Source organism: Alteromonas lipotrueae, from assembly GCF_019249255.1.
GTDB classification, from domain to species: domain Bacteria; phylum Pseudomonadota; class Gammaproteobacteria; order Enterobacterales; family Alteromonadaceae; genus Alteromonas; species Alteromonas lipotrueae.
In genome coordinates this window covers 173,015-230,685 of record NZ_JAESDJ010000002.1, presented here as the reverse complement: position 1 = coordinate 230,685, position 57,671 = coordinate 173,015, and the positions used below count along the sequence as shown (strand labels likewise).

51 protein-coding genes, 1 tRNA gene and 1 pseudogene (2 of these 53 running past the window's edge) are annotated in these 57,671 nt (G+C 40.7%); 24 read left to right on the top strand and 29 right to left on the bottom strand.

Going from position 1 to position 57,671, the window contains the following annotated elements; all coding sequences use genetic code 11:
• A protein-coding gene (locus tag KYS23_RS04455) for a hypothetical protein (protein WP_218418129.1) crosses the window boundary here: on the top strand, window positions 1–351 show its end. Its footprint begins 903 nt before the window's first position; 351 of the gene's 1,254 nt are visible here — the last part of the coding sequence; the start codon falls outside the window, past its left edge; its stop codon occupies window positions 349–351.
• A 94-nt stretch (window positions 352–445) separates the two neighbouring features.
• Here the strand turns inward: KYS23_RS04455 and KYS23_RS04450 are convergent, their stop codons facing one another.
• Genes KYS23_RS04450 through KYS23_RS04440 form a run of 3 tightly spaced genes read right to left on the bottom strand, consistent with a single transcriptional unit; the run spans window position 446 to window position 2,339 of the window.
• A complete protein-coding gene (locus KYS23_RS04450) occupies window positions 446–1,009 on the bottom strand; it encodes a type II toxin-antitoxin system VapC family toxin (RefSeq protein ID WP_218418128.1) in 564 nt (187 codons plus the stop codon).
• A gap of 1 nt (window position 1,010) precedes the next feature.
• The gene (locus KYS23_RS04445) at window positions 1,011–1,352 is read right to left on the bottom strand and encodes an STAS-like domain-containing protein (protein ID WP_218418127.1); all 342 of its coding nucleotides are present in this window, start codon (window positions 1,350–1,352) and stop codon (window positions 1,011–1,013) included.
• A gap of 9 nt (window positions 1,353–1,361) precedes the next feature.
• Window positions 1,362–2,339 carry a hypothetical protein gene (locus tag KYS23_RS04440; RefSeq protein WP_218418126.1) on the bottom strand — a complete coding sequence of 326 codons (978 nt, stop codon included), beginning with the start codon at window positions 2,337–2,339 and terminating at the stop codon, window positions 1,362–1,364.
• A 537-nt stretch (window positions 2,340–2,876) separates the two neighbouring features.
• Here KYS23_RS04440 and KYS23_RS04435 point away from each other — a divergent pair.
• Both KYS23_RS04435 and KYS23_RS04430 read left to right on the top strand, forming a co-directional pair.
• Window positions 2,877–3,623, top strand: coding sequence for an HNH endonuclease family protein (locus KYS23_RS04435; RefSeq protein ID WP_218418125.1), 747 nt, complete (start codon window positions 2,877–2,879; stop codon window positions 3,621–3,623).
• Window positions 3,624–3,734: 111 nt separating this feature from the next.
• Window positions 3,735–4,001 (top strand): hypothetical protein, encoded by a 267-nt coding sequence (locus KYS23_RS04430; RefSeq protein WP_218418124.1) that lies wholly within the window; start codon window positions 3,735–3,737, stop codon window positions 3,999–4,001.
• 189 nt (window positions 4,002–4,190) lie between these two features.
• Here KYS23_RS04430 and KYS23_RS04425 read toward each other — a convergent pair whose 3' ends face one another.
• Complete coding sequence (locus KYS23_RS04425; protein ID WP_218418123.1) at window positions 4,191–4,658, bottom strand: hypothetical protein; 468 nt, start codon at window positions 4,656–4,658, stop codon at window positions 4,191–4,193.
• Window positions 4,659–4,913: 255 nt separating this feature from the next.
• On the opposite strand from KYS23_RS04425, the gene KYS23_RS04420 reads away from it, so the two are divergent.
• Window positions 4,914–5,813, top strand: a complete 900-nt coding sequence (locus tag KYS23_RS04420; RefSeq protein WP_218418122.1) for a hypothetical protein — start codon at window positions 4,914–4,916, stop codon at window positions 5,811–5,813.
• A 441-nt stretch (window positions 5,814–6,254) separates the two neighbouring features.
• Here the strand turns inward: KYS23_RS04420 and KYS23_RS04415 are convergent, their stop codons facing one another.
• The 8 genes and pseudogenes from KYS23_RS04415 to KYS23_RS04380 all read right to left on the bottom strand — a co-directional run.
• The gene (locus KYS23_RS04415) at window positions 6,255–7,442 is read right to left on the bottom strand and encodes a hypothetical protein (protein ID WP_218418121.1); all 1,188 of its coding nucleotides are present in this window, start codon (window positions 7,440–7,442) and stop codon (window positions 6,255–6,257) included.
• A gap of 9 nt (window positions 7,443–7,451) precedes the next feature.
• Window positions 7,452–7,742: a hypothetical protein gene (locus KYS23_RS04410; RefSeq protein ID WP_218418120.1), complete on the bottom strand. Its 291-nt coding sequence runs from the start codon at window positions 7,740–7,742 to the stop codon at window positions 7,452–7,454.
• A 163-nt stretch (window positions 7,743–7,905) separates the two neighbouring features.
• Entirely contained in the window at window positions 7,906–8,355 is a 450-nt protein-coding gene (locus KYS23_RS04405) for a hypothetical protein (RefSeq protein WP_218418119.1), read from the bottom strand.
• A gap of 635 nt (window positions 8,356–8,990) precedes the next feature.
• Window positions 8,991–10,637 carry a trypsin-like peptidase domain-containing protein gene (locus tag KYS23_RS04400; RefSeq protein WP_218418118.1) on the bottom strand — a complete coding sequence of 549 codons (1,647 nt, stop codon included), beginning with the start codon at window positions 10,635–10,637 and terminating at the stop codon, window positions 8,991–8,993.
• 217 nt (window positions 10,638–10,854) lie between these two features.
• Window positions 10,855–12,144 (bottom strand): tyrosine-type recombinase/integrase, encoded by a 1,290-nt coding sequence (locus tag KYS23_RS04395; protein WP_218418117.1) that lies wholly within the window; start codon window positions 12,142–12,144, stop codon window positions 10,855–10,857.
• Between the two features lie 403 nt (window positions 12,145–12,547).
• Window positions 12,548–13,543 carry a hypothetical protein gene (locus tag KYS23_RS04390; protein ID WP_218418116.1) on the bottom strand — a complete coding sequence of 332 codons (996 nt, stop codon included), beginning with the start codon at window positions 13,541–13,543 and terminating at the stop codon, window positions 12,548–12,550.
• 49 nt (window positions 13,544–13,592) lie between these two features.
• Window positions 13,593–14,783 carry a DNA cytosine methyltransferase gene (locus tag KYS23_RS04385; RefSeq protein WP_218418115.1) on the bottom strand — a complete coding sequence of 397 codons (1,191 nt, stop codon included), beginning with the start codon at window positions 14,781–14,783 and terminating at the stop codon, window positions 13,593–13,595.
• A 735-nt stretch (window positions 14,784–15,518) separates the two neighbouring features.
• Window positions 15,519–16,002, bottom strand: a pseudogene (locus KYS23_RS04380) (IS66 family transposase); the annotation flags it as partial.
• Window positions 16,003–16,344: 342 nt separating this feature from the next.
• Here KYS23_RS04380 and KYS23_RS04375 point away from each other — a divergent pair.
• A complete protein-coding gene (locus KYS23_RS04375; RefSeq protein ID WP_218418114.1) occupies window positions 16,345–17,103 on the top strand; it encodes a DUF2034 domain-containing protein in 759 nt (252 codons plus the stop codon).
• A gap of 21 nt (window positions 17,104–17,124) precedes the next feature.
• Window positions 17,125–17,874: an NYN domain-containing protein gene (locus tag KYS23_RS04370; RefSeq protein WP_012516807.1), complete on the top strand. Its 750-nt coding sequence runs from the start codon at window positions 17,125–17,127 to the stop codon at window positions 17,872–17,874.
• A 1-nt stretch (window position 17,875) separates the two neighbouring features.
• Here KYS23_RS04370 and KYS23_RS04365 read toward each other — a convergent pair whose 3' ends face one another.
• The 6 genes from KYS23_RS04365 to KYS23_RS04340 all read right to left on the bottom strand — a co-directional run bounded on the left by KYS23_RS04365 (window position 17,876) and on the right by KYS23_RS04340 (window position 23,235).
• Window positions 17,876–18,169, bottom strand: coding sequence for an RNase H1/viroplasmin domain-containing protein (locus KYS23_RS04365; RefSeq protein WP_218418113.1), 294 nt, complete (start codon window positions 18,167–18,169; stop codon window positions 17,876–17,878).
• 58 nt (window positions 18,170–18,227) lie between these two features.
• On the bottom strand, window positions 18,228–18,635 hold the full coding sequence (locus tag KYS23_RS04360; protein WP_218418112.1) for a DUF2787 family protein: 408 nt from the start codon (window positions 18,633–18,635) through the stop codon (window positions 18,228–18,230).
• Between the two features lie 275 nt (window positions 18,636–18,910).
• Window positions 18,911–19,378, bottom strand: a complete 468-nt coding sequence (locus KYS23_RS04355) for a DUF6641 family protein (protein WP_218418111.1) — start codon at window positions 19,376–19,378, stop codon at window positions 18,911–18,913.
• Window positions 19,379–19,396: 18 nt separating this feature from the next.
• Window positions 19,397–21,427, bottom strand: a complete 2,031-nt coding sequence (locus KYS23_RS04350; RefSeq protein ID WP_218418110.1) for an AAA family ATPase — start codon at window positions 21,425–21,427, stop codon at window positions 19,397–19,399.
• Between the two features lie 12 nt (window positions 21,428–21,439).
• Window positions 21,440–22,333, bottom strand: a complete 894-nt coding sequence (locus KYS23_RS04345) for a tyrosine-type recombinase/integrase (protein WP_218418109.1) — start codon at window positions 22,331–22,333, stop codon at window positions 21,440–21,442.
• A 125-nt stretch (window positions 22,334–22,458) separates the two neighbouring features.
• Window positions 22,459–23,235, bottom strand: coding sequence for a hypothetical protein (locus tag KYS23_RS04340; protein ID WP_218418108.1), 777 nt, complete (start codon window positions 23,233–23,235; stop codon window positions 22,459–22,461).
• A 441-nt stretch (window positions 23,236–23,676) separates the two neighbouring features.
• Between KYS23_RS04340 and KYS23_RS04335 the strand changes: the two genes are divergently transcribed.
• A complete protein-coding gene (locus tag KYS23_RS04335) occupies window positions 23,677–24,882 on the top strand; it encodes a hypothetical protein (RefSeq protein WP_218418107.1) in 1,206 nt (401 codons plus the stop codon).
• A gap of 46 nt (window positions 24,883–24,928) precedes the next feature.
• On the opposite strand, the gene KYS23_RS04330 is transcribed toward KYS23_RS04335, so the two are convergent.
• Together KYS23_RS04330 and KYS23_RS04325 are read right to left on the bottom strand one after the other, a co-directional pair.
• A complete protein-coding gene (locus KYS23_RS04330; RefSeq protein WP_218418106.1) occupies window positions 24,929–25,744 on the bottom strand; it encodes a hypothetical protein in 816 nt (271 codons plus the stop codon).
• A 61-nt stretch (window positions 25,745–25,805) separates the two neighbouring features.
• On the bottom strand, window positions 25,806–26,177 hold the full coding sequence (locus KYS23_RS04325; protein WP_246604290.1) for a hypothetical protein: 372 nt from the start codon (window positions 26,175–26,177) through the stop codon (window positions 25,806–25,808).
• Between the two features lie 228 nt (window positions 26,178–26,405).
• Here KYS23_RS04325 and KYS23_RS04320 point away from each other — a divergent pair, with 228 nt between their 5' ends.
• Together KYS23_RS04320 and KYS23_RS04315 are read left to right on the top strand one after the other, a co-directional pair.
• Window positions 26,406–27,539 (top strand): DUF262 domain-containing protein, encoded by a 1,134-nt coding sequence (locus KYS23_RS04320; RefSeq protein ID WP_156077776.1) that lies wholly within the window; start codon window positions 26,406–26,408, stop codon window positions 27,537–27,539.
• A complete protein-coding gene (locus KYS23_RS04315) occupies window positions 27,517–28,245 on the top strand; it encodes an MAE_28990/MAE_18760 family HEPN-like nuclease (protein ID WP_218418104.1) in 729 nt (242 codons plus the stop codon). The genes KYS23_RS04320 and KYS23_RS04315 overlap by 23 nt, the downstream gene beginning before the upstream one ends.
• A gap of 229 nt (window positions 28,246–28,474) precedes the next feature.
• Here KYS23_RS04315 and KYS23_RS04310 read toward each other — a convergent pair whose 3' ends face one another.
• Window positions 28,475–31,255 (bottom strand): UvrD-helicase domain-containing protein, encoded by a 2,781-nt coding sequence (locus KYS23_RS04310; RefSeq protein WP_218418103.1) that lies wholly within the window; start codon window positions 31,253–31,255, stop codon window positions 28,475–28,477.
• Between the two features lie 332 nt (window positions 31,256–31,587).
• Here KYS23_RS04310 and KYS23_RS04305 point away from each other — a divergent pair, with 332 nt between their 5' ends.
• The 4 genes from KYS23_RS04305 to KYS23_RS04290 all read left to right on the top strand — a co-directional run bounded on the left by KYS23_RS04305 (window position 31,588) and on the right by KYS23_RS04290 (window position 35,860).
• Complete coding sequence (locus tag KYS23_RS04305) at window positions 31,588–32,316, top strand: hypothetical protein (RefSeq protein ID WP_218418102.1); 729 nt, start codon at window positions 31,588–31,590, stop codon at window positions 32,314–32,316.
• 130 nt (window positions 32,317–32,446) lie between these two features.
• Window positions 32,447–33,364 carry a tyrosine-type recombinase/integrase gene (locus tag KYS23_RS04300; RefSeq protein WP_218418101.1) on the top strand — a complete coding sequence of 306 codons (918 nt, stop codon included), beginning with the start codon at window positions 32,447–32,449 and terminating at the stop codon, window positions 33,362–33,364.
• Window positions 33,361–35,367 carry an AAA family ATPase gene (locus KYS23_RS04295; RefSeq protein WP_218418100.1) on the top strand — a complete coding sequence of 669 codons (2,007 nt, stop codon included), beginning with the start codon at window positions 33,361–33,363 and terminating at the stop codon, window positions 35,365–35,367. The genes KYS23_RS04300 and KYS23_RS04295 overlap by 4 nt, the downstream gene beginning before the upstream one ends.
• 16 nt (window positions 35,368–35,383) lie before the next feature.
• Window positions 35,384–35,860, top strand: a complete 477-nt coding sequence (locus KYS23_RS04290; RefSeq protein WP_218418099.1) for a DUF6641 family protein — start codon at window positions 35,384–35,386, stop codon at window positions 35,858–35,860.
• Here KYS23_RS04290 and KYS23_RS04285 read toward each other — a convergent pair.
• Window positions 35,846–36,367 (bottom strand): hypothetical protein, encoded by a 522-nt coding sequence (locus KYS23_RS04285; protein ID WP_218418098.1) that lies wholly within the window; start codon window positions 36,365–36,367, stop codon window positions 35,846–35,848. The genes KYS23_RS04290 and KYS23_RS04285 overlap by 15 nt on opposite strands.
• Before the next feature lie 148 nt (window positions 36,368–36,515).
• Between KYS23_RS04285 and KYS23_RS04280 the strand changes: the two genes are divergently transcribed.
• Both KYS23_RS04280 and KYS23_RS04275 read left to right on the top strand, forming a co-directional pair.
• Complete coding sequence (locus KYS23_RS04280) at window positions 36,516–36,971, top strand: DUF2787 family protein (protein WP_338081832.1); 456 nt, start codon at window positions 36,516–36,518, stop codon at window positions 36,969–36,971.
• Complete coding sequence (locus tag KYS23_RS04275; RefSeq protein ID WP_218418097.1) at window positions 36,964–38,091, top strand: DNA cytosine methyltransferase; 1,128 nt, start codon at window positions 36,964–36,966, stop codon at window positions 38,089–38,091. Before KYS23_RS04280 ends, KYS23_RS04275 begins: the two co-directional genes overlap by 8 nt.
• A gap of 4 nt (window positions 38,092–38,095) precedes the next feature.
• Here the strand turns inward: KYS23_RS04275 and KYS23_RS04270 are convergent, their stop codons facing one another.
• The 4 genes from KYS23_RS04270 to mutY all read right to left on the bottom strand — a co-directional run bounded on the left by KYS23_RS04270 (window position 38,096) and on the right by mutY (window position 41,441).
• Window positions 38,096–39,181 (bottom strand): hypothetical protein, encoded by a 1,086-nt coding sequence (locus KYS23_RS04270; protein WP_218418096.1) that lies wholly within the window; start codon window positions 39,179–39,181, stop codon window positions 38,096–38,098.
• 339 nt (window positions 39,182–39,520) lie between these two features.
• Window positions 39,521–39,596, bottom strand: a tRNA-Phe gene (locus tag KYS23_RS04265).
• Window positions 39,597–40,080: 484 nt separating this feature from the next.
• A complete protein-coding gene (locus KYS23_RS04260) occupies window positions 40,081–40,353 on the bottom strand; it encodes an oxidative damage protection protein (RefSeq protein WP_013785835.1) in 273 nt (90 codons plus the stop codon).
• A 26-nt stretch (window positions 40,354–40,379) separates the two neighbouring features.
• Complete coding sequence (gene mutY / locus KYS23_RS04255) at window positions 40,380–41,441, bottom strand: A/G-specific adenine glycosylase (RefSeq protein WP_218418095.1); 1,062 nt, start codon at window positions 41,439–41,441, stop codon at window positions 40,380–40,382.
• Between the two features lie 111 nt (window positions 41,442–41,552).
• Between mutY and KYS23_RS04250 the strand changes: the two genes are divergently transcribed.
• The 6 genes from KYS23_RS04250 to arcA all read left to right on the top strand — a co-directional run bounded on the left by KYS23_RS04250 (window position 41,553) and on the right by arcA (window position 48,356).
• Complete coding sequence (locus KYS23_RS04250) at window positions 41,553–42,257, top strand: alpha/beta fold hydrolase (protein WP_159528068.1); 705 nt, start codon at window positions 41,553–41,555, stop codon at window positions 42,255–42,257.
• 103 nt (window positions 42,258–42,360) lie between these two features.
• Window positions 42,361–43,080: a tRNA (guanosine(46)-N7)-methyltransferase TrmB gene (gene trmB, locus KYS23_RS04245; protein ID WP_159528067.1), complete on the top strand. Its 720-nt coding sequence runs from the start codon at window positions 42,361–42,363 to the stop codon at window positions 43,078–43,080.
• Window positions 43,080–44,159 (top strand): methyltransferase, encoded by a 1,080-nt coding sequence (locus KYS23_RS04240; protein WP_159528066.1) that lies wholly within the window; start codon window positions 43,080–43,082, stop codon window positions 44,157–44,159. Before trmB ends, KYS23_RS04240 begins: the two co-directional genes overlap by 1 nt.
• A gap of 152 nt (window positions 44,160–44,311) precedes the next feature.
• Window positions 44,312–45,736, top strand: coding sequence for a glycogen synthase GlgA (glgA, locus tag KYS23_RS04235; RefSeq protein WP_218395754.1), 1,425 nt, complete (start codon window positions 44,312–44,314; stop codon window positions 45,734–45,736).
• A gap of 101 nt (window positions 45,737–45,837) precedes the next feature.
• Window positions 45,838–47,493: a HAMP domain-containing sensor histidine kinase gene (locus KYS23_RS04230; RefSeq protein ID WP_159528064.1), complete on the top strand. Its 1,656-nt coding sequence runs from the start codon at window positions 45,838–45,840 to the stop codon at window positions 47,491–47,493.
• A 155-nt stretch (window positions 47,494–47,648) separates the two neighbouring features.
• Entirely contained in the window at window positions 47,649–48,356 is a 708-nt protein-coding gene (gene arcA / locus KYS23_RS04225; RefSeq protein ID WP_013785842.1) for a two-component system response regulator ArcA, read from the top strand.
• 155 nt (window positions 48,357–48,511) lie between these two features.
• Here arcA and KYS23_RS04220 read toward each other — a convergent pair whose 3' ends face one another.
• A complete protein-coding gene (locus KYS23_RS04220) occupies window positions 48,512–51,652 on the bottom strand; it encodes a beta-galactosidase (RefSeq protein WP_218418094.1) in 3,141 nt (1,046 codons plus the stop codon).
• A 155-nt stretch (window positions 51,653–51,807) separates the two neighbouring features.
• On the opposite strand from KYS23_RS04220, the gene KYS23_RS04215 reads away from it, so the two are divergent.
• On the top strand, window positions 51,808–52,767 hold the full coding sequence (locus KYS23_RS04215; RefSeq protein ID WP_232370552.1) for a helix-turn-helix transcriptional regulator: 960 nt from the start codon (window positions 51,808–51,810) through the stop codon (window positions 52,765–52,767).
• 67 nt (window positions 52,768–52,834) lie between these two features.
• Here KYS23_RS04215 and pmbA read toward each other — a convergent pair whose 3' ends face one another.
• The gene (gene pmbA, locus KYS23_RS04210; RefSeq protein WP_129735835.1) at window positions 52,835–54,166 is read right to left on the bottom strand and encodes a metalloprotease PmbA; all 1,332 of its coding nucleotides are present in this window, start codon (window positions 54,164–54,166) and stop codon (window positions 52,835–52,837) included.
• Between the two features lie 72 nt (window positions 54,167–54,238).
• Here pmbA and yjgA point away from each other — a divergent pair, with 72 nt between their 5' ends.
• On the top strand, window positions 54,239–54,784 hold the full coding sequence (yjgA, locus tag KYS23_RS04205; protein ID WP_013785846.1) for a ribosome biogenesis factor YjgA: 546 nt from the start codon (window positions 54,239–54,241) through the stop codon (window positions 54,782–54,784).
• A gap of 18 nt (window positions 54,785–54,802) precedes the next feature.
• On the top strand, window positions 54,803–57,229 hold the full coding sequence (locus KYS23_RS04200) for an Ig-like domain-containing protein (RefSeq protein WP_159528061.1): 2,427 nt from the start codon (window positions 54,803–54,805) through the stop codon (window positions 57,227–57,229).
• A gap of 117 nt (window positions 57,230–57,346) precedes the next feature.
• Here the strand turns inward: KYS23_RS04200 and tldD are convergent, their stop codons facing one another.
• Window positions 57,347–57,671: the final stretch of a metalloprotease TldD gene (tldD, locus tag KYS23_RS04195; RefSeq protein ID WP_159528060.1), read on the bottom strand. Its footprint extends 1,118 nt past the window's final position; only the last 325 of its 1,443 coding nucleotides appear in the window; the start codon falls outside the window, past its right edge; its stop codon occupies window positions 57,347–57,349.

Sequence of the window (57,671 nt, the reverse complement as noted above, 5' to 3'; positions counted from 1 at the left end):
CCGAACATATCTAAGTACAACTTGATGGGACTACCGCGCCCTCTTTTCTCCGAGTCAGACTTATACTTAAAGTTAGATAGTGTAATTATTGTGTACGATCCCGATACTTCAGTGAGTAAAGTTTGTGTATCGCTTATGCCTTCGTTAAACGTAACAGAGAATTCAGGCATGGAAAGACTTAACTTAATATTGCCTGACGTAACTCCAAAAGAGTTAATCGAGGAAGTGCTACCTTTGATAAATCAACTTTCTGACAGTGAAGATTTTCTATGCTGGGAAACAACGGAACACAGCGTTAAATCCAAATTAGCTGAACTAGGGGTGTTGCTTCCAGGAGTCATCACCATATAGCATCTAGTGAACAATATTTTGATGTTGTCTTTCTCTATTTCACAAATCTCAGAATGTTGTTTGGAAAGGTAACGTTAATCTATATTAACAAAAGCTAATTTCTATATGTAAGGACATTTATGCCTTGAACTGAAAGGAAATCTTTATCGTCGGTTAAGATAGAATTAATGCCGTAATCCCGCATCATTTTCACATAAAAGGAATCATACGGATCCAATGTGCATTGAGAATAAATTTTTAACGCTGAATCTGAGAATTCATGATTCAAATTTACATCAATACTGCTTGAAATATCGTTTATTGCTCGCCACGCTATCTCTATTTCATTAATAACTCTTTCTCGACAAGCTAAGTTATTTCTAAACTCCTTTCTTGTTAAATCTTTTTGGTTTCGAACATTATGTATTTCTTTCTCTGTTCTATCAATTACATTAGAAAGCTCTGCTAGAGTTAGTGGTGAGTGAAATAAGCTAGCACCAGTATCCAGTACCTTTTCTAAGAATTCTGGATAGTTTAAAGTTTGATATCTTAGTGGCTGATTTTCTGTTTCAATTTCATTTGAAGCCGCATAAGTAAACCAAAACCATACATTGGTATCTACAAATATTTTATCTGTATGATGGATCGTGTGATCTCGAAGTTTAATCAAATTAGCCATTTCAATCTTCCGATGATTTTTTATTCAATACCTGCGTAACACTTTGACTTGAGTCGTAGAACCTCAATGCATTCGTAATAACATGATTGAGCAAGTCTTTACCTGTACCTTCCAGATTTATAATGGTCAATAGACTCAACAATTCATCTATACTTCTATCTTTAAGTAAAACGCCAATAGAAGAATTAAAAAATGGAGATGCAAACACTTCAACTTCTTGAAAGTTCAACTCAATTTTGTTTCCTTTAAGGATATCGTTTTCTAACTCGTGATGTAGCTTCCGACCGGCTTGGATTGATATGGCATTTTTACCTACAATATTGAATACTTTGATAGATTTCATTTTCATACCCTAAAAGTAGCTGGAGCTAGATGGGCTCGCTTCGGACGCAAAGCAATAGTGGTCATCGTCACAATTAATCTTAATACTTACGAAGGTACCGAGAAATGGTTTTTTACACTTTGTAACTTTCCACATTCCTTCTTCTCCACACACGGCAAATACATCATTACTGTATATTCGCAGTTCACCTTTATTCAACCGTATAAACTCTTTAAGTAAATCTAAGCCTAAACCTCGAGGCATCTCTATGCCTTGATTATCAGTACCAGTAGAATTTCCTCTCAATAATGCCCAATTGAACGCTTCCAATGAATCCATGCTATCATTTTCTAGATAATTTCGTACATTTTTTACTATGCCAAGACCAAAATCTAGAACGCTTAAATTTAGTTTTTTTTCTTTTTTATCGTATTGTCCACAACTGTAAACACCCAATTTTTCAATAGGTTGTATTGATGTTCCATGTCCATAGGCATTCATGAAAATTTCAAATATTCTGCTGACGATATATGGTTTGAGTTTCGGGCTAATGCTCAACTTCTCGGAAGACAGCCACTCGTTTCCCAGATGGTTGGCGATATTATCGTCATCCATATTTGAATTGTGTTCTCGGTAACCTATATAGTCGCCTTTTGGATAGCCGCTATGATAAGAGCTGGAGAAATGAGATAAGAAGTTGTTAGTTTGTAATTGCTGCAATATTAGGCTATTCATAGTGTCGACTCGAAACATAACACCTGCAGAAGACAGTGTAGTTGTGTTAAACATGTTAGCAATAGTTCTGTTGGTCCGAGTATTTTGATAGTCAACAAATCTAGCTAAAGCCCCTAGTATCACAACACCGTTATGCTCTAACTTGGAACAGTGACTAAAATCAAAGTCAAAATGCTTTTTTGGAGCATTAGTTATTTCAGAAGCAATTGATAATATTTGTTCATAGCCACTGTTATCATCTCTTATCGTTGGTACATTGATAATTCTCTTCAAACTTTCTTGGCCTCCTTTCCTAAATATAGTTTTGCTACTAAAAAGATCGCACTAAAAAGTGTTTACTTTAACTGCTTACTATTCTTATTTTGTATGTATCCACGCATCTTAAATTCAACTTCCCATTCTTTTAAATTGCTTTCCCTAATCTTTCGCAGCTTTTCTAGTTGATGTCATCGCCTGAATAGACTGCACCTCGCTATCATCTTCTAAAACTATTTGTGTATACAAATTAATAGTCGCTCAAAATTGAAAATATTGTATAGGTAATGCAAGCATCATTCACGTTCCCAGAGTATCTATGCCGAGAATAAGTCACGTTAATAACTGTTAACAGCAACTATTTAAGTAACGTCAGTACATAAGTCGGCGTGTCATAAACCAAAGCAAAGTCATTCTAATCTGTTCCTACTGTAATATTGGCAATCGTCACTTGGAGCAGTATCAGCGAGTTTAGACAAAATATAATGATGTTTTATAACTTTCCACCGCACTTTTATGTGAAAAAAATATATGAGGACTTAGGATAATATAATCATGAATCGCAACATACCGATACTATTTCTACTGAGTTTCATACTCTCATGCGGATTACCTAATAACGCTTATACTCAAGTAAAGAAGAGTAACTCTGGTATATGCCATGACTCGTCTAGTGCATCCTACAATCGAACCAAAAAATTCGAAGCCTTTAGTACTATTGAGGCCTGCCTTGATAGCGGTGGGCGATTACCCAAAGCACAATCGACATATCAACAGGCTGAGAAAGAGGCGTCAAACGAAGGTAGAGCTTTTACCTCCGAATATGATAGAGCAGATTGGCCTCATTGGATTGATGACGATAACGATTGCCAGAATACACGTCATGAAATGTTGGTATCAACATCTAGCATTCCTGTTGAGTTTAAAACTGATAAAGGCTGCCAAGTCGCCATAGGTGAATGGTATGATCCTTATTCAGGTGACATATTTACCGACTCTACCACGCTTGACCTTGATCACATTGTTCCACTCAAGTTTGCGCATGGTCATGGTGGGGATAAATGGTCCAGAGACAAACGGCAGATATTTGCAAATGACCCGCAAAACCTTCTACTTGTAAAAGCATCTCTTTATAGACAGAAAGGTGCCAAGGGCTTAGATGAGTGGTTACCGCCGAATCATGCTTATCGATGCAAATACATAGCGAAGTTTATGGAAGCCGTTGATAAGTATGGTCTTCAGCTCATTCCTAGCGAGAAAAGAGTTATCAGCAAAATGCGTAGTGCTTGTAATACGAAATAACTTTAAAACCAAAACATAAAGAATGATCTAACCCAGTGCGATAGTACAGTTAATTCTTACTGCCAAATACAGTAGATTGATGTACTCAAAATATTGCAAAGGTTTCTTGGTATGTTTAGTTCGTATAGTAATGATGTAAAAGCGATTGTAGCTGATACCTACTTAGCGTATACCTCCGATATAAGTGGAGCAGAAGCGTTTAAACTCTTTGTATCGAGAGTAAAACCTCTTATTGATGTAAGGAGAGACCCAAGATTCTCCGCTTTCACGGATGAAGAACTTATTGATGAAATGCTCCTGCTTGAGCATGACATAACCCGTACTATTCGGAGGTTATTTGATAGTCCACTGTCTAACGAAAACAACTTTAATACGTAAACTGCTAAAGAATGACAGATTCAACGGTTTGTCTATAAGTCTCAAAAAGATAGAATTTATATAATAACTATTGTTTGAAAGGAATTTGCCCAATACATAACAAAATAAGTGAGCATCGAAAGACCGTAACTGGTTGCTCTCAATGCTCAAGATATTAAATTGGTGCTAGGGCAAGATTATTTGTCATTCTTAATTAATAACCTCTGCAGCGACACTAGACGCAACGCCCCCCACAATCCCACCTGTTGTTGTAACAACAGTCGTCCCAATAGCAATGCCACCACCTCCAGCTGACAAAGCGCCACCACCCAAAGCAGCAAGAGACGCGTTTGAGAGAGCTGCTCCAGTAAGCGTGTTTATCGCTGTGCCAGTACTGGCGAGTCCCAACATACCTGTTGAGCCTACAGCGCCTGCGATTATCGGTGCGGTTGCAGCAGCTACGCCACCAGTCAAGACTGTTGTTGTGACTATCGCTGCACTTTTAATTGGATTTTCACTTATATATTCAATTGTATCGTCAAGCGTGCCACAGATACCTTCTATAACGACAGTGTTTACTGCTTTATCAATACCATGACCAATACTACAAATACTCTTATCTATCGAGTGCCCCACCGGACTCAACACATTATCACACAACGAATCCCACAAACTCATAATGTCATCTCCAAAAAATGTTAATTCTATGAAAAATATTCTAGTAATAATTAAGAACTTTTCGAAGGCATAGTGTCATGGAAGTTTTGACGACGAAACAGCTTTAAATAAATTACTTGGTCGTGTAACGTGGGTTGTATATATGACTGACACGGTAGTACGGAATTGTTTTCGGTTAATGAATCTGCTTATCAAAACTTTTTAGACGATTTTAATCACGCTTTGAGGTTCGAGTATTCTGTAAGGGCTTTAAGCTTGAGTAATAAAGAAAGATACAATGAAATAGTTGATATCGTAGGTCAGTTTTATCAACCACAGAATGTAAAATTGACTACTGAACTGGTTAAATGGTCAGAGATAATAGAGCGCACTTCTTTCAAGGATTTTGTTAATTCGAGATTTATTTTTGATAAATTACTTATGGGAACGCTAAAAGAGTCGGAACTAATCCCCTTCAGAAACCTAGATGATAAGGTTAAGAAAAAAATTTTTTCAGTGCGAAAACGGGTTCAAGATATAAGAAGCGCCAAATTAGGCTCAAATTTCCTAGAGCTTCTCGAACTATTCCTTGAAGATTATCCTGCAAGTTCTTTATTAACGAAAAATAATATTGCTGATATGTACGAGTCTGTTGCTAACTGGGTTACGAAATCTAGTTATGATGAAGACAGTATTAAGAGCGACTTTTACGCTCCGAGAGCATTGCCTAAAAACTGCTTAATACAAAGAACTAACTTTTCAGCAAGAGAAAGTGGTCAGCTATCCCTCATAGTGACTAATCCCGATTCGTTAGATGAAAAGTGCTTTAAGGCCGCAATAGGTGAGTTTTCCCGTCAATACTATAAAGCCAAAAAAAGATATGCTCGTAACGAAGAGGTTCTATCAAAAGAAAATGTTTATATAACGAAAAAAAATCAAATAAAAGCGAGATTAGAAGGGTTGTATTGCTGGGACATGCTAGAACAAAACGTAGGGGGTGAGTCTTCTAGAGTTGAAGTAATGAGTTTAGCAATAAAAAAGTTGAGAATTTTGGGAGGCTCCCCAAGCAAAGACGATTATCAAAATAAATTCAAAAGTCTAAGAAAATTTATCGAGCGAGTAGATAATGACATTAAGAAGAATCACATATATTTGAGAGCTTGCAAAGCGATCTAGTTACATTTGCGATAATCATTAAACAGCAACTAATCTGGCTTAGTGCCCGAGTCAGTTTAGCGACCTTTATTATGATTAACAGTAATCAAACTGCTCAAGGTATCCTGTCCTCGTTATTCGTAAAAATGAACAGAATTAGGCATGATTTGGTGTTAACCACTCATCTAAAACTTTTGCTCCTTTATTTATATTAAGTGATGCTTTGACCAGTAAGAGTTTTTGAGTGGCAGTTTGAGATAGAGCACAGAATCTCATATTTTGTAAGTTCTGACTTAAGAGAACTAAACTCTGATGTGGTGAGTCTTGAGAGAAATATTTTCGGATTCAGTAACAGTATGAGGTTACTTAGTGCCCAAAGAAATCAACAGTTGGTTGTATTCCTTTCGGGCACTATCAACAACAGTATCTTTTGAGGCCTTCATTTCTCTAAGAAGGTTTACTTTATATTTCAAAGTCAAAGCCTTTAGTAACAAATAGGCCAACTGTAAACTCATCAAAATCGGCATTGTCAGTCTTTAATTTCTCTTGCCAAGAAAAATTCAAACCAGCTCTTACATCGTACTTTTTGGTAACAAAAAGCGTAATAGGTAACTCAACCGACCAACGACTTTGATCTATGTTGCTTGACTCGTCTACGAATGTTTTTTCGATCCATGTTTTCTTAACAACCAACTCTGCACCATATAGCCAACTTTCTCTTGCACGGATTCCAATGGTAGCAAAAGCACTTAGGTTTTCGTTCTCAAATGCAGGTTGTAAGTAAGTGTCAAAACATCTAGTCAGTGAGCTATTTTCGGGCACTAACTGGCAAATATTCGTTTTATTTTTCTCTAGCTTTGCATCGCCTTTTACATAGTCAACGGCCAATGCAAGTTTATAAGAGTCCCAAGGATAAAGTTTTCGCTTTTGAGTGTCTTCTGATGAAGAAATTGATATGTATCCATATTCGGCACCGAGAGTGAAGCTCTCAGTATCAGATTTTCTCACTTCTTCGTCGTTCACATCAAAATACTTATAGTCTCCGGGTGTATATGCAAATGAATAGTCCAAATAACTATATGCTCTATATAGTCGGATTTCATTTGTATTCTTCTGATACGCTGCTCGCTCTTGAAGAAGTTCAGCACATCCAACTGATGCGAGCATTTTGTTTTCATCTTTTAACGAGTCAAAATATCTTGCAATTTTGGTTTTTAGGTCTTTTGGGGGAATTACAGAAAACGCGCAACTATCTAGCTTATTCCTTATGGCTCTCAGACCTCTGGCTCGGGATTCTGCAATTTCTATGTCATTAGTAATTTCATCAGTAAAAAAGATGTGCTTTTTCGTGATTTTGAGTGTGGCGTCATTTACCAATCCCTCTTCATTAGCTAATGCTGTATCTGTGCCTTCAAATTTACCAATGATCTGAATTTGAAAAATGTTTTCTGTCGTAACATCCTTGAGAAGAGATATTGTTGCTAGCTTTTTATTTCCATCAATTTCAAGGTTCACTCCTTGCTCTTCACTGAAAATTGACAAAGTTTCCTTTATAGATTCTGTTCCGCTTACGTATTTGGCTTTAGCAGCAAAAACAAATTTTGTTTGCAACAGGCATATAAGCAGAATCCAAAACAGAGAGTTTCTCATATTGCCCCCTTATAAATGAATGTGGCGTAGTCCGCCAAAATAGTTATTAGATTGCTTTTCAAAAACTATTTTCTGTTCGCCAACATTTACTGTAACTTGGGTCGCATCTGGGAAGTGACTTTTCAAGATCAATACATATTCGTATTCTTCTGTGAATGTTACTATCCAAGGCTCTGGGCGATTATGAAGTATGGCATGTGGAGTACCAGGATCGTCATCAACTATTATAAGAGAGTCTATTGTCCCTGTTTGTCGTGCATCTTCTGGAGTCGTTTTAAGCGTCACTATTTTTTGCACCATTTATACAGCCCCTTTTAAAAAAATTAACGAATGTACTAGCACTGAGCACCCCAAATCTTTTCAAAAATTCAGGTTTGTCGAGAAATGGATCTCGATTTCGTCGCCAGCTGTGTATTACGTTGTTTCTATTTATCTCTGATAACGCTACCGTGTCATTGGAATGCTATCTATATAGTGTACAAAGATTGCCAAAGTGACCGAATCCCTGTTCAAGAGTCGTTCGAGGCGTATTACTGCTTTTTATAAGTTCTAAATCTGGAGAGGCACTACCGTCATTTGTTCTCCGTTCGCGGTCTGTCGTGGTATTGATTTTGCGTACAATGCTGGTAGATTTTTTAATCTGCTGGTCTAGTTTTGACAGGGCGCTATCGAGTAACTGGCGATTATATTTGTGAAGAGAGACGGCAAATATTTCAACTGCATATTTATTGAATAATGCAGAAAGAAATGCTGGAGCGAGAGTTGTGATTATGGTTTCTGCTTTTAGAGCACCTGCTCTAGCACTAAATGCATTACCACTCACGAGAGCAACAAAAATGCATAAAACCAAAACAGCTGCTAATGCAGTAATTGAAAGATAAGAAAGAAGACTCTCTTTTATGATTGCTTTCATTTTGCGTAATCCATCGCTATAAGGGGTTGTCCCTATATTGAGTTGAAGGTACTCAATTTTTCACTTAGTCTAGTATCTCGCTCCAAATTGGTCAAGTTTTAACCAGTATGTGGCTGTCGATTTATAATTTGTCTTCAAAAGGTAGTTAGTTTATTCGTTTTACTAAAACAGCTGCTTTTGACACCAGCCCATTGAGAACCACAATATGACTCCAACAGTAAAGCCAGAAGACGAAGAATCTAAATATGAGTTTGTTCACATCGACATACCATTAGAATCTGAATCGATCAGACTTTACCGACAGATTTTCCGCTCGAATTGTTGTAGCTTTTCATAATCAAATGGTGTCACTTTCGCGCAATAACATACAATCAAAAGTGTTCGAACATTTTTGGGGATAAGTAGGGAGCGTTAACAACAACTAGTTTGCTAAGGCTATTCAGCTAAAATATACGAATAAGGCTATTTACTATGGCACACATAATCTGGCTTATTATTGGCGGTGTCAGGGTTCTTGAACTGAGTAAAATATCAACTCTTCATAACTCCTGTAATTTGCTGAAATACCTTTTCTCTTAAGCACACAAAATTTAAAGCAATTAAATGTTTAGAGAAGTCTGGTTGATTCAAGCAGATTAATCTTCACTAGCAAAAGTTAAGAGTGTTTCTATCGGTATAAACATATTGTCAGTGGAATGAGGGGCACCTACAGCATTCCCGTTTGACACGATGCCAACTAACTTTCCATCAGTATCAATAACTGCGCCACCACTAAAACCATGATGTATATTTTGATCGATTTTGATTCGCAACTGATTATCCCACTTCGCCCTATCAATTATTTTACATTCTAAAATAGTAGGTGGTGAACCCTCGGCATGGTTTGGGTAACCGATCGCATAAACGGTCTGACCAGCTCGACAAACAAAAGATTCAGCAATTTCCAGAGGGCGTTTACTTTTTTCATGGATATTAAAGTCAATCAGAGCTATATCTAGTTCTTCAGACGACTTTAAAAAGCTAATTAGCGGATAACTTTTCGAGTAATTCAATGGTTCGGTTAATTTTATTTTACCGCTAAAGTTGTCTTTGGTTATTGACTTCAAATTATGCTGATTGGTAACGAAGCCTATATCTTTCGCAAAAAATGCTGTTCCTTGTAAACTATCGAGATTGTTATCTAGTACCAAGACACTTTCCGAAATCCAGTTTAACCAATCTTTATTATAATCTTCATTCGGACAACCTAGTCCAATAGTCAACTGATAAGCCAATTTCCTGTATACCGGACAAGCTGAACCTCTTATCATTTTTATATAGTTGACCCGACCTTTGAGCTTTTTTATAAATAAGTCACCAGGAAATTTTGAAAGTCGCTGTTGTTGTCTTATTGGAATGTAGCCATCGAAGTATTTGGTAAAATGCTCCTTTTCAGCCTTCTCAGCTCCAAACTTTATCAATGCATGGATCATAGATGAGGTCTGACGAATAAATGTCCTAGACACATTTATTTTTTCATTTACTGTTAGGCCAGTTACGCCCTGATGTTCCCCACGTTTTTGAAGGCGGGTTTTATCACTTTTAGTTTTGAAGCCATTTTGTTCTATTAGTTGGTTTAATATGAAACCAACACTATACTTGCCGTCTTTATCGCATTGTACGATTTTATGCTTGATAAGTTGCGTTAACGACTGACATGAGATAGTTAAATCATCAACGTATCTTGTATATCGGAAATTAACTCCTTTCGCCATCTTCATTAAAGCACCATCTAGCTTGAATGCTATCATGTTAGACAAAAGTGGGGAGGTAGGTGCTCCCTGTGGCAAGCAGCCTTCATGGCAGCAAATCTGTGCAAGAACCGTCGCTATGGGATGTGCCAAATTAAAAGGCTGGCTTTCAAATAGCCTTTTAATTCTACCAAAGTTTATTGAACCGAAAAAATCTTCTAGGTCTACGTTCAAAACAAATGCCCGACCGACATGATGCTGAGCATTAGTGACTATACTTCGTTTTTTCACAAAACCGTGAGATGCGGCTCTAGGACTAGAGTATTCTTCGAAAATTACTTTAAGTTTTTGCTGAATAAATCTTAGGCGTTTCGTTGGTGCTTTTATTTCTCTGGTGCCACCAGTTTTTTTTGGTATGTAGAAGGTGCGATAATTAGATCTTTTGCTGTATAGCAACTTAGCAAGGCTTGAATAATCAGTTCCTAAAAACTTTGCCAATGATTCTACGGTAAAACATTCATTCAGTGTTTTGGGTTCTGTAATACCAAACAAGCATAATTCCTTTTATGAATAGCGGGTGATGGATTTTATCTTTACACTTAAAGCTGACACCTTAATTTTAGTAAGCGAATCGGCAAAAATGCCGTTATTTAATACCCCACGCAGATAGCATGGAAAAGGTAAATCATCATCACCCGCAAAATGATAGTAGCGGGTAATAATCAGACTCGCAACTCAATTGGGTTGTTGTCATTTTTACCTATAAATACTAAATACAACCTCGCTTTTTGTATTCTGCTTCCCATTCTCTAAATTGTTTCTCATATTTTGCCTGTGTTCGCTTTTGTCGCTTTATCGCACTTTGAGTATTAGGCTTCGGCTTTTCTTCGTCAAACGTAACACCCGATAAAGCATCGGCAAACATTTCAGGTTTAACATGACTATAGTGTTGCTCAATCATCGCGGTACTTGTTCCACATTGTCTCGCAATAACATCCATACTGGTTCCAGCTAATAGTTGCCAAGTAATATATGTATGTCGAAGTGAATATAGCGTTCGTGGACCCCTAGGAGAATCTTTTAGCCCTGAGCTTTGTAACGCTTTCTCAAACGCTTTGCCTAGCTGTGGTGTAGGTTCTCCATTAGCCAGTAAGAATAGTTTTTGGTTTGGTGTGCGCAATGTAAAGCGTTCACGTAGTCGAGTCAGTGCACCTATGACGTCGCGTTTGCAAACTATTTTACGAGCGCCAGTGTACTTCGTCGTTTTACCCTTGGTTACGTGAATGAAAAACTGTGCTTTAGCACCTTGGGTTTTAATTTCAATATCCTTCCAAGTCAAGTTTTCCATTTCTGTGCCAGGCCTAATACCAGTATTTACAGCTATTTCACAGTAGTCATAAAGTAATTCTCGAATCTGCCTCGTTTTCTCACTATGAGCGTTTTGTTCACTCTCATATATTTCATTGAGTACAGCATCATATTCTTCTTCTGAGAATGCAGCGCGTCGAGTGCCTGCTTCACCTTTGGATGATAGTACTGGAACTTGCGCTGCTATCATCCATTTTTGTTCAATAGCTTCTTTGAAAACCAGATTAAGTGCAGCATTGTGCGTTAATAGAGTCGAGGAGGCAGGCGGTTTGTTCATCCGTCCTTTACGCCACTCTACAAATTTTGATATTGCTTCTTGGTCAATCGAAGTGATAAACGTGCGAGAAAAATAGGGGATGTGATAGTTTTCTAAAGCACGAATATAGTCTTTATAAGTTCGCTTACCACCGCCATGTTCAAGTTCTACTTCTAGCTTTTCGATAACTCGGTCTGCTACATCAGTAAAACGTTTGCTCTGGACTAGTGTGTTGTTTTCGTGTCTTATTTGGTGGTCGAGAAATATTCGATGAGCCATCGCTATGGCTTCGTCTTTATCTTTCTTTTTTGTCGATTTACACAACCACTTTTTATGGTTGATTAGTATAAATCGCGCATACCAGCGTTCACTGTTATCCTGTTTAAAGATATACAGTTCGTCGTTAATGTCATGTCTAGCAATCTGTTTAGCCATACAGCTAGTTAATCAGGATATGGATGTTTTTGCAAAGAATTTGCAAAGAAAATATTAACTCATTTAAATCAGTGGTTTAAGGGTTTGAATTGCATTGAAAATCCGCGTGTCCCTGGTTCGATCCCGGGTCGAGGCACCATCATTTAAGCCCTTGCAGAAATGCGAGGGCTTTTTTGATCTCGGTGGTTGAAATGTCAGGCACACACTGACGTATCCCTGCGGCTGTAAGATGCATTACGACCCTGTTTCGAGGCACCATTATTCAAGCCCTTGCAGAAATACGAGGGCTTTTTTATCCATATCAATATTCTGATAATTGCTAAACGGAATGTATTCAAAATCCGCCACTAGTAAAGGTTGGTTAGTACAAGTCAGGCTTCTACCAACCCCCTATTTTTGCATATTAATTTAAAAACAAAGACTGAGAAGGAACCCAATCTGTTGCAATTTCATCAGCTTTTTTCAGCCATTCTGTAATCCTATTTTCAGGATCAACATTCTGTCCCCAATATTCGACAAAAAGTACATCATCCATAGTTAAAGCTGCTTCGATTAAATTTGGCTCTATCAGCCGCAATGCTCTTTCCACATAGAGGCCGCCGCTTTTATCATTATTAGGATTTGCAACGCTTCCGGCTGAGAACAAATCTCTTGCCTGGTGGCATAACACACCATGGTAAGTCAAAAGGTAAAGTACTGCGTCATCATACTTATCTCTCGTTCTGCCAGACTTAAGAATCTGAGGAAATAAAAGATAACATTCAGCTCTTAACCTTGTCTTTTCTTCCATTGACAGCTTTGTATAAAGCCTAGCCTGAATTGGCAAAGAGTGGTCTTGGTCTGGTCGATCTTCTAACCACCACAATCGTTCACCTCGTTTTAATCTACCCCGTGCATATTCTCGAATATATTGCATTTTTTCATGCATTTCAGATTGCCTGAACTGGTCATAAGGAATCCCCATTTTTTTGAATAATGGTTCTTGTGCTCCAATTTCTACTTCAAAACGTGGAACATGTGAAGTCCTTACATGCATTACAGAATCTTCATAACGTCCCCACTTAACTTCAGGTTCTCCGCCTGTTTTTCCAAAAACCAAATATACATGTTTAACTGAATTAATACGGTTTGTTTCTAAAACGCTGTTCGCGACGCTCCTCCAAGAATCGGAAGTAGTGTATTTAACTTCTACACCATACTCGCCTAATTCAATATCGGGGAATGCTTGTGGGTGAGGAGAAAAATCTACGTCAATCGTAGAATTTATCAAAGATTTGTCTAACTCTTTTCGGACTAGGTCCTCAAAATCAGATGCGGATTTAGGTGTTGAAGATTGAATTTTATGAGTTAGGTTTTTGCAAACCTGCGTGAGAATAATTTCTAGTTCTTGCTTTTCCATGTTTTCCTAACCTCTACAAAGAGGTTAGGAGTTTTCCATATATTCAGGATTATTCAAGTAGACTCTTTATTTTACTTGCAACGTGCCACGCCAAAACTGGTGGTACAGCATTACCTACCTGTCGCTCGGTTTCCCGAAGCTTAGATTTGAATATAAATGAGTCGGGAAAAGACTGAATGCGTGCTGCTTCACGCATAGACATCCTTCTTGGGAGGCTGTAATGCCACTGAATATTGCCGTGGCATTCTGCTCTTATTGTATAACCTGCTCTATCTCTTTTTAGTCTTCTGTCACCTTGCTCGGGACTTCTGTTAGCCTTGCTCCAAATATGATTGAAGCTTGGGTCTTCAGCTAGAGGTTCTAGGTCAGACAATGCCTCAACTGCGGTTACGTATGAATCTTTTGAAAGAAGTGCCTCAGGAGGAACAAACTCTTCCATGTCTGGAAGTGTTCCAACGATCAATACTCTCTCTCGTGTTTGAGGGACTCCGTAATCAGCTGAGTTATATAAATCATACCTAACTGTGTATCCTAGACTCGAAAAATCGGATATTACAGTTTCAAGATCAGCTTTGTGCTTTTTGGTCATAAGACCTTTCACATTTTCGGCAACAAACACTTTAGGCTTGACTCTTTTAACAACTTCCACCATTGCTCTATAGAGACCGCTTCTTTTACCATTTATTCCAGCACCATTTCCATTAACTGATATGTCTTGACATGGAAATCCTCCGATTACGATATCAGCTTCACCCGGAATGCTATCCATGACATCCCAAATATCGCCTTCGACTATCTCTTTTCCTAAGTTTTCTCTATAGGTTTTACATGCATTCGAATTTAATTCGTTAGCCCAAGTTATATCGAATCCAAGATTTTCATAGTACTTACCTAGAAAGTCGAACCCACCTGTAAAACCTAAGTCCATTCCTCCGCAGCCTGAAAAGAGAGAAATAATTTTTGGACTTATACGAGACTGTTCAGACCTATTTTCATTTATATATGATTCTGCTTGGCTTGGTTGAGATTCAGAGAAGAGTTCCATGTTTTTTTTATACCTCTTAGATTTTGTATCGCAATACCTGCCTCTAGGCATTTTGTGTGGTATTTTTATTTTCAACAGTGCTTTATGAGGATCAATTTTGTTATCTACTAATTCACTCATTAATGACGCTATGATTGCAATGTGTGTTGGAACTTCACCTTTTTTTGAATAATTACTAAGTGATACATGATTCATGCTTAGTAACTCAGCAAATTTCCTTACTGTTAACCCGCTATTATCCAATACTTTGAGAAAGCTTTCGTAGTCCAAAATCAATGTCGCAAAATGTTCATAAAATCATGAACAGTAGTATGTATGAATAAACAGTATTTTTCAATCGTTAGAGCTGCGATTGTTTAAACATTTTGCTCTTTACTTATCAATAAAAAAGCTTCAAGTACTTATGTTTAAATTCTGATATTTCGAATATCAAGATCGTGAGAGCTTAAACCGTTACATTTATTTACAGCATGCGTATCCCATCCAAACGGCTAGATTTTAAACTCATGTTAATAACAGGCAGAACAAGTGCGTTGATGTGCATTACTGGAGACAATCTGCTTAGTCTTCGCTTTGGCTTTGTCGGTATATTAGCAGTTGGACGTTCAATTGGTTCAATGTTAGGTATCCAGATAGCATCCCCTTTTCGTGGATCACCAAAACAGATGTGCTCTTGTGCGGTGAAGCTTGCCACCTATGCAGCTCTGTAGGAGTCCACTCTATCGTGCATTTGTCCAAGTCACATATTGTCCGCTTGCGACCAATCGTCGGCGGTTTTAGGCCAATCAGTGTGATGGGAAATAGCAGACAATTGTAATACTGCCTGATTCCCTTTACATCTTGTGGATGTCAGCGACACCCAGTTGTTTAACTGTCGCGTGTGGATAGACTTCTATACATTCGGCAACTGCAAGCGTCCGCTAATCCTACCTAGCGTTTAGCAAACTGCGATAGCAACAGTTGCTCGATATCAACTTCAGGCTTGCTGAACTCATCAAAGCAAGACATCACATACTCGAACACATTGAGGTCGTTGGCTTTTGCGGTTTCTATGATGCTGTATAGCTCCGCACGGTTTGCGCCTGTAGCAGTTTGGCTAAACAGCCAGTTTTCCCGCCTATCACAAACGGTTTAATCGCGTGCTCTGCATGGTTATCGTCGATGGCGAGGTGATTATCGAGTGTGTATCGAACCAGCTTCAGCCATTGGTTTAAGCAGTATTGTATTGCTTCCCCTAATTTGGTTTTCGGCAGCACGTGTTGCACTGATTTCGCCAGCTATATGTGAAGCTGATTAAGTAGCGGCAGACTTTTCTCTTGTCTGATGAGGTAACGCACTTCCACTGTTTTGTTTTTAGCTGGGTTTCTATGCGGTAGAGTTTTTGGGTGTGATTGAGTGCCCAATCCACTTTGCCTTAATGGTTTCGAAATCGTCTGTCGAGGGCGTTGTGTCACAACTGATGTCTGTCTTATCGAGTGCCTACTCCGCGAACCTGCGTTTGAGTCGGTTATCTCTTAGTTTAAGTGGTGAGTCAATACCAATAATTGTCCATTTTGTTTAGTGCAAATCACAGCGGTAAATACTTATCTTTCGCACAAGCGACATTACTGCCGATAAATACATCCATGTTTACCTCTCCATTTCTCAAAAAAAATTTACGACTTTAGGTTAAACAATACTACATAAGTATAATTAATACCCAATCAAGACATTGATTAGGTTAATATTTAATTCTATTCAACAAGGATGTTCGATTATGCCAAGAAAAAACACATCTTTTGCTGACCTTCTTTTCCAAGCGCCATGGTGGGTTTCAGTTATAACATCGGCAATTACCTATTTATTTATGGGCCACTTACTACCTTCTATCGAGACGGATAATCAGCTAATCAATATGGTATTTAAGGCGCTCGCTGTTCCTGCGCCTTATTTTGCAATTTTCATATTATTCATCGCACCTTTTTCCTTTTTTAATGCACGGCGCAAAGCCAAGCAACTAGATGCTCAAAAGAGTATTGAGACTATTCGGCAATTGCATTGGCGCAATTTTGAGGAGCTAGTGGCAGAAGCCTATCGAAGACAAGGTTATCAAGTAACCGAAGGTGGTTTTGGTGCTGACGGTGGGATTGACATAGAACTGAGAAAAGGCGAAGAGCTTATACTCGTTCAGTGCAAACAATGGAAGGCACAAAAAGTTGGTGTCAGTGTGGTACGCGAGATGTTTGGCGTGCTCACTGCCAGCAACGCAGCCACGGTTGTTGTAATTTGTTCGGGTAAATTCACCCAGCAAGCTATAGATTTTGCCTCTGATAAGCCCATTGTACTCATTGATGGAGGCGAGCTGCTTTCACTTATCCATGATGTACAAGCGGAGCCAAAGGTAGAGGAGATAAAAAAGGCCGCTTGCCCTAGGTGCGGAAGTGATCTTGTTGAACGGCAAGCAAAGCGTGGAGCCCATGCAGGCAATACCTTTCTAGGTTGTTCTGCCTTTCCTAAATGTCGTTACACAGAATAAGTATTTTTAAGGATAAAATTGATGAAAGACTTGGATGTTCACAAAAAAGTAGCGGTACTAATTGATGCTGATAACGCTCAGCTGTCGAAACTTTCTGCCATTTTGGATGAGATATCAGCACACGGCCATGTACTCATCAAGCGTGCATACGGAGACTGGTCTATTGATGCGTTGAAGAACTGGAAGACGCCTCTTAATGAACTAGCCATACAGCCGATTCAGCAATTTGCTTATACAACGGGTAAAAACGCAACAGATGCGTCGATGATTATTGATGCGATGGATTTACTCTATTCTGAAAAAATAGACGCATTTGCTTTAGTATCCAGTGATAGCGACTTTACTAAGCTAGCGTCACGTTTGAGAGAGTCAGAGAAATTTGTATTTGGCGTAGGTGAGAAGAAAACGCCAGTGTCATTTCGAAACGCCTGCGATGACTTTATATTCACCGAAAACCTAGAAGCTGGTCAGGTTTCTAAATCAGGTAAACCTAAACAGGAGCAAAGTAGCGCTGGTAATGGTGCAGAAGAGCTAATACCAGCAATGCTTAAAGCTTGGGAGTTATATCAGAATGATGATGGTTGGGTGAATGTAAGTCCAGTTGGTAATTTTCTAAAGCGTGCTAAACCTGATTTTGACCCAAGAACTTATGGTGCAGCAAAAGTGACCGATATTGTTTCTAGTCTTCCTACCGTCTTTGAAATGACGAGACAGAAAGGAAAAGGGACGACACAAATTATCTTGTACCGTCCTATCTTCGCGACCACTTAGCCTAATCTAATTCCCAAGGTGGAAGATCAACCTTATCCATATTCGGCTTTAATGGTTTCTTTTGCTTGGTTTTGCGTTTTGCTTTGAGCACTATTTTGCCGTCGTCCAGAAAGCGCCTGTAGGCGCGTTTTGCCTCTGCGAGTGACGGGAAACCTTGGTAACGGTTTCCTGAATAGCTATTCACTAAGGCTTTAGTTTCTTTCCACGTTTTGTAAACGCCCGGCTTTCGGCCTTTAAAGACTACGTAAGCGGCATACTTGCTGGTGAAGTTGTAATTGGAAAAGCATCTCGACATGATTACCTCCTCTGGTTTGTCAGCTTTTCCAATGTGTTTACACTTTTATGTTCGGTAGCTACTCGGATACCGATATCGAGAAAACGTTTAATTCCTGCCAGTAATGTAAGAAGTTACCTTCCCATATTTGGTACATATCGGTTGCCTGCTCAATAGGAAACACACCGAACAGGTTTTGAAAAACACCAGCATCGAAATCAAAGTCGAGGTCTTTTGCTAGTTCTGCATAGAGGCTGTTTCCTATATGGGCAAAATCGGTGACATAGCAAAAGTGCCATGCGTTGTTGCGTTTCTCCAAACGAATCTCTACAGGGTGAAAACCACCACTTTCAGCTGAATAGTTAGGATCTCTGAAGTTAATTGTCACGCTTGTTTGTGACACGCTATGCTGCATAAGTAAATCGACAAGTGCTTGTGCAAATCGCATTGAGACAGGCAAAGCGAGTCCTTCATAATGAATATGCATAATAAAAAATCTTCTAATTGGAATGTATGAATGTGAGTGCTGCCTAGCGCGTCTGTACGACGCTTTCAAGCAACTAAGTAAAGTCACTGACTAACAGTTTGCAATGTCTTCTACGTCGCTTTCAGTAGCGTTATTCGTTATGCTTCTGAAACGCTAGTGCAGCGTGAGTGCGACTTACTTTTGTAATATAGACAGCACTCTATTCTTGGTTCGCTATCGTTGTTCGCGCAATCAAGCGTTGAGGACGATAACTGATGTGTAGAGCAGGGGGCTAACTACGATTTTGCTAACTTTGCGTTGGCCGGAGTCTTCCCCTTTGCGACAGTCTTTGGCGGCGATATTAAGAACTCATCAAGCTCTCCTTTTTCTACCGCGCTTATCAAGATGTCGATGACCTCGGGAAGCTTTTCTTTATCGCCAACATCTATGGCTGGTTTTCCCTTTTGTAACTCTATTGCTCTTATGCCCACTTTTACTTCAAGGAAATAATGGTTATCGGTGTCGTAGTACCAAGGACGAACAGTAGCCTGCCAACGCTTTTTAATCCGCTCTCCTGTTTCTGGATCTTTGACTGTTTTTTCTTTGTATGCCACGAATGGTGTGCCTTCAAGCATACAAGTGGCGAGCTTTTTTTGCTGTTCGAGTCGGTTGATTAGCTTCATGCGCTTGTTCAATACCGGTGGCTTTTGCTTAATTTCAGGACGAGTGATAACCTTGAGCGAACTCAATACAGATGTAGTCATAATGTTTACCTTTGAATGTTAAGGGCGGATAAAGCCCATTGAGGTGTGTTTCTGCTTACGCAGGTTTTCGTCTGCCAACAGGTTGATGGCAAAGTCACGAATTTGAATTTTGGGTTGAAACTTCTTTCGACGAGCCAACAGGGCGAAATCACCGGGTGTAAGGTTGCGCAGTGAAGATAGCCTCTGTGTTTCAACTTCCTTGAGCGTTCTTACTCTAGTGAGCTTTTTGTACAACTCTATTACTTGGGTCGATGTAAGATATTGGCAGTCTAGTTTGAAATCGAACCGACGTAACACGGCTTTATCAAGCTTGTCGGAAAAGTTAGTAGCAGCGAATAAAGGCTGTGTAAAACACTCTATTTGCGTTAAGAACTCATTAACCAGCTGATGTTCGTGATGAGCAGTGAGCGCTTCACGTGAGCTTAGTAAGCTATCCACTTCATCAAGCAATATGACTTGCTCCTCATCATGAGCGCGTTGAAATAGCTCAGCCACCTTTTGCTCACTTTCACCCACCCATTTACTTAAAATATCAGAGCATTTAACACGCAGCAGTTTCCTACCATGTAGCTCTGTCAAATAGTGCGCGAAAGCGGTTTTACCTGTTCCTGGAGGACCTGAAATTAATGTTCTCGCTGGCTGGTTGTGCTTAAGTGCAAACGCTATTTCGTTGAGATACTCCTTTGACTGCTTAATATTTAAGTAGCTCGTATCGAAAGGTAGCTCACTTTTGTACTCAAGTTTATTTTGCCATTGCTCCGTTGCTCTTAGTAACGCTTCGACAACTTGACCGATTACAGCTTCTGCGCGAGCACGTTTAGCGTTTACAGCGTGAGCGACATGTGTTGCGTTAGCAACAATTGCTGGCGTGATGTTCTCTGTTTGACTAATCATTTTTCGTGCTGACGAAGAAACACTTAAGCCGTGATAGTAAGGCCGCGTTATCTGTTCGATTTCTTCTGGTCTTAACGCAGGGACGTCTAAGACGAGCTTAAATCGTCTGATAAAGCTTGGTTCAAGATATTGGATATGATTTGTAATCCAAATACAGGGAATTTCGTTTTGCTCAATGAATCGTTGTAGATGTTCTTTACTGTATTGGCTGTCAGCACAATCGAATAAACTCTCGCATTCATCTACCAGCAACATAGCGTCTGCCTTATGCGTCAGCAATGATTGAAGTAAAGCCAAATAACGAAGTCTTTCTTTGTTTGGAAAGCGGCTATTGAACTCATCTTCAGAAAAATTGCTAGCAAGTGCAGTAGAACGAATTTCGTAAAGTGTTCTATCGCAGTATTTGGCAAGTGTCCTCGATAACTCTGTTTTGCCTGTTCCTGAAGCTCCATAGAGCAAAATGCTTGCTCCAGACTGTCTAGACTTAGTAGCAGCAGTGAGATATTGCGACAAAAGCGCAGTATTCACGTGAGGAAAATCATCTAATGTGAAGCTTGCGTCGGGCGAAGGATGCAGCAACGGTGCTATTAGTGTTTCCCTTGAGGTAATTGTTTCACTTAACAACGTTCGAACAAGTGCTTTTGGCATTGCGCCATATTCGAAGGACAAAAAGTCTGTATCAGGCAGAAAACCATAATGATTGAGCTGCGCAGTTGCGTGAGAAAATAGTTCGTCACTGATGCCTGAAATGTCTTTGAGGATTTCGTTTAACGAAAGGTGGCTTGTTTGCATGTGCACCTCAGAAGAAAGCGCTCTAATCCACTTGTTAACCTGCGAGAGTAAGGCGAACTGAATCAGTAACTCGGTTTGCTTAGGCAAGTCCATCACGGTTCTGATATAGCGACAATTTGCTAAAAAGGTTTTCGTTACCTGAGGCTGAGTATCAGTAATAGTGAGGCAAGCTTTGTAATTGACGTTTTTGCTTCTACCTATGAAAAACGATTGGGTAGATACCTTGCTACCACGCAAATTACTGGCAAGACTTTTACTGAGTATATCGGTATCGATTGAAGGCAGATAGTTGAGTAATCGCTTGCCCCATTCACATGCAAGGTAATTAAGCTCACTCGACTTATTGAGTACTTTATAAGACATACTAGCGCCCCATTATTGATAGGAAAGTAGAGATGCAGCTTCTTGCATCACTTTTTCATTTCGCTTGTCGTACATGATGGTTGTACTGATATCCTCATGTCCTGCCATTTGGCGCACAGTGTTTATATCTACATTTTGTTCAAGTAATCGTGTAATAAACGTTCGTCGAAGGTCATGCGGCGAGACTCCTTCTACGCCAATTGATGCTAGCGACTTTTTAGTGAGTGAATAGATAGAGCACGATGACAACGCGGTGTTGTGTTTAATATTTCCACCTTTTGCGACACGAACAAATAAATGGCCGTTACTATCACCTCGAAGTGCTAGCCATTGATTCAGCGCAAGTTGCGTCCATGTTGGCAGATGAACAGTTCGGCTCTTGTTACCTTTTCCTTTTCTGACGATCAAAGCTGTACCTTCGATAAAGTCTTCTACCAAGAGTGCTACTAGTTCACTTCGTCGTAACCCCGTGCCTAAAAGAGCTGAAATTAATGCGTAGTTTCGAATGCCGAGAATAGATGTATCGCGTTGTAACTTTATCAACAGCTTATTGACCTGCTCAGTTGAGAGAGGCTTTCCATCATGTTTGCCGTGATTCACTTTGCTGATAGCCCGAAGCTGAATTGACTGCATTTCTGGAACGAGCCCGGACAGTACAGCTATTTTTACGATACTTCTAATTGCTATCATTGCTCTGTTGATAGATCTAGCTGACCAACCCTGAGTAATAAGCTTCGTTTTTATATAGGTAGCTTGTTGAAAATCGATTTCATGATATTTATCTGTTCGCTCTTCATCAGTCCAACCCATCATGTCTGCAATGCTATTTAGTTGTGAAGCAATAGAGCGCTGACTATTAGGCGCAAGTCGACCTAAATACAGCGCATAGGGGCAAGCTGCATTCATAAAATGCTCCGAAGTTGTAGTTAAAAGTATTGAATTTGAATGGAAGTGCTTAGAAAGCGAAGAAGATAATATCAGGCGATATTAGTTATTTGTATAGCTGTTTTGTCCCAGAAAAATAATAATTATTATTTCGCTATATTGGGTATATTCGGCATGAAAGTAGTGGTTTTATAGTTTAAGTACCTTTGACGAAGCAATACGAGAAGTCTTAAAATCCTTCGAGGTAGAGGCTCAACTAGGTAAATTATGGAACCCTGTTGTAGAACTTTTTTTAAAGGCTTTTTTGTGTAATTTATGGTAGGCTCGATTTTATGGTTAAGAGAGCCGAACTGATAAATATTTCCGCGTACCGGTATTTCACCTCTCGCTTCTAATGCTATTTTTGCCAGATTAATTTTTTCTTTTTCCTTAATGCAGTTAACTACTTTTCTGCAAATAAAATTAAAAAAGGTTTTCTCCTCAACTGTCAATTCGATGAAAGAGTCTAAATACTTTTTTTGCGATTTTTCTACGAAGAAATACTCATGATTAAGGTCTTTCAATAAGGAGTTAACTGTCGTTTTTCTCGCTTTAGAGTAATCTTTAACATATGTTAAAGATTCATTCTCTAATCTAACGGTGTTTTTTCTCTCGTTATTTTTCTTAACGCGAATTCTTGTACTCCATATTTTCCATACTTTGTCGTCAATATCGCTATTTAAACTGTTTAATTCATTTGTTATTTTTTCTGCTTTATCGTTCTTTCCAGCATTTAATGCTTTTCGTAATAGTGGAAGGTTTAGGGCAATAGTATTCATTGTTTCATGGTGAATCGTGTCTTCTTTTGAAACATTCAGTCCTAATTTTAACAGAGCCTCTCCTTGCCCTATCCATGTCTCGGTGTCGAAAGTTTTTCTTTTCATAATCTCGATGGAAGTTGATTTCTTTATGATTAAACTAAGAGCGAAATGCGTTCTTGTCAATAAGTAAGTGTGTTAGTTTTTCTGACTTACGAAGAATTTATGCGTAGTGCTACGCTTTTTTTGCAAGCGAGAAGGCGTAGTACTACAGTGTGATTTTTGAACTGTTTGACGTAGTGCTACGGCTTAAAAATGGATTGGAAGTAAAGCGTTTTGTGCAAAACTCATTTTACGTTAGTAGTTACTAACACATTTCGTTAATAAAAAGGCGTTGCGCAACGCTTTCATTCTGAAAAATGTATTATCGCAAAAATGCAGTAGGGATGCGGGTTTAGCAGGGCTAGAGCGCATTATCGACGGTATAAAGCGATTTTCAAAATAATAGGAAAGTTTTTTTGAGTTTACTAATTTAAATACATGTCACACACGCACACAACTATCAGTATGTACACTACTACTATCACTAATACTACTAACTATACTACTACCACAGTACATAATAACAATTTCATTAATAATCATTGTAGTAGAAGGAGGTTTCGTGAGCTACGTTCCCAATGCAAACTTAATGACTCAATTTGCAGTAACGCCAAAACTCAAAAGAAGGATGCAAAGTTAATTCAAGACTTTTATTCGGCACTACGAATTGAGGACAGAGATAGCGCACTTAGTGCCATAGTAAGCAATGACGGATTTTTAAAAAGAAACTCAGATAATTTTTATCGCTACTTAGATAATCCTCGATGGGTTGACCCAGACTTTGATAGGTTAACAATTGGCTACGGTATATCAAAAGGAAAAGCCTTTGAAATAATAAGACGTTTGAAAGGTGGCGATGCTCCAGAATACGCTACTGTAAAACGCACTTTAAAAAAAGGTTACTATAAATCTTCTCGTCTTATTAAATTCAAAAATGGTAATACGATAAGGCTTTATTTAATTAGTAAGAATGATGGTGTTAATTTTAGACATGTTAAAGTTGACTTTACGCCATCTTATTTTAGTGACGATGAGTTGGTGAAGTTTTTTAATTGGTTTAACGAGCTACTAGGGAGCGAGCGTAAACGCGCGACAAAAGACTCTATGATAACGTCAATGGAAAATGGTCTTCAATTACATAATGTATTTGCACCTCAAATCCTTCATAACAGTTTATTTGGAAAGGAAGAGAAGTATAATTGGGAAATAAAAGGTAAAGAGCAACCGTTTACTCAGGCCACTTATGATATTTTTAAAGCTGAGTGCGGTGGGACCATAAAGAACAAAATTTACTGTCCGGTATCTAAGCTATTTAACCTCATATTTAAAGAAGGATCTTATACCGAAGATGATGCCCTTACGGTTATGGAAAACATATCGCATGCAACTAGGGTCGAGAGTGTATATGTTTATTCATATAAACACTCGGCGAAAAAGTATTCTCTACTAGAGATGGAGCGTGTGCCTTGTTATTTGAATCAGTTTGATATCGTTGCTCCCGATTCGCTAGTCGAAATACCCATTGAAGAACGAGTCAAACTAATGGGACAGCGAACGTTATCTGGCATAGAGAGGAGCAACACACGCAATCTTATTCTGACTCCTAATTCTCTAGAGGCCAAACGTCTTAAAATGCTAAAGCACTACAAAGATATTTTCTTGAACAGTTGACAGATATCGCAAGCATATTTGCCGTTGGCGCGTCAACTAATGTATATCAGCAATTTTGTAATACTGTGAAGATAGCGTTTTGCGCAGACTCTCTAAATTCACGACCAATTCTTGGTGTGTATGAAGGGTGGGGGGCTGATATTACAGTTGTTTTAAAATCGTCTTTTTGCAGTCTACCTACTGAAAACTTGAACGTTACTTTACCTCTCACTTCGTGATGCTGCATGTCTGTTAAGTTTGAAGAGTGTAGTAGCCAATTCTTTGATGATGGGCTATTAAAGCTTTTGGGAACAAGAACAATCTTTGGCTTGAAGTACTCGATTATCTGATTGTTCAGCTCGTAGGAAAACTGAATAGCTCTCTCTAAAAGCGCTTTATCGTATTTAGCCAACTGAGAAGTGAAGCTTTTAAAATCCTTACTTCCCCACAGCACTATGTTAGCCATGAGCGTTTTGTGTTCACCAAACCGCTTATTGAATATCTCTGAGTAGAATTGCCACTTGTTGTTTGGCTTGTTAATAGGATCCCACAATGGGACATTCGCACCTTCGCTATTTTTGTACGCTTCGCTGAAATTGTCGTTCATGGCTTGTTGCACAAAACCCTCGTAGTGAGAAGGGGAGGAAGGAGACAAAATAGCGTCGAGAGATTCAGGAACATTAGGATTTGAGCCTAACCAAATTACATCAACTGATTCGGCATTGAGCTTACTTAATACTTTTGCTGTCTCGATTTCCCCGAAAATAGAGCCTCTAAACGGTATCGAATAAGAGCCTGTACCTCTCTTGAGCGCTTGATTTTCTTGGTTTTCTACAAAATCAGAAATACTATTGTTTATTACTTCAAATATATTCAACGTCATGTCCCTATGATTTGCTTGCGTATTCTTTACTGAGCGACTTTTTAACTTTTTCGTAAGCTTTTTATGAACTAAAGATACGGTAATGCTTGTCTAGCTTCCAAGTACATTGACTCGGTATTAGATTAAATTTATCACATACCAAGGTTTGAAGCTCAACGCTCTGTACCACTTTTCTGTCTGCATATATTTTAAAGAACTTTGAGTTTCCAGAGTAGATTACTCTACCCCTGCTGACTTCTTGATATTCAGCAGCAATGAGCTCAGGAAAACACGGAAGGTATATTCTATGCTCTTCCCACTCTACTAAATGGCTAAAGTCACTGTCATAGAGTGAGAGGCTATCAGGCTCTGCACTATTCAAAGGCATTGCTTTAGCAAGTACAATCGACTTGTAGACCCAAAAAATACCAATATGAGGCAGCTTAGCTTTCATCTTGTATATCTCCAACATGTTGACGTAACCCAACTGTCTTGGCAGAGATTTACAACCCTTCAATTATGTAAGAAATAGTATAAAAACAGATCCCCCACTCTTTTCACCTTTAATAAGGCTGGGTAATCAAGTTAATATTCTTTCATCAGGTGAGTCTTTCTATAGACGCCTCTTCTTAAAAAATATATGTTGTGCTATCGATAATGCTCAGTGCAAAGGAATTGAACGATGAATGAAAGTTATCTGGATGATGTAAATGATTATGATGACCAAACAGGAGAAGACGAGCTAGATCCCGTCGAGATTCCCAAGGAAGTTAGGCATTTACGTACTCAATCATATGATAAAAGTGTACGGGACTTGGTCGCTATGATTGATGAGGGAGATATAGATCTTGATCCAGACTATCAGCGCAATTACCTCTGGGAAAACAAAAAAGCGTCGCTCCTAATAGAATCTATTCTTCTGAATATTCCCATCCCTGTGGTTTACGTCGCAGAAAATGAAGAATCTCAGTGGAACGTTATTGATGGTCTTCAACGACTTAATAGCTTATACAGATTTTTTAAGAACGAATTCAAACTTTCACGTCTTGAAGTTCTATCTGAACTTAATGGTCTGACTTACCACAACTTACCGCCCAAAGCCAAACGTATGTTGGGAAACGGTATGTTTCGAGTTGTGGTATTACTAGCCGAAACTCATCCAGAAATAAAATATGACGTCTTTATGCGTCTAAATACTGGTTCAGTTCGGTTGAATGAACAAGAGTTACGAAATTGTTTGTATAGGGGAAAATTTAACGATTTTTTAAAAGAGTGTAGGTTTAATGAAAAGTTCTTGGCGTGCTTGAAGCTCAAAGATACTCACAAGAGGTTTGTTGATGCTGAGTTAGTACTGCGATTTTTGGCAATCAGAGAAAATTATGACCTAAATACCTACACGCTCAACTACCCCGGTAGAATGAAGACATTTCTAAATATGTTCATGGCTAAGTATCAAAACATTGATACAGAGAAAATGGCGGAATTTGGTGCAGCTTTTAACGGCTGCATGGATAATATATACAGTGTTCTTGGCGACACAGCATTTAGAAGACCAGATAAATACGGAAATCATGAAACGCGGATTAATAGGTCATTAATTGACGTAATTATGCTGTGTTTTTCGCATTTAACAATGCAGGAATGTGAGGAAAACAAGGAGGTTTATCAACAGAATATAGTAGAACTATGTGAAGACGAGAATTTTCTCGATGCTATAACATATGGTACAGCCGACTCGAAGCGCATCATGACCCGTTTGGAACTTGGATTAAAAAAATTCGGAATTGTAGAAGATGCAAGAACTTCAGTCATTTGATGCTATTCAGGATTTTAATGAGTCACTAGATGAAGTTGAGACGCTTATTCGTCTAGCCATTGGCTACGAAAAACTAAACAAACACGATAAAAGGTCACTAATACTGAGGTCAGCATTACTCTTTTTGGGTACTCATTTAGAATGTTTCTTTGAAAGTATTGCGGAAGAGTACATATATCGCCTTGAGCAAATGTCACTCAAGAGAGAGCAGCTTCCCGAGAAACTTATTTTGTCATCAGTTCAACATCAGTTTACAGATGAATTAATAAAAAAAATAAAAAGCGGTAATCCCAAATGTAAACAAGACATAGTTATGATTGCGAAAACTATTGAATGTGATCAGCCGGTTACTGAAATTAACGTGGACACTAAGTTTAGCTACGGGCGGCACGGCAGTAGTATAGTTAAAAAATTATTTGCTAGGCTAGATATTAACGATGTCTTTAAATCCTGTGTAGTCACGACAGAAGTCGAATCTTTGCTATCTGATGAGCCAGAGATAGTCACGATTGATGTAGAAAAAAAATTTAATGCTCTTACGGGAGTGAGGAATGGACTTATCCACGAAAATAAGTCACCTAATGCTGCAACATTTAATTCGATTTTGAGTGATATCCCACACTATAGAAACTTTGCAGAAGGACTTGGTTGCTTGCTGAACGATAAGCTGAATGAAATCCGAAAGAATGCAAGTGTCGCAGCTTGATGCAGAAGTGTTACAAAGATCGTCTCTGGCGAATGTTGTCCCCAGTGTTCGCCATGATTTTTCGCTGAAAACATATGTTGTGGTTGAAAGAGGGAAGTTAACTTATTGGCCACCATCCAGATAGATAACGTTAATAATGATTAACACAAACTGGCTCTAATTTTGACGGTCTACAGTGCCAAAAGCTAATTATCTGCATACACATGTTTGTCATTGGTTAGTTTGTTGTTTACGCAAAAAGATACTTATTTCCTTTTAAAACATCAATGATATCAGGCTCGCCTTCCTGACCATCAGCATAAAAATTTACTGAAGTATTTTTACGGCAAATTATAAGCTTTGTACGCGCCCGTGTTAGAGCAACATACATCAGCCTTAGGTACTCCTCTCTGGTGTCGTACGATGAGCGAGAGTAGCGAGGATCGACCACAAAACAAACATCGGCTTCTAGTCCTTTCGCTTTATGCATTGTCATTACAGAAATTCTTTTGAACAGTGGCATATACTTTTTGGTTTTTAGCGCCGAACTGATTGCATCGCTTATTGTGTCAACTACCTTAGTTGTCCTTGCTAGAATGAATATTGTCTCTGCCTTCTCTAAGCCTTCTACCGACTGAATTAATTTACTACTTAAGTCATTAACAAGTCCTTGTAAATCATCATGCTCGATAAGTTCCGGAGCATCTCCTTCTGATTTGGCGGTTATTAGTTTTTTTGGTAACGATTGAGTGTAACGTCGAACAAAGTTAGTGAGTCGAAGAATTCGACTGGTAGATCTATAGCTATGTCTTGAGATAAAGCGCTTAACATCTTTGCTCTCTGCATAATTTTCAAACCTATCCGGACTAGCACCTCTAAATCCAAATATCGATTGTGCTGAATCTCCAACACAAAATAGCTTTATGCCTTTTGCTGAGAGCCTGTTGAGTATCTGCCACTGCACCAGATTGGAATCCTGCATTTCATCTAAAATTAGATGTTCACAACAATCGGACACTTTTTTAGAAAAGTCAGATCCTTTCATACGCCTGTTCATTAGTGTTAGAACATCATCAAAATCCCATAGTAATTTCTCGGCTTTCAGACTGTCATAAGCTTCATAAACGGTATTTGCATCATTAGCGTTCACCTTTAACTTTTTAGAACGCTTTGAGTTAATTGAAATAATTAGTTTTCCAAGATCTGGCTTACAGTCATTAGTACTAAATGAGAACAAGCTATCGTAGTCTTCTGCTGTACCTTTAATCTTCGAATTAGAAGCAACTATGTTACGCAAATAGTATTCTCTGGTCTTAGTTGAAGCGTCTTTTTCTTTCACTGATGGTATATAAGTATACGAGCCATATTGCTTATTTTCGTGTTGCTGCAATTGCTGACCGCACCAAGCACTAAACGTCTTGATATTTGGACGTTCAAAACGGTCTTTTCCGTTTAGCTGCTTTAGCTTTTTTCCTATTCGCTGTTTAAGCTCTTTTACTGCATCATTTGTGTAAGCCAGTATAGTGATTTTATTAGCATCAATGCCTTTCTTATTTATTAGCCAAACTACTCGCTTTACTATTTCTCTTGTCTTACCGCAACCAGCACCAGACTTCACTACTATGTTGTGGTGCTCTGATTTATAAGCCTTTGAAACCTTTTTCTCTGCTGTGAACGGCAGTGGTAATTCGACACTGTGCTTTAAGTATCTTAATTTGAATAATTTAGTAAGTTCTTCTGACTTTATAAAAGTAGGATTTTGGATAGTCTCCAGTAAATCGGTTAGCAGCTTTGTTTTCATTGTATTGAACACTGTTTCATCTAGCCGAAATACCTTGTTCCCCTTAAGCAACTGATTTATCGAGCGAATAACGCTTTCTTCGTTAATACTTTTGTTCCATCGACTTTTATCGTATAAAGCTTGAAACAATAGTTCTTCATCAGCGTTTTGTATTGCAAATGGATCTAAAATGGCAACTTTGTTCAGTGGCATTACCTGCGCGGAAAGCTCTGATAGCAGTAACGTTTTCTGAAAATGATTATTCTCATTATGGCCAGCTCTATCACAGTAGAACCGCCTTTCGATACGAGTCGTCACTGCTAGCTTTTTCACAGCGAGTGACACATCACTCTGCTCAACGACAAACGAGTTAACGTCTGTCTTCATCTCCTTCAATATTTTATCGTAGATAATAAAATGATTATTGGCTCTATTTCCTAAATAGCATGTCTCAACGAGTTTACCTGCTGGCCAACAAGAACCTGCACTGATGTTATCTATCTCTAAGTATGCCGGAAACACAAATGGTTGGAATACACCCGGCATGTTAAATGCAACATCAACCCTTCTGTATCTCGCTTTAGCAATAAAATGTGAGTACGCTGTTTTTTTCAATACCGACTGAATGTGTCTGAATAGAATACCGATCTCAAGATTTGTAAATCGACTTGGAATAAAATCGATTTGTACTCTTTTACCTTCTGCACCTAGAGTACCGTCGGCAATGTATATATAGAAAAACTTACGATTATCATTAAACAGTTTTATTCGAAATACCGATGTGAAAAATGGAACCTTTGGAGATTTTTCACCCTCTGAATTTTTTCCCATAAGGCCGTTGTTTGCTTTACCAACATTTGGTTCATCAACGATTGATAATATCTCTCGTAATGCCTTAGACCTAGGTTTTATGATTCCATGCTCAGTATCTGTTAGTAACTCAACTGCTTGAGAGCCAGAACAGTCAACCCGAATAGATAGATAATCACAATCCAGTTTTAGATATTTTTCTGGCTGGTTAAAATACTTAGATAACAATTTAGATTGATATTCGGCATGCTCTGGATCTTTGAGCAACTTTACTATCTTCCCAGCTTCATCTTTGTAGCTTAATGTTTTGCTATCAACATACGAGCGATAAACGTCATTCATACCTCTATTAAGATGTCTGTTATTTTTGACTGCAAATTTGTTACTCCAGACGTTATTCTCTATATCTGAAATCATCAAATTTTTGTCATTCCCTGTCATACAAACACCTTCAAATTATATCGTTTATCAATTCTACGAAAACAGCATACCACTAAGCTTATAGCAGTTTAAATAAATAACCACAGCATTTTAACGATTTAAAAAACAATGCGTTACGCTTTATTTAAATAAATAATTGAAATCAATATAAATGGCTTTTAACTTATAAAATCGAGAAATATATATGAATAAATTAATTCTGGACAGAAGATTAAATTACTTCTGGACGGATTTTATTATTAGTTCTGGACAGATTAAATAATAACATCTGGACAGAAGTAATCATTAGACTAATATTTAACGATTAAAACATAGAAATTGGTGTCTATAAAATGGCTAGACTTAGAGAAGACAGAAGTGAGCACGAATGGTTAGAGCTTGGCCACTGTATGTTGAGTTATTTAGATAGTAATAAATACAAAACTAAAAAACCGAGACTACAGCTTAGAAATGAAGTGAAAATGTGTCTGGAACAGTTGAAAGAAGCACATGAACATCAAGATAATAACGAGATGTTCCTCTTAACTGAAAAACTTAATTCACGAAAATATGACTATGGCGATGCTTGGAAAGCATGGATTAAAAAGCTATCTCAAACGCCAATTGACATTAAAAGAACTAGAACCGACCTCTATGTTGAAGCTGGTATTTATTTTGAAAAGCTCAAAAAAGCAGATCATTACAAAGATGGTGGAACATTCTACGACCACTTATTTAGAGCACTTCAAGCCCTCGGCATATCAAAAATTGACCAGTTGTATGATATACAAACATTCTTATCCAACTATCAAGATTACTCAAAAAGACATCGACATATATCTATGGAGTCAAAAGATGAACCACATTTTGATGTTGAAACAGCACTAAGTTCCATCATTGAGCTACTGAAAAAACGAGAGATCAGTAATTTTCATGAACTTGAAAAAGCTCTAAGCAAAAGAGTCAAAGAAAACAATATGTTAGAAAAATATCAACTTCTTAGACGTTATATTGAAAGAGAATATGCTGGAGTTGATGTTGATGAATTGATCAAAAAGGAGCGTGATTACCACTCAAATTAGCGAATTAACACGGTCAAAAACGGCTCTATTCCTGCCTAAAAAGACTTGCTAGCATGTATATAGCAGCACCTGCTAGCACGTCTCTTTTCACTCAAATCTAACCAAAACACTCATTCAAACTGGAGTTAATATGACTACAGCAAGTCCACTTGCACTGTATCTAGGCAGACTTGCGCCTAATAGTCGGCGCTCAATCAAATCACAGCTGTATAAAGTGGCTGATATTATGGAATGGCCACTCGATAAATGCGAACACATGTTCCATCTGGTGGACTATCAGATGGCATGCCAAATCAAAGTTGAGCTTATACAACACGGATCATCAGCCAAGTCGGTTAACCGCGCCATGTCGGCCATACGTAACGTGGTTAAAGTCGGAGTATTAATGGGTTTAGTGTCTGAAAATCAGCTCATTCAGCTTAGTGCTATTAAGCTCGAAAAGACATCACAGCATCAAGGCAATCCGCTTAACGCGACACAAGTGAATATGTTATTTGCCTATTTAGCCAAAGACTCCAGTATCATTGGTATACGTAATCAGGCGATGTTTGCCATATTGCTTGGTGCTGGACTTCGACGCAGTGAACTGGTTGCACTGAAGTTAACGGATTTATCGCTATCTGAAAGCCATTTGGTCGTGCAGAAAGGTAAAGGCAATAAGCGTCGCACTGCCTTTTTACCTAAGTGGTGTATTGCTCATATTCATACGTGGCTACTACTTCGTGACTATGAGTCTGGCTATCTGTTTAATCCGGTAAATAAGTCTAACCGCATCAATATTAAGTGCGGTATCACCACCGAATGCGTCTATCTATTGGTGCGCAATGTGGCCAAGCATATTGGATTAGGCAATGTGTCACCGCATGATTTGCGCCGTACCTATATCACGCGTCTGCTTGAACAAAACATCGACTTAAACACGGTGCGGATGATGGCTGGTCATGAAGATATCAGCACCACGGTAGTCTATGACAAACGTGACAACAAGGTCATGCAACAAGCGGCATCGAAGCTCAGTTATGCTAATGCTGACGAGTTGGTGTTATGAGTGGCCAATCAACAGTTGCACTCGCAGCACATTATGCCAGTGCAATTATCGGCAACGGCCTGAATGAACGGCAGTACAAGCTACTTGATACCGATGTGCTAGCCAAGTTGACTGGTCAAAATACCTCGTTAAACAAACCTTTTTCATTCAATCAGATTAAGACGCAACTTACTGATTTGGCCGATACCAACCGAAGTGATGTGGTGTCGCACAATGCGCGGTTGCTTTGTGATGTCTATCAAGTACCTGTATCTTGTTCAGGCATTATCGAATATGTGATTGCAATCAGTGTGTCCAGTGCATTGCGACAATTGGTTGATGAGCTGTTTTTTAATGAGTTAGCCGACGAAGTGAATATGTCTTTGCTGCAACTCTTTGAACTAGATGAAGAAACCTGTTTTACCTATCTGAATAGTTTAACCAATAACGGCTTTATCCGAGCGCCTACACTTACCGATACCAGTGATTTGGTCTTAGCGGACTACCAAATACGGTTGTTGACTCGCGCAAAGCTTGTCAGTACCGAAGCCTACTTAGACAATTTATTGGTTAAGAGTCCTTCGCCATCGTTTAAGTTAAAAGACTTTGCTCATTTGGATATCGAGACGGTATGTTGTTATCTGGCAAGTGCATCCAAGCAACAGATGACTGGCGTGAATATTTTGATATACGGTGATGCTGGAACAGGTAAAACAGAGCTTGCCAGAGCATTGGCTCAATCGTTATCCAGAAACTTGTATGAAACACGCACCGCTAATGATGGCCATAAACAGATTCAAGATAGGTATGACTTAATCGGTCATAGTCGATTGAGACTGCAATACCTATCATCGATGCAAGCACTATTGACCAGCAGTGCCACTTCGATGTTTTTAGTGGATGAAAGTGAATCCATCTTTGCCGACAGTGATGAATATTATGCCAAAGACACCTTACATCGCTTGTTAGAAAGTAATCCGGTGCCATGCATTTGGATAACCAATCATGTGCAATGTCTGGAGCCTAGTTTTATTCGTCGCTTTAAACTGGTACTTGAAGTCGGTGCTATCGAAGGTAAATACATTGAGCCGTTGGCTAAACAGGTATTTCGCGGTTTACGTGTTCGGCAAGACTATATCGATAAGCTGTTAACAACACCTAATATTACACCCGCGCATATCGGTAACGCTGTGCATGTGGCAAAAACCATTAACCTATCCGGTCAAGCAGCACAACTAGTGGTATCCGAAGTGGTTCACAATACTTTGAATGCATCGTCTTTATTAGACTCACCACTTCGCTATAAACCAGAGATGCCGTTTGATGTGAGCCTATTGAATTTCAAACAAGGCAAAGCAGTTATCAAGCAAATAGAAACGGCATTGTCACATCAGGCACCTGTTCGTATTTTGTTATCTGGCGAGCCTGGCACCGGTAAAACAGCGTATGCCCATTACTTAGCGCAGCAGCATGACATAGAGCTTGTGTCAGTGCGCTGCTCCAGCGTTTTAAGCAAGTATGTTGGCGAAAGTGAGTCCAACATTGCCAGAATATTTTATGACGCACAGCAGCGTGGCAGCGCGTTATTACTGGATGAAGTGGACAGCTTACTGGTATCACGTGAGCGTGTGACTGAGCATCATGACGTCCAGCTAATCAATGAACTATTAACTCAAATTGAATGCTTCGAGCATCCTGTATTTGCGGCAACTAATTACGCCAAGCTATTAGATAAAGCCGTACTGCGTAGATTTGATTTTAAGCTTGAAGCGCAGTGCCTAATGCCAGAGCAAAGCATCACCTTATTCAAACGTGTCTTATCGCTTAAACAGATAACTCAACAGGAACGACACACACTTTTTTCATTAACCCGATTAACTACTGGTGACTTCACTATTGTAGCGCGTCGTCTGCGGTTTCAAACAGACGGTGATTTTCGGCAACAGGCATTAAGTCTGCTAGTCGAAGAAAACCGCCACAAGCAACCCAACCCACCCATCGGTTTCATCTCGAAACCACATTAACCAAAAGGTATACAACATGACTACATCATTATTGAGTTCACTCAAGGTTACTGCTCGTCCAACTATCGAGCCTAAACCACCTATTATCGGTAAACGTCTTAAGCTGATTGAGAAACTAGAGCAGCAACAACAGCTGGCTACGTGCATGCTGGAAAATAAACCGTTTGAAGCCTATCGAGAAAAGATGGTCAAAGACCCAACCACCGGAGAGCGCACCAAACAACGACGTGCCGTTTCGGTTAAGCCTTGGTACTACGACAGCGATGGTCACTACTTTCTAGAAGTCAAAGTGAACAATAAACCTATCGATATTCAAACAGGCAAACCTGCCATCGATGTCGGTGATAAAGCCAACTTACCTAAAACCTTAGAGACCATTATTCAAGCGGTTGAGAAAGGCGAACTCGATAACTTTATTATGGCCAAAGCGACAACATGTAAAAAGGCAACATCAACTAAGCCTGATACCAATAAGACATCAAGCAAGTCTTGATGTCAAAGTCGGTTCGATGAACAGCTGTTCATTGCGAATGGCTGCTTCTCTTTTCACTTTTCTGTTAAACAAGATGTTGTCAAATGCTTCGTCAAAGGTAATTGCTGGCAGTCCATTAACAGGCACCACCACTTCATTGCGCATGTCGTTAATAACAGAGTCCTGCCAATAGGCGATGAACGCTTTGAGCGACATGCCACGTTGGTTGAGGTAAAAGTCTAGCTCGGCTTTTTCACTAAAAAAATGAGTGGCCAGAGCCCAGACTGACGGTGTGTTATCACGATAAACCGCGCTGGCAATACCAACCACTTGAACGGTGTTTGCATCTAAGTTGTTAAACAGAACAACAAAGCTCTCATCACCTTCACCACTAAAACCGGACAGAAACATATTCAATTCATCTGACTCGTTGAAGTCGCTGTTAGTGCTGTATAGCAAATACAAATACCGCTCAAATTGCGGCTGTATCTTGCACGGTAAGTTTGAAAAATCGAATCGAATAGACATGCTCCTTTGGTTTGCATGCCTTTAAATTAGTATCTGCAATCAATTTTTTTAGCAGCAGATACAAACACCCAGAGCAAGCGCTCAAACCCATTTTAATTCACAACCTCAAGAGAAAATGACTATGCCTATACAATGTGAAGGACTGGCTTTGCCTGTCTCAAAGAAACTTGCTGATGCATTAACCAACATCATCAACCAACATAATGTTACTAGCGATGCGGTGACGATCAACTTTCGTGATCCAGACTATTCAGCCGAAAATGGTGGTTTTCATCCGGTAGAAATTAGAATAGAAAAGAAAGACTCAACTTTTCAAATCTGCTACATTACCGACTTTTGTTTTGTCGGAAGTGGATACACCGCAGAACTGGCTAAAGACTTAGACTTTGATTTTCAAGCTGGTGTGTTTCAAAACCTGTTTGGTGTCTTTCCGATAGAACAGGCCACAGATGTGTATCAGATATGGGAGACTAACTTTCTGCACTACTTAACAGTATTCGAGTCGTATAAAATTAAATTAAACTTAGATCTATCAAAACATTCTTCAGGCGTAATCAGTAAAGTGAATAATAAAAATAATAAACAAGGAAAATACGATGCCTAAAAAATTGTTTTCGTTTTTCTCCGGTAGTGGTTTTTTAGATCTTGGTTTCGAAACAAATGATTTCGAAGTCGTTTATGTAAATGAATATCATCAACCTTTCTTGGATGCATACAAACATTCACGACAAAAAATGCAAATTGATGAACCTATATATGGCTTTGACAATACCAGCATAGAAGACATAGCAAGTGACAAAGTGTTATTGGATAGATTAATTGCCAATGTTGCAGAACAAAAAAGGCTTGGTCATCTCACTGGTTTCATTGGTGGACCACCATGTCCGGACTTTTCTATTGGTGGAAAAAATAAAGGTAAAGAAGGCGAAAATGGTAAACTCACACAGACATACTGTGAAGTTGTTTGTAACTCAAAACCAGACTTTTTCCTATTTGAAAATGTGAAAGGCCTTTGGCGGACGGCACGTCATAAAGAGTTTTATGATGAAATTAGAGCAAGATATAAAAAAGCTGGTTACTTACTATCTGATAGACTTACAAATAGTTTAGAATTTGGTGCTCCACAAGATAGAGATAGAGTAATCCTATTAGGATTTCATAAATCGGCTATTCTCGATAACAATATAAAAACAGAAAAAACTCTGAAATCAGCTTTAAGATGGAATCAGTATCTTAAGTTCGACTTAGATGAAATTTTTAAATATCCTTGGCCAGACAGAACTCATTACGTTGAAAATCTCCATACCGAAGCACCTAAAGAGATTCCTGTCGAGCTCACAGTTGAGTATTGGTTTCGGAAAAACGATGTTGTAAATCACTCTAACGCATCACATCATTTTGTGCCAAGAGCCGCGTTGCCTAGATTTCAGACAATCGATGAAGGAGATGATGGAAAAAAGTCTTTTAAACGGCTTCATAGGTGGCGATATTCTCCAACTGCTGCGTATGGTAACAATGAAGTTCATATTCACCCTTATCTGCCAAGAAGAATAAGTGCAGCAGAGGCTCTAGCCATACAGTCTCTGCCAAAACGATTTGAGCTTCCAGTTGATATGTCATTGAGCAACATGTTTAAGACAATAGGAAATGGTGTTCCTTACCTTATGGCTAGTGGAATCGCTTTAATTACGCGAGATTTTTTAAATGAATATTGCACTGAATAACTAACTAAATATTTTTCACTGTCTCTAAGAAGGTATGGAAAAACTTAATATTATCTATACCTTCTATTTTTCTCCGGCTAAGCAAATACATATCCTCTATAGATGAGTAAGATAGATATCTGATGTCTAAATCCAGAAACTGCGGATCAAGAGATTTTTTAACAACTTGTGCTCTAATCTCATCTGGAGCCGCAATTATATAAGTCATATGAGCTAGTTCAGGAGCTTCTTCTTTAAAAGACTTCATGCGAGTCAAACCCGATGTCACTCCAGTGCTGTGCTCTATTTCTATAACTGCCGGAATTTTCTTTCCATCTGCTGAAAGCCAAATTAAATCAATCAAGTCACCTTTGGTCACCGATTTTGTATAGCCTTGCAGAGCCGTTACATCATCTAGACTTCTGATTACAGAGTCCATTTCGATGAAAGCTTTACCATTGTATTTAATGCCGTGATCATTTCTAGCAACCCATGAATTCAATCCAAATGCCTCACCTATTTTGATCAGCATTAATTGAATTTGAGCATGTCTTCTATCTATCTCAACCTTTGCTTTATCTCTTGTTTGACTTTCATTTAAATGTAAGGCATCAAAATATAACTCTCTATCAACTTGTGTCACAACAATTTCAGATTTCTCGAGCTCTTGAATTACACCTTTTTTATGAGGTTCATCAGGAAGATATATCAGATGCTTGTGACCTGTTTTGACTCTTGTATTTTCACCCATTTTCTCAAGTCTTCCAGGATAACAAAGATAAAAAAACTCCGTATGCAAAAGCAAAGCTTCTAATGCAGACCGAGAGTTATAACTTGCTCCAAAGACTCTATCTACGTTCACAGGCCGACTAGGCTCGATAGCGTTTGCCATTCTCCACAATGCTTGAGCAGAAATATTAACTGTTTTAGCGTTGCTATAGCTTTCACCTTTTAGTGGATTCCACCTTTTGATAGTTACTGGACCTTCACCTTTTTTTACATCAATCACTTGGATTTTAGTTTTAGTTTTCTCATTTGGATATTCATATGGTATTGACTTATCTAATCCACCAATTGCATTAGCCAACATAGATGCCGTTACTTTTTTCATTTAATAACCTTTCTGACCGGAATAAAAACTAAATATATACCTAAAATGATTAAATATCCATCATAAATACATTTTTTATCAAATAACAAGGGTTTTAACGCTCAATAGTTCCGGCACATTTAAATAACTTACAAAAAAACCGACGTCTAGTCGGTTTATTGTTATTTGCAAAGTTTGGTACCAGAGGCCGGATTCGAACCGGCACACCATCGCTGGCGGTGGATTTTGAATCCACTGCGTCTACTAATTCTGTAATCAGAAATCTATGAGCAATAATTCATAAAAATATTGCAAAGATTTTGCTTAGATTATATTTATTCTAGGAAAGGTCTTAAAGAATGGTGCCTCGACCCGGGATCGAACCAGGGACACGCGGATTTTCAATCCGCTGCTCTACCAACTGAGCTATCGAGGCACATAATATTGTGCTGATTGTCCGTTTGGAAACTTTGCAAAACTTTGCATCGTTCAAGTTAGTGGACTCTAACTTGTTAACCATTGCTATTCAAGCGTTTGGTAAAAACTTGACTGAATAAGCTTGCACTTTTCAATCCGCTGCTCTACCAACTGAGCTATCGAGGCACATAAACTGTGCTATGTAAGCTTTATAAAAAACTTTGCAAAACTTTGCAAGCTTTATCGAAGTGCTTACTAACTTTAAAACTATTGCTCTAAAAGCTTTCTTGGCAAAACTGATTAAAAGTGCTTGCACTTTTCAATCCGCTGCTCTACCAACTGAGCTATCGAGGCAAAATCTTTTAGCGTTTGGGCGTTTACTGCCTGTCTCGCTGTGGGTGCGTATTAAACGGATTTCCGACTAACAAGTCAACCGTTTTTGTCGGTTTTTTTTCGGTTTTGTTACCGTTTGCACATTGTTTATGCAAAATACGCTTTTTTGATTACTTTTCAGGCGGAACATAGCCTTCAATGGTAGGCTCTACGCCGTCGAACAAGTAAGCCGACATACTTTGTTCTAAAAACTGTCTGGCGGTAGGTTCCATCATATTTAACTTATTTTCGTTAATTAGCATGGTTTGTTTCTTTTGCCAGTCGGCCCATGCTTCTTTTGAAATATTATCGTAAATACGTTTTCCTAGCTCACCAGGGTAAAGCTGAAAATCTAAGCCGTCGGCTTCTTTTTGTAAACGCTGGCAAAATACCACTCTACTCATTGTATGTCCTTAACCTATTCGATGCGCTAAAGCACATGCACTAATTGCTGAATGATTTTCTTTGTCGGGGCAGCTAAACCTACTTCAATAGGTTCGTTAAACATAAACCACTGGGCTTTTTGTTCTGCCACCTGCTTTCTGGGTACAGAGTTTACCACGGCAAACACCGGTGTTATATCCAAATGAAAATGGCTAAAGGTATGCCTAAAGGCTGTTTGGGTTTCAAATGAACTGGCTTCAATACCTCGCTTGGCAAGTTCAGCTTCAGCACTTTCTATATCTTGTGCTTCAATAAAACCATATAAACCGCCCCACAAGCCGCTAGAAGGCCGCTGTGCCAAATAAACCTGTCGTTGGAACAATGGCACTATAAGTAACGTACTTCGCTCTGGAATGGCTTTCTTGGGCTTTTTACCTGGGAATTCAGTTTGCGCCCCCTGGGCATACGCTAAGCAATCGTGCTGTAACGGGCATTCATCACACTTTGGCTTACTACGCGTACATACCATAGCACCCAAATCCATCATCACCTGAGTGTAGTTGGCACTGCGTTTTTCTGGCGTATTCTTTTCTGCCACTTCCCATAACGCATTTTCAACCGCTTTTTGGCCAGGCCAGCCACCAACAGCGTAGTAGCGAGCAAGCACACGCTTTACGTTGCCATCTAATATAGGGTGACGTTGATTGCGCGAAATAGATAATACCGCACCAGCGGTAGAGCGTCCGATTCCAGGCAATGCTATTACATCGTCTATGTTGTCAGGAAACGTACCACCGTGATCCTCTACAATTTGCTTAGCCGCTTTGTGTAAGTTTCTAGCGCGGGCGTAGTAGCCCAAACCTGTCCAATGATGCAGTACGTCATCTTGCGCTGCATTGGCTAGCTCCACCACGCTGGGGAAAGATTGCATAAACCGCTCAAAATACGGAATGACGGTGGTGACTTGCGTTTGCTGTAGCATAATCTCAGATACCCACACTTTGTAGGGGGTAATATCTTGTTGCCATGGCAGGTGCTTGCGGCCATGAATGTCGTACCAAGCAAGTACTCGCTCAGCAAAAGTGTTTGGGGTAACCGTATTTGTCATAAAAACTGCGCAGTGAATGACCGTTAGCTACATTTAATAGCCATTAGGTTTTATTGATAAATGGCCTGCTATGTTAGCATGTGAAGGTATAAATGTATTTTAGGAGTCTTTGTGACCACCAGCGCCCCTGTTCTATTTTTACCCGGAACCTTATGCGATGAACGTGTTTGGTTGCCCGTTTGGCAACGCATGAAAATTTCTCAACGTCGCTATGTACCCTTACAGTGGGCAGCCACCAAAGACGACATGCTAGCGCTCACTTCCGACCGTGTTATTCAAGATGAAAAAGTACATCTTGTGGGCTTCTCCATGGGTGGTTACATTTCCGCGCTATGGGCATCGCAGAATATGGAGCACGTGGCGTCTATTACGCTTATTGGATATGATGCCAAAGGCTTATCGAAAGAAGAGATTGCGAGGCGCAAACAGCTGGTTACTATGCTAAACAGTGGCGACTTCAAGCCAGAAAACCCTGCCTATTTTACGCGTTTTGTGCATCCAACTCATCAGGAAAGTCCTGATGTAATGGGCGTTGTACAATCTATGGCAGAAGATTTAGGCAAAAATACTTTGCTGGCTCATACGCAAGCCACATCGCCAAGGGAAGACTTTGTAAAAGCGTTGGCGAAATCGAAGGTGCCCGTCAATATTATTGCAGCAACTGACGATGAAGTTGTACCGCTTGCTTTGCTACAAGCTATGGCAGATAACATCGCCTCCGCGAACATATACAAGATTGAAAATGCAGGCCATATGATGCTTCTGGAACAACCCGAAAAGCTTGCTACACTGCTTAGCAATTGTATAGATGTTTAAAAAAACCGCATTTTATTGCGCTTTTATTAATTATAGCGTTGCATAACATGCCGCTAACTGGATAATGCGCCACCAGTAAATTGGGGCAAGAAAGGTATTGCAAATGAGGCAATTCAAAAGCCAGGCCGAGGCTGAAGCCGCTGGTGTTCACGTAAGTAAAGTTAAAAGCTTTGTAAAGCGCGAAGGCCGCTTAACAAAAGCGCAAACCCGTGCCATTGAAGAATTTTGGCCAACCATGGGTATCGACTACCAAAATGCCGAACTGGACTTATCAGTTCTATTTGGCAGAACCGCGCCTGTTGTGGTTGAAATTGGCTTTGGTATGGGTAAATCATTAGTTGAAATGGCCGCGGCTGCCCCTGAGAAAAATTTTATTGGCATTGAAGTGCATCGCCCAGGCGTTGGCGCTTGTTTAGCTGAAGCTGGCGAACAGGGCTTAACCAATTTGCGCGTGATGGATCACGATGCGGTTGAAGTGCTTAAGAATATGATCCCAGAGGGTGGATTATCTCGACTTCAATTGTTTTTCCCCGATCCTTGGCATAAAAAGCGCCATCATAAGCGACGTATTGTTCAGCCTGAGTTTGCTGCCCTTGTGCTAACCAAATTAGAAAAAGGTGGCTGTTTCCATATGGCTACCGACTGGGAACCTTACGCAGAACACATGGCCGAAGTAATGGATGCAACTTCAGGTTATGCAAATACTGCACAAGAAGGTACCTATGTGCCTCGCCCTGAATATCGACCTATCACTAAATTTGAAACCCGTGGTCAAAAGCTAGGCCACGGTGTTTGGGATCTTATTTACGAGCGAGCGCAGTAATGATTTTAACGCCTCAAAGCCAACTTTTAGAACGCAACATCAACATTTTTGAGCAAGGCGAATGGTTGTTTATCAATCCTTCTGATGCCTACTTCCTCGATGCACTTAAGCATAAAAATGTAACGGTAATGCACCAGTACTTCGACATATTTTCTGAATGTGTTCGAGTGATATCTTCATCCAGTTTTGATAGCCGAGATATCACGAAAGAGGGTTTTGAGGTGGTGCAAAAAGTGGGGCCGCACACCCATTACTTTACGCCTTTTATGCGCAATGAACACACCCATACTGACGTGCTAATTTTTCTGCCTAAATCAAAGTCGCATTTTCAAATGTTACTGCGCATGGCAGCAGGCATGGTGGGTCAAAATGGCCGCATACACGTTGTGGGCGAAAACAAAGGCGGTATAAAAAGCGCGGCTAAACTCATGCAACCTTACGGGGTTACGCATAAAGTGGACTCTGCCCGTCACTGCAGTTTAATTACCACCATTGTTGAACAGCCTCACTTAGCATTTGAACCAGAAGCTTGGCTTGAAACCGACACGTATGAAATTGGCAATACAAGCTGGCCTGTGTGCTCTTTACCTGGCGTATTTAGCCATGGCGAACTCGACAAGGGCACTAAACTACTACTAGAAAAACATACCTCGGGTATGAGCGGCAACGTATTAGACTTTGCTTGTGGTGCTGGGGTAATTGCTAGTTACTTAATGCTGACCTACCCTCACCTAAAAATGCAGCTGTCTGATATTAGCGCCCTTGCAATTTATGCCAGCGCGATGACATTAGCGGCCAATGGTCAATCAGCCACCTTGCATGCTGCGAATGGTTTGTATGGCATCGAGGGTAAAGTACAGCATATTGTCACCAACCCGCCGTTTCATACCGGACTTAAAACCGACTACACCATTACTAAGCGATTTATTGAAGATGCCCGTAAAATGCTAAGTCAAAATGGCACTTTGCAAATGGTTGCTAACCGTTTCCTGCCCTACCCGGGGCTATTATCTGAACACTTCCCACGCGTGTTAACCACTGCACAAACCACACAATTTTCGTTATATCAGGCTGCATAGTAATAGCACTTTTGCTAAAGCCTGTGCTAACGTAAATAAATTCCCCCTATATTCGATATATGGGGCTGAATATATGTCAGCCCTAATTCGCGCAACAGCTATAGAGCCCATTCAGAGGCCATAGGCGCGTTCATATAATACGAGGCGTTCGTGTGAAAATTGTATTCGCTATCTCTGAAGTAGAAGAACTGGTAAAGACAGGTGGCTTAGCAGATGTAGGCAAAGCACTTCCACTTGCATTGAAAGAAGCTGGAGAAGACGTAGCTATTGTTATGCCTTACTACAAGGTATTGGCAGACTCGTTAGACTTGCCCACGGCATGTGAAACACAAACGTTGTTCACCGAATACAAAATATATAATTTCGAAGTGCGAGTTATGGATTGGCACGGACTACCCGTATACTTTGTAGATTACCCGGAATACTTTATGCGTGAAGGCTTGTATTCCAACGCGTACGAAGCCTATGAAGATAATGGCGAGCGCTTTTGTTTCTTTAGCGGCGCAGTATTAGCTGCCCTTCAAGCTATCAATTATTCGCCAGATGTTATCCATTGCCACGATTGGCATACGGCCATGCTGCCCTACTTGACGGCTTTCGACAACACAGGCTTTTTCGATAAAACCCGTACCGTGTTCACTATTCACAATGCCGCGTTCCAAGGGGTAAACCTACTTGAAAAAGTGCCATTTCTTCGCCATCACCCCGGCATACTGGCACAGGTTCACGGCGGTTATATCAATATGCTGCAATCGGGTATCGAGTTTGCTACTAAGGTAACCACCGTTAGCCCCCATTATGCACAAGAGCTGTTAACCGACCTAGGCAGCCACGGCTTGCATGAGCGTTTGGTTAGACGCAAAACCGACCTTTCCGGCATATTAAACGGGTGTGACTATACACAATGGAACCCCGCTACAGATACGTTTTTGCCAGAACATTATGACGCAGACAACTTACTGCCTAAGCAAACGTGCAAGCACGCACTGCAAGAAAAGTCTGGCTTGCCGACGAATGTGAGCATTCCGCTTATTGGTATGGTGTGCCGCCTCACCGAGCAGAAAGGTTTTGGCTATATTCTGCCTATCCTTGATGAACTGGTTCAGCATAATGTGCAAATCGTTATCGTAGGCACCGGCGATCCTAAAATGTGTATGGATTTGGGTGAATTTGCGCAAAATAACCCTTCTCAGTTCGCCTTTATTAATGGGTTTAGCTCCGAGCACGCTCACCTTGTTGAAGCGGGCGCCGACTTTTTCTTAATGCCATCGCAGTTTGAGCCTTGTGGGCTAAATCAAATGTACAGTTTGGCCTACGGCACCATTCCTATTGTGCGAGCGGTAGGTGGTTTGAAAGACACTGTGGTGGACAACCGCCATAGCGAAGACGCTACCGGCTTTGTTTTTGAACAGCCACGCCCTGAAGCCTTGCTTGCTTGTATTCGTCGCGCTTTGCTGTTTTATTATGAACACCCAGTAAAGTTCAGAGAAATGCAGCAAAGGGGCATGAATACCCGCTTTACATGGGAACGAGCTGCAGATGAATACATTAAACTTTACGAATCTATGTTCGTTTAAGTAAGCGACCTCTATAGTCTTGTACGGCGTTTCTTTCTTTTTGTTAAAGAATGCGCCACTATTATTGAGCGTTCATTTAATTAGAAATTCTGATATTTAGCATGACAGATCGGGCTATAAAACTTTCTATACGAAGTTTATTTTTGTGGGTGGTCATGACCATCGCCGCAATTTCGCTGGTTAGCACCTCCGGTTTGTCTATCTACACCCAAATAAATGCCTATCGACACGAATTGGATAACCGCGCAAACCTGCTATCTAAGATGACTGCTAACGTGGTTGCCAACCCGCTTAAAAATTCTAGCCAGGCATTGGTGGAAGAATCTTTGCAATTCTTAGATTCTGCTGACAAAGTGTTAAACGTACATATTTATAAAAGCTTACCAGATGAGCCTAACACCTCAAGTGCCGTTGAACGTTTTGCCTCTTACAACAAAGGCGGACAACTACTTATTCCTGGAAAGCAAAAACAGCTAACCAACTTAGATCAAACCCCCTTGCTTACAGACGAAAATGATTACTTAGAAAGTAGTCGTAAAATTTTTGACCAAGAGACCAACGAAGTCTTGGGGTGGGTTTACCTTCGTATGTCTGCAGACGGGTTTGGCCAGCACATTATCAAAACGGTTCTGGTTAACCTTGGGGTTATGTTTTTCTTACTGATATTCAGCTTTTTGTTAGCACTGCGTTTTCAACGCCGTGCCACTGTTCCTATTGAAAAACTCTCTTTTTTCCTACAGCGCACCTCTAGACAGCGAGACTATTCGGCACGAGCAGAACCATCCAATATTAAAGAAATAAACGTGCTGTCTGATGATGTGAATATTATGCTATCTCGCATACAAGAATACATGCACAAACAGCGTCAAGCCGAAGAGCAGCACAGAAAGCTGAATGCCAGCTTAGAAGAAATGGTAAGCCAACGCACTAATGCGTTGAAAGACGCTAACCAAGAATTAATTCAAACGCTTGAAAAGCTGCATGAGTTTCAACGCCAAATTGTACAAAATGAAAAAATGGCATCGTTGGGCGACATGGTTGCGGGGGTTGCCCACGAAGTTAATACCCCCATTGGCTTAGGCGTTACAGCTTCTACTATGATGCTCGACCGACTCGCGGTTATTGAAAGGGATTTTGAGAATAAAACGCTAAAGGCCAGTGCCATGAAACGCTTCATGGATGAAAGTCATGAAAATTTAAACATCATTTATCGCAATTTGAACCGCGCTGCTGAGCTAATTTCCAGTTTTAAACAGGTTGCAGTAGATCAATCGAGCGAAAGTAGCCGAACTTTTTGCTTTGCACAGCTAGTTAATGAGATACTACTGTCGTTACAGCCTCGCTTAAAAAAATTACAACACAACATCAACGTAGATTGCGACCCTACCTTATGCGTTGAAACGAAGGCTGGTCCTATTAATCAAATCATTATTAACCTTATTATGAATTCGGTTATCCATGGCTTTGAGAACATAGAAAAAGGCCAGATTGACATCTGTGCTGAATTAATTACAACAAACAAGCTAAAGTTAGTGTATCGGGATAACGGCATCGGGATCCCAACAGATATTCGTAAACGTATTTTCGACCCTTTCGTAACCACAAAACGTGGACAAGGGGGGTCTGGATTAGGCATGCACTTAGTGTACAATTTAGTCACTCAAGCGCTCAATGGCTCTATCTCAATTACCAGCGAAGTAGGTAGTGGTGTAGAATTTGTTATTGTTTTTCCTGTTTCCAGTGCGAAAACGTCATAATACCTGTATAACTATTGAACTTTGCTTGAAATTTGTTGGCTAACCCCAATACCTTGAATTTAGTAATATTCGATAGTAACTTGCATATAAGTAAACGAATATTAAAATTTAATCAGTAATTGCTTAAACCGATTTTATAAAGAGTGTAAAACACCATGCAGACGCCAAATGTGTTAATTGTTGAAGATGAAGTGGTCACACGTACCACGCTAAAGAGTTTATTCGAAGCAGAAGGGTACAATGTATTTGAAGCTGAAAATGGTGATCAAATGCATGACTTCTTTGAAAATCACGCAATTAATTTGGTTATTATGGATATTAACCTGCCAGGTAAAAATGGCCTAATTTTGGCACGTGAAGTACGTGACCGTAAAAATGTAGGTCTTATTTTCCTTACTGGCCGTGATAACGACGTTGATCGTATCTTAGGTCTGGAAATTGGCGCAGATGACTATCTAACCAAGCCTTTCAATCCTCGTGAACTAACTATTCGTGCGCGTAACTTATTATCTCGCACCACAAACTCTGCAGAAGACGATGATTTACCAAGCCGTGTAAACTTCAATGGCTGGATTTTGGATGGCGACAGCCGTTCTCTTATTTCACCAACAGGTAAAGAGTTCCGGTTACCACGCAGTGAATTCCGTGCACTACACTTATTCCTTAGCAACCCAGGTAAAATTCTTACCCGTGAACAGCTAATTATGGAAATGACAGGCCGTGAACTTCGCCCTAACGACCGCACAGTAGACGTAACTATTCGCCGTATTCGTAAGCATTTCGAATCAGATCCTTCTGACGAAGAATTGATTGTGACCATTCACGGTGAAGGTTACCGCTTCTGTGGCTCTGTCGACGGCTAATTAGCCCAAACAGAGATACCAATGGTAGTTACCGTTGTAAGTAATAGCCTGATTAAATACAAAAAAAGCCGCTCAATAGAGCGGCTTTTTTTTTACGTTCTAAATTTATAATGTAAGTTTTGAACGCACTTAAGCTTAGCTAGTTTGCGATGCTCTTATGAGCATGCAGTAAAAGATAAAAAATAACGATAGGCTTTTTTCTCTAACAAAAAGGCTTTGTGCGTACTTGGGCTCCACGAGTCATCGCCGCCTACCCCCATGTGAGCATGGTCGATGTACACGTAAGTACTGTCGGCAGTAGTTAAGTCGCAGGTGTGCTTAGCTGCATCAAGCTGCTTTTGCCCGTACGGGCTTACAGCAAAGTGAAAATCACCCGCTACTTTTATAGCGTTAAGGCTAAGCTCTCGACAGTCACTACGAAGCCCATTGTCGGTAGGAAATATATAAGGCGTATGCATACTCGCGATGCTTTCACTGTAACTACCAAACCTTGCTGCAGCTAATCGGTCGGGGTAGTTCTCAAATGGTCCTAATCCCTTCCACTGAATGTTGGCTTCAGCCTGACTTGAATAAGGCACTGCCCACTGCAAACCGATACGCGGCATAGGGGGCAATGCATCGGCTAATTTCACCTGAACATCTAATGCTAATGTGCCAGCTAAATTCACGCGGTAGCACCAACGAGTAGAGGCGACTAAAGCATTGTTGTGATGGTAGTTAAACAGTGCCGTCACACGCACATCGTGTGCACATTCAACAATATCGACACCAACACAGCTGCGCTGCCATTGCCCTATTCCAGCGCGGCGCCAGCGCGACTCCCATGCATTTGGATCGGGGTTATCCACTTCACTTACGCCAATGTCATTGTCTAATGGTGCCCTGAAAAAATTATCTTCTAGTGGCGCACTGAGCTGCTCTTCGCCATTGGCTAACCAGGAAGTAAGTAACCCAGTGTTAGCATCAAGCACGAAGTTATTACTTGCCGCGTGGGTCTTCACCTTAGTTTCGCTACGCTCTACCGTTACTGTTTCTTTCGCTTTATTCTCGCCATTACTAGCACCACCAGTATTAGTACTGGCCGATGTTAAAGGAGATAAACCTGCGGTGTTAGCAATCTCGAACTGCTCTGTATCTAACACATGCCCAGCATTCGCCCAGTCACAGTCGTTTGCTAGCGCTACATCAATATTAAGGTGATATTGCGCATCGGGTACAAACTCAATATTTGGGGTTATCACAAGTGTTTGTGACGACTGGGGGCCAATACTTAATGTTTCAGTGCCGTTGGCAACGCATTCGCCGTTTTTAAGCAATTGCCACTGCAGAATTTCGTTATCGGTTGAACGAAATACATAGTCGCTGGTGATGGTTAACTGATAGCTGCTAGCTTGTTCGTTCTCTAGTGCTTTAAGCGTGAATGTCAAATGCTGTTGGCAGTACTTCGCTTCAAATAAAGCAGGGTGCGGTGTGCGATCAGGAAACAGCAAACCATTAATACAGAACTGACGGTCGTTGTCAGTATCACCAAAGTCACCACCGTAAGCCCAATAGGCCTCACCGCTGTCTGTATGCTTCACTAAGCCTTGATCGACCCAATCCCAAATGAAGCCCCCTTGCAAACGTGGATAGTCTTTAAATGCCTGCCAGTAGTCCGCAAAGCTTCCTAAACTGTTCCCCATGGCATGGGCGTACTCACACAAAATAACAGGGCGAGTTTCACCAGGTAGCGATAACCACTTTTTAATGGCCCATTTCGGCACGGCATCATCAAGTACATCGGTATCTACCCGGGCATACATGGGGGCGATAATATCGGTAGCGGTAGTATTCGCACCACCGCCTTCGTATTGCACAGGTCGTGATGGGTCAAACGCTTTAGACCAACCGTACATGGCATCTTGATTTGGCCCATGACCACATTCATTACCTAATGACCAAATAATAATAGATGCGTGGTTTTTATCTCGCTCTACCATTTGCGTATAACGAGCTAAATAAGCGCCGGCCCACAATGCATCTCTAGACAGTCGCCCCATGGGAAACATGCCGTGGGTTTCAATGTTCGCTTCATCTACCAAGTACAAACCATACTCATCACACAGTTCATACCAACGCGGATGATTAGGGTAATGGGCAGTGCGTACCGCATTGAAGTTGTTTTGCTTTAATAGCTTTATATCTTCAATCATGTCAGCTTCATTCACCGCATGACCTTTACTTTCATGATGCTCGTGTCTGTTTACGCCACGAATAAGAATAGGTTTACCGTTAACGCATAACTGGCCATCAAGCATATCGACCTGACGAAAACCTATGTTGTAGCCTTCGGCAACGACCACATCACCTGCGTCGTTAAACAAAGTGACGACTAGGCGATATAGATAGGGACTCTCTGCCGTCCATTTCTTAGGCTCAGTGACTGTTAACGATTGAAAAATCACATCATCCCAGCCGCCTTTCTCGTCTATGCGGCGGTTATTGGTGCTCGACACAGTTTGTGCGGTAACGGCGGTTTCACCATCAAATAACTGAATGCCCACCGTATAGCTTGCTGGGGCGTTAATCGCAGTGCGAACATCTAGGCGGCCATCCCGATAGCAAGCATCTAATTTTGGTGTGGCAAATACATCTTGAATATGATGCTGTGGTTTCGTTACCAGTACCACATCGCGGAAGATACCGCTTAACCACCACATGTCCTGATCTTCTAAATAGCTCCCGTCAGACCAGCGAATTACCATTACCGCTAAGCGATTTTCACCAACCTTTAAAAAAGGCGTTAAATTGAATTCGGCCGGTAAACGGCTATCTTGCGAATACCCCACATATTCACCATTACACCAAAGATGAAAGGCACTATTAACCCCTTCAAACACAATATGATTACGCAGTTGCACGGCCTCTTCATTTACCGTAAACGTGGTGCGGTAGCAGCCTGTGGGGTTATCGCTAGGCACGTCTGGCGGGGTTACCGGAAAAGGATATTTAACATTGCAGTAAATAGGCTTATCAAACCCCTGCAGTTGCCAGTTTGAAGGCACGATAATAGGCTGCCAGTTTGCAGCTTCAGACAATACCTCGCTCAGTAAGTCTTCTGTAACGGCCTCAGGTTGGGGATATAACCTAAAATCCCACTCGCCATTTAAACTTTGTTTTTGCGCATTAACGTTATGTTTAGCATCTTCTTGGGTTAAAAAACCGTTTAATGGACTATGTCCATTTACGCGATTTCTTTGAAATACGACAGGGTTCTGCCAATCATTTTGCGCAACAACTTGAGCAACATTTGCCATTACTGGCTCCTTTTACGGTAGGTTTTTTTAATAACAGGTGAAATATAGCGGAAACACGCGCAATCCTTTATGCTTGTTTCTCTCTTTAATTTATCCAAAACTCTCATTTTACAATTATGCAACCTACTAGCTTAGCTTCTTCTGGTTCCCAAAATATGCACGCGCAGAGAACCTTTCGCGATATTGTGAATATTGGGCCACACTGCCTTGAACGCTTTATAGATAGTACAAATGCGCCAGAAATTAAAGCGCTAGACATTGAGTTGGCGGGCTGCTCGAATTTATCAGGCACTTATCAAGTTGGCCGAGTTACCCCTCCTAACCACACTCTTTTTTATTCATTAAACGGCAGCGGTAAAATACTCACCCCGTCTGGCGAGTACGCACTACCAGCTTCAAGTGTGATTATTTTGCCAGCGCACCAAAGTTTTGAAGTACAAATTGATCAATTTGATGAAACCAGCGCAACGCCGGATGCAACTGAAGTAACGAAAAGCGAAGCCAGTGAAGTACAAGATAAAATTAACGCTGGGAAAGCGCCGCGAGCCGATCAAGCGCCGCGAGCGGATCAAGAGCAGTGGGACATTATTTGGCTGAATTTATCCGATTGCCCTCGATGGCAGCATTTTTTTGATGTAGCACACCCCGTTCAGCACGACATTGAGTTGGCAGGGTTGCACCATGCGATGGAATTACTGTATTTAGAAACCAATAGCCAACATCGGCAAGCGGTTATTCCAATTATTCAGCAATATTTGCAGCATATTGCCACCCCGGTGAAAAGCACGCACCAAGTACGATTGTCGGCCCTGTTTGCTGCGGTAGAAAAACAATTGCAGTTCAATTGGGATATAGACGCCTTGGTAGACAAAGTGCACTACTCGGCCCCTCACCTACACAGGCTATGCCTTGCGCAGTTTGGTCGAAGCCCCATGCAGCATGTTATTTATCTGCGCATGGTAAGGGCTAAAAATTTACTGATAAGCACGCAATGGCCCATTGCTTATATTGCCAACTACGTGGGCTACAGCAATGTGTTTACGTTTTCGAAGCGGTTTAAAAAGTCACAAGGGATGCCGCCTAGCGAATTTCGCCAGCGGCAGTCTTTAAATTAAGTAAGTTCATTCAAGCTCGCTACATAAAACTATGTGAGATTGAACGACTTAAATCCAAACAGAGAAACTAGCTTCCTGCTATTTTCATCTGATTAATAAGGATAGAACCGGTATGCACACTACCGCGTAAATCTTTATCTTTACCAATTGCCACAATGCCAGCAAACATATCTTGTAAACAGCCTGCAATAGTCACTTCGTGAACAGGGTATTGAATAACACCATTTTCTACCCAGAACCCAGCTGCGCCGCGAGAATAATCGCCGGTAACCGTGTTCACGCCCTGCCCCATAAGCTCGGTAACGTATAAGCCAGTGCCCATTTCTTTTAGCAAGTCGCTGTCGCTATGACCTGTGTCGCCCACTAACCAGTTGTGAATGCCACCTGCGTGACCATTGGTTTGGGTGTTTAGCTTGCGAGCCGAATACGTGGTGTAAAGGTAGGTAGAAAGCTTTCCGCCATCAACTATTGTCATGTCTTTACAAGCAACGCCTTCGTTGTCGAAGCTAGAACTCGCTAAGCCCGACTTTATAAATGGGCGTTCTTCAATGTTTAACCATTCTGGAAAAATTTGTTTTCCTAAGCTATCTAACAAAAACGATGAACGACGATACAAACTACCCCCGCTGATAGCACCCACATAATGCCCAAATAAACTAGACGCTATGTCTTTGTGTAACAGAATAGGCACCTGAGCCGTATTAATCTTGCGGGCTCCTAAACGCTCTACAGTGGCTTTTGCCGCTTCTTGCCCAATAGATACTGCCGATTGCAACAAAGGCGCCTGTCGGTCGACTGTGTACGCATAATCACGCTGCATGTCGCCATCTTGCGATCCGATCACCATGCAGCTTAAGCTGTAACGGCTACTTGGATACCCTGCATTTATACCGTGGGTATTGCCGTAAACACGCATACCAAGGTTAGCGTTATACGATGCACCGTCTGAATTTGTAATGCGCGGGTCGTAACCTAATGCAGCAGATTCCGCTTCAATTGTGGTGGCAATGGCTTTTTCTGTATCAAGCTCTTGCGGGTGATATAAATCCAAATCGGGGAATTCTGTGGCCATAAGTTCAGCATCGGCAAGACCAGTACAAGGATCTTCACTGGTGTACTTAGCAATATCGACGGCTTTTTCCACGGCACGGGTAAGTGCTTCTTTGCTTAAGTCAGCCGTAGAGGCGCTGCCTTTTCGCTTACCTACGTAAACACTAATTCCCAAGCCGCCATCGTTGGTAAACTCTACGTTTTCAACTTCTTGCATACGTGAAGATACCGCAATACCTTCCACTTTTGACATGCTTGCTTCTGCTTGGGTTGCCCCATTTTTTAGGGCTAATTTCAGTACATCATCAACGACATTCTGAATTTCTGATAACTGTTGCTCAATTTGCATAGTAAGTTTCGCTGTCTAAATCCGACTGTGATAGTTACAATTTAGCTAAAGTGTAACACTTATGAGTTTGAAATGAGCGATCAGAAATCTAAATCACGACAACAATCTAAGTTAGAAAGCGCCGAGCCAGAAGAAGAGCTCATTAGTAAAAGCGAACTAAAGCGCCAATCTAAAGACTTACAAAAGCTGGGGCAAACCGTAGTAAACCTTACCCCTGCCCACTACGCCACCATTCCGCTTGATGAAGAATTGAAAGATGCGTTAGATATTGCCCGTGTCATCAATAAGAAAAAAGACGGTTACAGAAGGCAACTTCAGTTCATTGGTAAGCTACTTAGACAAAGGGATAATTCCCCTATTGAAGTCGCCTTGGCTAAAATAACCCATCAACATCAAGCAAATAACGCTGCGTTTCATGAATTAGAACGTGCTCGTGAAGATGTAATCACCCGTGGTGACGACGCTATTCAAGGGCTTATTGAAGAATACCCTGAGCTAGATAGACAAAAATTAAGACAGTTCCACCGCCAAGTGAAAAAAGAACAAGAAAAGAATGCTCCCCCTAAAGCTTACAGGGAGTTATTCCAATATTTAAAAGACGTTACTCAAAAAGAGTAGCAACATAAGGAGAGGTATATGGGGCGGCTCTTAGCGGCATTTGCTTTCGTTTGGGTATTATCAGGATGTAATGGTACCTCGGGGGCAAACGGCGACGACCCCTTTGGCAGTTCGGATAGCGACGATAGCACCACCTCTCCAGTCGTAGCACTTTCTCTTGAGATTAGCGATGCTAACTGTAATACGGTTAATCAGGCTAGTTTCGAGATTGGTGATACTGCCTGCATCACTGCTACCATTACCGAAGATGGTGCGGTATTAACCGGAGAAATAATCAGTTTTACAAGCGGTATAGGCACACTCTCTGTTAGCGACAAGCTCACTGACAGTAACGGTGAAGCCATTGTGTATTTAGACTCAGATAGCGCTATTGCTGGTGCCAGCACGATTACCGCTACTTACGACAGCACATCGTCAGAAGCAAACATTGAGTTTTTGATTGCCGACACCGATACCGTGTTTTTACCCACCCTTTCACTAACCTTAAGTGACAGTGCAGGCGATCAAGTTAGTAGGATTACCGCTGATGAAACCGGCACCCTTAGTGCGTCGCTGATAAATATCGATGACACCCCAATTGCAGATGCCATTGTGAGCTTCCAAGTGTCTCGCGGTTCGGTAAGCATAGATGACGCGCTAACCACTAATGACGGCCTTGCCAATAGTCAATTAATACCTACCGACGATAACCTAGGTGCTGGCACGGCCACTGTGTCATATGTTTATAATGAACAAACCCTAACCGCTACACTCAATTATGAAATTCAGTCTTCTGCGGTAACCGATGAAGTTATTCGAATTGGTACGTTTGATAACGGCGAATTTGTAGCCGGTTTATTAGGGGTAGACGGTTACACCACGGACGAAGACGTTGTCATCGCCGCTGGCGCAACCCTTGGTGTTAACGTAGCACTGGTTAATTCTGAAGGCGAAACCTATGCCACCAGTATTCCCGTAACCTTTAGCTCTGTTTGTGTGGCGAACGATAGTGCCGATATTGATGAAACCGTATTTACCGCAAGCGGACAAGCCCGCTCTACATTTCAAGACAATAGTTGCGCTGGAAATACCGGCTTCGACGACGAGATAAGTGCAACGGTTACTATCAATAGCAGTACGTTAAGTGTGTCCCGTTCTATAGAAATTCTGCCTGAAACCGCAGGTAGCATCGCCTTTATCGATGCGTCTCCGTCATCAATTGTAATCAGTGGTACGGGCGGCCAAGATGCAAGCTCAGTATCAAGAGTAACCTTTCAAGTTAACAGTGCGTTGGGTAATCCGCTTGCTCAACAAGAAGTAGCGTTTAGCTTAAACAGTAATATTGGTGGCCTGGCGCTTTCTCCTGCTAGTGCACTGACTAACTCTGAAGGCCAAGTCAGCACTTTTGTGACAGCAGGTAGCGTGCCTACTGCCGTTCGCGTTACCGCCGTTACCGACATTGATGATACTAGCATTCAGTCTCAGTCTGACTTGCTTAGCGTGAACACTGGGTTGCCCGATCAAAACAGTATTAGTTTGTCGCCATCGAGTTTGAACCCTGAAGCACACAACATTAACGGCAACGAATTAACCATTACCGCTAGCGCGGCTGATGCTTTTAACAATCCAGTGCCAGATGGCACCACGCTGAACTTCACCACCGAAGGCGGGTTAATTGAGCCAAGCTGCACCACCCAAAGCGGCAGGTGCAGTGTGACTTGGACGAGTGCTGAGCCAAGAGTAGCCGATCACCGAATTACGGTAATGGTAACAGCGGTAGGCCATGAAACCTTAATAGACGCTAATGGCAATAACCTATACGACGATGCTGATGGCGGCGCAATTACCGGCAGTACGGGCAATGGACTATCCATATTACTGCCTGATACCACGGGCTTTATCGATTATCCCGAGGCATGGCGTGACGATAACGAAGACGGTAGCTATGACGCCACAGAGCCCTTTTTCGATTACGACAGTTCAGGTGACTTTACCCTGGCCAATGGATTATTTGATGGCCCGCAATGCGATGCCACAACCTGCGGGAATAGCGCGCTGCATGTGAGGCGCGCCATGGTGGTTATTATGTCATCGTCATCTGCGTTGCTAACGTTTAACAGCAGTACCGATGAGCTAGCGAACAACACTAATCCGCCTGGGTTAACGCCTGTGTTGAGTATCCCAAGAGGAAGCAATGCGTTGCTATCGTTAGCCTATTCAGATACCGCTAATCAGCCATTAGCAGAAGGTACAGAAATTAGCATTACAAGCTCTGAAGGGGGGATTTCAGGTTCACTTGAAGCCACCGTGCCTTCTACCAACGCGGCAGGTAACAGACAACTATCCTTCGTACTGACTAATCTATTAGATGAGTCGGAAGCCAGCACCAGTGCGATTGTAAGTGCGCTAGTTACCTCTCCCAGTGGTGTTACTACCAGTCTTGATATGGTAGTCACTTTGGAATAGAAGGCTCTTTCGCAGCAACATGCTGCACTGACCGTATATAAACAGTCAAAAATATTGCATTAAAAAAGGCGCCAACCGGCGCCTTTTTCGAATTCTCACACTAGCGTAACGCGTAATTTACGCCGTTCCGCCCACAGTAAGCTCGTCTATTTTCAATGTAGGTTGGCCTACGCCAACAGGCACGCTTTGGCCGTCTTTACCACACACGCCAACGCCGTTGTCTAATGCCACATCGTTGCCAATCATGGAAATCTTCTGCATAACTTCAGGGCCATTTCCAATCAAAGTAGCGCCTTTAACTGGTGCGGTAATTTTACCATTTTCAATGAGGTATGCTTCTGCACTAGAAAATACGAATTTGCCTGATGTGATATCAACTTGCCCACCAGCAAAGTTAGGCGCGTAAATACCTTTATCGATAGAGGCAATAATCTCTTTAGGA

Bases quoted from the DNA above. Each gene is read 5' to 3' on its own strand.
- KYS23_RS04450 (WP_218418128.1), bottom strand. From the start codon at position 1,009: ATGGCTAATTTGATTAAACTTCGAGATCACACGATCCATCATACAGAT.
- KYS23_RS04445 (WP_218418127.1), bottom strand. From the start codon at position 1,352: ATGAAATCTATCAAAGTATTCAATATTGTAGGTAAAAATGCCATATCA.
- KYS23_RS04435 (WP_218418125.1), top strand. From the start codon at position 2,877: ATGAATCGCAACATACCGATACTATTTCTACTGAGTTTCATACTCTCA.
- KYS23_RS04430 (WP_218418124.1), top strand. From the start codon at position 3,735: ATGTTTAGTTCGTATAGTAATGATGTAAAAGCGATTGTAGCTGATACC.
- KYS23_RS04425 (WP_218418123.1), bottom strand. From the start codon at position 4,658: ATGAGTTTGTGGGATTCGTTGTGTGATAATGTGTTGAGTCCGGTGGGG.
- KYS23_RS04415 (WP_218418121.1), bottom strand. From the start codon at position 7,442: ATGAGAAACTCTCTGTTTTGGATTCTGCTTATATGCCTGTTGCAAACA.
- KYS23_RS04410 (WP_218418120.1), bottom strand. From the start codon at position 7,742: ATGGTGCAAAAAATAGTGACGCTTAAAACGACTCCAGAAGATGCACGA.
- KYS23_RS04405 (WP_218418119.1), bottom strand. From the start codon at position 8,355: ATGAAAGCAATCATAAAAGAGAGTCTTCTTTCTTATCTTTCAATTACT.
- KYS23_RS04395 (WP_218418117.1), bottom strand. From the start codon at position 12,144: ATGGCTAAACAGATTGCTAGACATGACATTAACGACGAACTGTATATC.
- KYS23_RS04390 (WP_218418116.1), bottom strand. From the start codon at position 13,543: ATGGAAAAGCAAGAACTAGAAATTATTCTCACGCAGGTTTGCAAAAAC.
- KYS23_RS04385 (WP_218418115.1), bottom strand. From the start codon at position 14,783: ATGAATCATGTATCACTTAGTAATTATTCAAAAAAAGGTGAAGTTCCA.
- KYS23_RS04375 (WP_218418114.1), top strand. From the start codon at position 16,345: ATGCCAAGAAAAAACACATCTTTTGCTGACCTTCTTTTCCAAGCGCCA.
- KYS23_RS04370 (WP_012516807.1), top strand. From the start codon at position 17,125: ATGAAAGACTTGGATGTTCACAAAAAAGTAGCGGTACTAATTGATGCT.
- KYS23_RS04365 (WP_218418113.1), bottom strand. From the start codon at position 18,169: ATGTCGAGATGCTTTTCCAATTACAACTTCACCAGCAAGTATGCCGCT.
- KYS23_RS04360 (WP_218418112.1), bottom strand. From the start codon at position 18,635: ATGCATATTCATTATGAAGGACTCGCTTTGCCTGTCTCAATGCGATTT.
- KYS23_RS04355 (WP_218418111.1), bottom strand. From the start codon at position 19,378: ATGACTACATCTGTATTGAGTTCGCTCAAGGTTATCACTCGTCCTGAA.
- KYS23_RS04350 (WP_218418110.1), bottom strand. From the start codon at position 21,427: ATGTCTTATAAAGTACTCAATAAGTCGAGTGAGCTTAATTACCTTGCA.
- KYS23_RS04345 (WP_218418109.1), bottom strand. From the start codon at position 22,333: ATGAATGCAGCTTGCCCCTATGCGCTGTATTTAGGTCGACTTGCGCCT.
- KYS23_RS04340 (WP_218418108.1), bottom strand. From the start codon at position 23,235: ATGAAAAGAAAAACTTTCGACACCGAGACATGGATAGGGCAAGGAGAG.
- KYS23_RS04335 (WP_218418107.1), top strand. From the start codon at position 23,677: ATGTACACTACTACTATCACTAATACTACTAACTATACTACTACCACA.
- KYS23_RS04330 (WP_218418106.1), bottom strand. From the start codon at position 25,744: ATGACGTTGAATATATTTGAAGTAATAAACAATAGTATTTCTGATTTT.
- KYS23_RS04325 (WP_246604290.1), bottom strand. From the start codon at position 26,177: ATGAAAGCTAAGCTGCCTCATATTGGTATTTTTTGGGTCTACAAGTCG.
- KYS23_RS04320 (WP_156077776.1), top strand. From the start codon at position 26,406: ATGAATGAAAGTTATCTGGATGATGTAAATGATTATGATGACCAAACA.
- KYS23_RS04315 (WP_218418104.1), top strand. From the start codon at position 27,517: ATGCAAGAACTTCAGTCATTTGATGCTATTCAGGATTTTAATGAGTCA.
- KYS23_RS04310 (WP_218418103.1), bottom strand. From the start codon at position 31,255: ATGACAGGGAATGACAAAAATTTGATGATTTCAGATATAGAGAATAAC.
- KYS23_RS04305 (WP_218418102.1), top strand. From the start codon at position 31,588: ATGGCTAGACTTAGAGAAGACAGAAGTGAGCACGAATGGTTAGAGCTT.
- KYS23_RS04300 (WP_218418101.1), top strand. From the start codon at position 32,447: ATGACTACAGCAAGTCCACTTGCACTGTATCTAGGCAGACTTGCGCCT.
- KYS23_RS04295 (WP_218418100.1), top strand. From the start codon at position 33,361: ATGAGTGGCCAATCAACAGTTGCACTCGCAGCACATTATGCCAGTGCA.
- KYS23_RS04290 (WP_218418099.1), top strand. From the start codon at position 35,384: ATGACTACATCATTATTGAGTTCACTCAAGGTTACTGCTCGTCCAACT.
- KYS23_RS04285 (WP_218418098.1), bottom strand. From the start codon at position 36,367: ATGTCTATTCGATTCGATTTTTCAAACTTACCGTGCAAGATACAGCCG.
- KYS23_RS04275 (WP_218418097.1), top strand. From the start codon at position 36,964: ATGCCTAAAAAATTGTTTTCGTTTTTCTCCGGTAGTGGTTTTTTAGAT.
- KYS23_RS04270 (WP_218418096.1), bottom strand. From the start codon at position 39,181: ATGAAAAAAGTAACGGCATCTATGTTGGCTAATGCAATTGGTGGATTA.
- KYS23_RS04260 (WP_013785835.1), bottom strand. From the start codon at position 40,353: ATGAGTAGAGTGGTATTTTGCCAGCGTTTACAAAAAGAAGCCGACGGC.
- mutY (WP_218418095.1), bottom strand. From the start codon at position 41,441: ATGACAAATACGGTTACCCCAAACACTTTTGCTGAGCGAGTACTTGCT.
- trmB (WP_159528067.1), top strand. From the start codon at position 42,361: ATGAGGCAATTCAAAAGCCAGGCCGAGGCTGAAGCCGCTGGTGTTCAC.
- KYS23_RS04240 (WP_159528066.1), top strand. From the start codon at position 43,080: ATGATTTTAACGCCTCAAAGCCAACTTTTAGAACGCAACATCAACATT.
- KYS23_RS04230 (WP_159528064.1), top strand. From the start codon at position 45,838: ATGACAGATCGGGCTATAAAACTTTCTATACGAAGTTTATTTTTGTGG.
- arcA (WP_013785842.1), top strand. From the start codon at position 47,649: ATGCAGACGCCAAATGTGTTAATTGTTGAAGATGAAGTGGTCACACGT.
- KYS23_RS04220 (WP_218418094.1), bottom strand. From the start codon at position 51,652: ATGGCAAATGTTGCTCAAGTTGTTGCGCAAAATGATTGGCAGAACCCT.
- KYS23_RS04215 (WP_232370552.1), top strand. From the start codon at position 51,808: ATGCACGCGCAGAGAACCTTTCGCGATATTGTGAATATTGGGCCACAC.
- pmbA (WP_129735835.1), bottom strand. From the start codon at position 54,166: ATGCAAATTGAGCAACAGTTATCAGAAATTCAGAATGTCGTTGATGAT.
- yjgA (WP_013785846.1), top strand. From the start codon at position 54,239: ATGAGCGATCAGAAATCTAAATCACGACAACAATCTAAGTTAGAAAGC.
- KYS23_RS04200 (WP_159528061.1), top strand. From the start codon at position 54,803: ATGGGGCGGCTCTTAGCGGCATTTGCTTTCGTTTGGGTATTATCAGGA.